A 48,168-nucleotide genomic window follows, 5' to 3' on the forward strand; every position below is an offset into this window, starting at 1 on the left:
GCATCAGACTTCCTATTCACCACAACGGGCCGCACCCCAATATCTGGGTGGAGCAAAATGAAAACCCGGCTTGATAAGTTGCTTGGCGATGAGTTTGAGCCGTGGCGGCTACACGATTTCAGGACGGCATTTGCAACACACATGGCCGAGCGCGGTACATCGGAATCTGTGGTGGACCGAGTGTTGAACCACGCCGCGACGGCCTCAAAGGCCAGCGCTGTTGCCCGTGTCTACAATCAGGCTGAATTGCTGGCTGAGCGCGCCGTTGCGCTGGAAAAGTGGGCAGAATTGATAACGCAAGAGAGCGCTGCAGAAATTGCTATAGGGGGCATCCATGATTGAAACTTATGCAACCCGTCACGCAATCGATGCTCTTAGAAGGGCCCAGATGTACTGGCCCACCGAAGCCGATGAACCGTTAGTTGACTCTGAAAAGTATGTGCGGATTCGCGAGGTCTGCCGAGCATTGGAACAGTTGAGAGGTAATGCCACAGGTGACGATGTCGACTTTGAAGCGTATGGCATTGTGTGGAACGCCCTTCGCACCGGTGCTTTGGTTGCTCGGGTTATTGAAACAAACACATTAATCCCTCAAGTGGCTTGGCCGCAAATCCTACCGACGGCCCATCATGATGATCCGGAAACAACGCCAGGTGAAGCAGTTTGGCGATCCAATCTTTGGTACTCTACACTTCCTAAATATGATTTCGTGGACGACTTATTGGAGACCCCAGTGGGAGGGTTAAGGCCGTTCGCAAGCAAGTTGCCTTTAATCGACTTTAGTGAAGCTGTTAAATGGGTAGTCCTATCTACACCACGGAGCCGCGCAAAAGTCGCACAATCCTTTTCGACCACTAAAGAAACGGAACAAGCATTTTCTGCCTGGATTCATGAAAACCCAAACTCAACCGACGCTCAGCGCAACCAATGGTATCGGGACCATGGCCTGAACCGTGAACGCGGACGCGAATTGTGGCGAAAACTCAAACCTCTCGACGGATCAAAGGCCGGGCCTAAGCCCAAATCCTAGCAAACCTCGCCGTTTTTTGTCTTTATCCGTCAACGGCGAAGTTGGCGAGGTTGCGGCGAAGTTCCCAGCGAAATTAGCTGCTGCCACACTGCATTCATCGAAGCAACACAGAGGTGAGCAAGATGGATAGCAACGTTACTCAAATCTCCGTTAGGCCGAGGGCGACCGATGTTTCTGGTGCAGTCAGCTATACCGGGATGTCTCGCGCAACTCTTTATGCGGAGATGAAAGCAGGCAATCTCAAGTGCGTCAAAATCGGCGGCGCAACTCGCTTTGAATATGACGAGTTGGATCGTTGGTTTGAGGTCAAAACTAATGAGGTCGCTGTTTAAACGAAACCCGCGCCATGGGTCAAACATGGACACGGGACATTCGTTTTAAAGTCTTTAGCGGGACTATACGAAATGTAACGTGTTCTGACCTAAAGCGCAAGCTTGAGGAGTTGAGCATGAATACCGAAACGCCCGAACTACTCGTAAGAAACGCATTGTGGGTTACCGCATGGCGTGACATGTCGCCAGACACCGAACCGGCTGAATACCGGGTAACCAATGAGTCCGGTGAAACTCGCAGCATCTGGGTAAGTAAGAAAAAGCGCCGCATGCTGGATTCGTTGATTGACGGCCCGGTTCACTGCGCATCGCCCTGCCGTTTGAGCCACTTCGTCATGGGTCTACGAGATGAGCAGGGCCTGAACATTGAGACGGTATGGTTCGACAATGACCCAAAGGCCGGACGCAGCCGGTTTGGCGTTTACAACCTTTTGGACAGTGTGACCCGCATTGGCGGTCAGGAGGTGGCGGCATGAGAACCCGCGACCTCCAGATTCACGCCCTTCGTCGCAAGCACGGCCTCTCTGAGGCCGCTGCACGCATCGTCGCAACGCTGTACTACGGGGAGGGCCGCTAATGGCCCTCATAACCCAGATCCCCAAGAACAGCCGCGAAGAATTCCGCGTCAGCCGGGATGACTTTCAGGGGCATGACCTCATCAATATCCGCGTGTTCTTCGTCTCAAAAGACGGGGGGATGCTGCCAGGAAAGCAAGGTGTCGCCTTCAAGGCTGAATTGCTGCCTGAGTTCATAGACGCGCTCAACAAAGCGGAGGCTGCGTAGATGGGGCGCGACAAGAAAAACGAGAAGCGCGTTGAGCATTGGACCAAGCTTGTTCGCAACATGATGGAGGAGCCCGCCTGGCGGGCCCTCTCGTCCACCGCGCAGGCCTTGTATCCATGGCTTAGGTTGGAATGGCACGGAGCGGGCAACAATAACAACGGCAGGATTTGCTTGAGCGTCAGACAAGCCGCTGACCGGTTAGGCGTGTCGTACAACACAGCCGCCAAAGGGTTTCGTGAATTACAGGCGAAGGGCTTCATCGCCGTGACGCGTCCGCCCAAACTCGGCACCAGTGGCGTCGCATCATCTCCGCTGTTTGAACTGACCGAAATTTCGCTGCCGACCGCACACGGGGAGGCAGGTCGCAGACTATACAAGCAGTGGTCTGAAGGGGCAGATTTCCCGGTCGTAAAAGCTCCAGTTCACAATCCGACTGGCAAGGGCGGAAAAACAAAACCCTGTCTTAAGAACTGCGACGAGACCGTCGTAGATTTTGCGACGAGAATGACGGAGGCGACGCAATAAATGCGACGGGCCGTATCAATATTTGCGACGAAAACACCCGATTTTGGCAAGTCCCCCGTCGCAATATTTAAGACATCCTTAATCTACCAGGGGGTCTGGGGGAAACGGACACCTTCAACACTAACAATCCAACAAGCGAGGCATGAGCAATGACCGACGAAACCAAAGGTGACATCGTCCCAAAGAAAAGTGAGCCAAGCAAAACGGGGGTCAAATTCGAAGGCAGCAACAAAGAAGGTAACATTGTCGAACTAACCAAGCACGACGGGTTAAGGGAAGTGTTCGGAACAGACTGCGATGAACTGGCCAGTGCCTTGATGGCTCACTGCATAAAAGCACTGAACAACGCAGAATCTGGTAGCGCGGGTGAAGTAAACGATGAGCGGGCATTCATGATTTCCATCATCCACGACATTGCGCCACGAGATGCCGTTGAGAGAATGCTGGCTATCCAGATGGCAGCCACGCATGTTGCAACAATTCGGTCGGCCCGGTGGCTTGGTGCCACGGAGACAATCCCTCAAGCCCAACTCCACTACACGGGATTCAACAAACTATCGCGTACATTCGCCGCCCAGGTTGAGACGCTTCGGAAGCACCGAAACGGCGGCAAACAGACGGTCACCGTTCAGCACGTGAACGTTGAAGACGGCGGACAGGCTATTGTCGGTAACGTCGAGACGGGGGGAGGCAAAAAATGAAACGTGCCTCCAACCCCATGCACAAGGCTCACGCAGCGCCTCGTTGCACGGCGAAATCCAAACGCACGGGCCTGCCTTGTAAAAACCCGGCGGTAAAAGGCTGGACAGTTTGCCGGATGCATGGCGCTGGCGGTGGTCACCGTCCTGGGAAGGCCAACCCCGCCTACAAACACGGTATGCGCACCAGAGAGGCTCAGGAGATAAGGAAAGACATCAACGACCTTGTTCGTCTGGCTCGCGAACTGGAACAACTGTTAGATAGCGGCGGTCAACGGTAACAACGGAGATGGGTCACAGAGCAGGCTTCGCAAAAACAGCTTCAGCTATATTGGGGTCGACAACCACAACGTCGACATTGGCGACCTCGTCAAACATCTCTGCGTGTAGGGTTGAACCCAAAACACTCTGCATCTTTGCCTTGTAACCGTTGATGGCGGCATTCAATACATCGGCGTATTCTTTGGGGGCGAGATTGCCGGCCTCAAGCTCATTGTATGCATCCAAAAGGTCACGGCGCACTTGCAAAAGAAGCTCTTGATTGGAGTCGATATGCATCTGCATGAGGTCTGGATGCTCGTTCTTCGATACCAAAAATTCAGTTTCTTCAGAGCATCTAGGATATTTTTTCGTGAGACATCCATTGCATATGCTGCGCCATTTCTCAGCCCCTTTCCCATCAATAGCCAGTAAGCCCAACCTGCCATAGAGGGTGTGAGTCAAGTAGGCCCAGCCTTTAGATTTGTAGCCCTTTGCGTCGTTTACTTCGAGCCCAGCAGTACACATAATTCTGTTGGTTGCTTGATGACAGACGCCGTCAAGGCCGTATCGAATTCCCGCTAGGCCCTTTGTCACTGGATCAGTTCGCATTTGCGAAAGACAATCGCATTCGGGTTGAAAAGCCATCCCATGACCAATAGAGCGCTGGTTTTCATCGTGGTCGCCCCCACATGGCCAAAGGTAGTTTCGCTTTCCGGCGTCATTGTATCCCGCAGCATAAGTATGGTCGGCATTTGATTTTATGGGATCAATGAATGCGCCTTGCGCAAACATCTCGACCTTGCGTTTTTTGTAGGGTCCAAAAATATCGAACTCATCATGCCACAGCCTCTGGCGTTTGCTTTTTACCGGGTGATACACTTCTGCGGCGACGTATCTTGGCCTTGCCGGATCGATACTTATCCGAACCACAACTTCGTGATTAAAAAGCGTCCATTTGTGACTGTCTTCACTTGTCCAACGTCCCTTGGCGGGATCAAGACTAACGCGATACGTATACGGCTTACAGCCCGTCACTTTCGTGGGTATTTCAATGCTAGCCTTGGGAAATTCTACATTAACTTTGCCATGAAACGTTACTTTAAATCCTGGAGCGACGCCGAGTTCTTGCTTTGGGATTTTGTAAATTGCCATGAAACCGTCCTTTCAAATCAATATCTGAAGAACGTATTCTCATAGCGCAAATTCGTCTGTGACCTTTTCCCTAAGGCTTCGTGTCCTTACCCATGAAGCCCAAAGCGCCTTCATTGTTCAGAATCTCAATCGAAGTATCCAAGGCTTCCTGATCCGAAACAAACTTGTCGTCCCAGACATAACTGGCATCTTCGCAGTCCACCGCTTCCAACGTCCACTGGTTTTGGTTGTCCAGACGATAGATTTCGATTTCGAACCGATACCCATCAACAAGCACGAACTTGCACTAGTCTGACATTACTAGTTTAGGTTCATCGGTATTCATTGGTGCTCTGTACCCGCGTTCTTATTCAGTCACTCTGATATCAAGACAGCCGGTGTTTTTTGCCAGAAAAACATGTCGGGGTTGCGACGCGCCGAACTCGTACCCCCTCATTGAAATCGCTAAACCCCATCATGACGCGCCGCATAACGGTGATATGGGAGCGAAGTGTTCTGAATGCGACCGTTCAATGAAGATTACGAAAGCGCCACGACATTTGAAAAACACGGTTCGTGCTTCGGTCTGTTTTACGGAAAGCTCGTGGGGTGGCACACCGTACTAGGTAACCCCCTCAAATCCAGTCGGAAAAACCAGAAAGTGCTAAAATAATAGCATGCCACCCACGTCAAAAGGATCGCATTGTGGCAAAGTTGTGTCCATAGCTCGTTCGGCAACTGACTGTTTACCCTATGGAAACGAACCATTTTGACCGAAACAGCGCCGTTACGGGAATCCCCCAATTTCGGGCTTCGCTCAAATTGAGTAATTTGGGATCAGAATAACCACTTACCCCCTCGTGACGAAGATAGAGGCTGGCCTCGACCCCCTCAGCCAGCCTCTATGACTGTTCCGGCCATCCCGGTAGATTTCTTGGAGCAGGGACGTCATTCTGAATTAGCCAATCACGCATTGCTGCCCAGTGGTCCTGTGGTCCAGCTGTATACCGCCGTGAATGTAAGTCGGCTATCTGCCGTTCAAGGACAGGCCACCAGTGCAACTTGATCCTTAGGCGATGGGATTTGGCCCAAGTGCGTATTGCAGCTTGCCATTCATCAACTCGCCGTGATTCAAGCTCTTTGTGGAGGTCAAAGGGGATTCTATAAGGCCAATCTGACATGAAGAACAGATAGCGAACTTCAGGAGCTTGTCCAATCGGATTTAGAAGCTTACCGTCGTCTCATGTGCAATCTGTACTCCAACACGATCCCCGCCGAAGCGATGCGCCGACTGTTTGATGTTTCCGTTGAACGGAACTATCTCGGGAATGCTGAACCCCTGCCCGCAATTTTTCCGAAACACATGGGACCGGTCGTCAGGATGGCAGATGATGGAAGACGGGAACTCTTACCACTTAGTTGGGGGTTTCGCACAACCAAGAAGTCAAAAAAGACAGGGTCGATCATCCAGCCTGCAGCATGGAACAACGCGCGAGATGACAAGGTACGCTCAAACGGACTGTGGAAAGAAAGCTTCGAGCGTCGGCGTTGCCTCGTGCCTGCCAGTTCGTTTTGCGAGGCTAAGGGTCGCAATCCCGCGACCTACTTCTGGTTTGCTCTCAAAGGCGACGAAGGTCGCCCGCCTTTCGCGTTTGCCGGAATGTGGCAGACATCGTGCTACCAGGGCAAGGAAGGCCCTGAAGAAGTCGAGACTTATACTGTCATTACGACAACTGCCAACGAGATTGTTAAACCCATCCATCCGGACAGAATGCCAGTGATCCTGAAGCCGGACGACTATGAACAGTGGATGGATGGTAGTGCAGATGAGGCGTTTGGCCTGCTCAGGCCATACAATTCAGACGACATGTACGTTGTGAAGTCCGGCGAAGGGGAAAGGTCAGACGGCACAGCCTAGTCGGAAGTATTGCACAGCGTTTCTCGGTCTGCTTTGAACCCAACATGTAACTTGGATTTTCTCGCTGCGAGCGCACGCAGCGCAAGAAATGCCGCGAGAGCGCGAAATTTTGATGCCGCTTTGCAGCGGAAAATGTGGTCATTCAGAGCCCGGCCCCGATTTGACAGGTCGAGATTCAATAACATTGCAACTGACCGCCACCCAACTATTGCCTCGAACAGCCCGATACGCGACATAGTTGATTTGTGGAATTTCGATTCATCAACTCAGCTGAGTGGAAAGTGTCATGAGTAAACGTGCTTTGAACAGGCGGGTGGCAAGAAACCGGAAACAAAATAAAATGCCGGAACTAAAACAAGTAGCAAACACTCGTAAAATTGTTGAGCATCGAAGGAACGTGGCCCAGATCATAGGTGCTGCGGCCACAGTGGTTATTTGTGGATTTTCCATTTGGGGATTTATCGCGCTTGTTGAGCAACGTAAAATTGAAAATCGCCTAATTTATTTAGAAAGAGCTTTACCGGTGCTTGAGGTGATTGGTCCATCCGAGTTGGAATTCGAAGACGGCTGGATAGTTCTGTCAAGTAGGTATAGAAATCATTCGTTTTCTGAAGTTCATTTTGCGCCTTACGGGTTTACCCTTTATGATTGCGATGGCTCAGAAATCTCACCATTCTTGTACGACACTAATTCTGGAGAAAGAATTCCAGGTGAAGTTGAAGTCGTAGCCCAAGACGAAGACGCTCAGAAAACCGCAGTAGATATCGCCAATGGACCTCGAATTTGGTCCAAGGCGGAAGATACGATTACGACAAAATACCGGGCAGCAAATGGGTACTTATTCGACCAACTGAAAAACACAGAAAGCAGTGCCAAATATATAATGGAATACGGGTATATTGCGTTTAGGCAAGACGTCGAGAACTACGGTGTCCTTCTTAAGGATGACGTCAGTTTCGCTGGCTCATCGATATCGGAGAAATTTCTGAGCCAATTTGAATACCTTCCCTCCGCGTACAAATCTTTAGTACACAGAGTCACATTTTTGATGGGGGAAGGTCGGATTGAGCAGATACCGAGCGACGAATGTTTTTCGGGACAAAGCGAGATAAGAGAACGCTCATAACTGCTGTCGTTCTTTAGGGTCAATACTCATAGCCAATGGATGACAAGTGCCGCAAGGGAGATGTTCACGCACTCAGTTCACATTCGAACGGTCACCACTCGCCCACTGATTCAAGGGCAAATGCTACAAATCAGCGGACAGGCAATGGAGCTATGCTATTCGTCGTATAGAACGTCGAAGAATAACCACAGAACAGCCATCGACCCGAACGGCGACCAGCAAAGGGATATAATCCACCACGGCCAAGGGCTGTGGCCGCGAGCCCTAGCCATATCTCCGACTAGGGCAAAGATTTGATAAACAATAAATAGAGTTATCAGTAGGATTATTAGAGCGGCTAAGGGTTCGAGCAACACGACAATATCCTCACCTACAATAACCAGCCCGTTTTAACCGTGATTTAGCTGCTGGAGTCTCCAAATGCCTGTAACGGCCCCCTGAGTACCTACGGCAGTCCAAAGCGTGCCCAGCAGCAATTACAGCGGCTCCTATGTCCTGGCCATCCGCATAGCAGACGCCTACCCAGCGGTCATGAGTGCGCTCACCGTTCAAATCGCAGGATATCGACTTACCGCGCAGATAGTTCACCATCCAGCGCTTAGCGTTCCGACCAGACTGTGTGCCTAGTTCTGGAGCGTCTACACCGTTCAATCGCACAGGCGTTCCATCAACGACGATTGTATCAGCGTCTCGCACATTTAGACTGGCGGCGCTTGCGGAAGTTGCGAGGAAAAGTGCTAAAGCGGGCAAAAAGGTCTTCATTCTAATATTGGTTCCATATCAATCGTGTCTCGCAAACTCTATTTACAGACTAATACTTGAGTAGCAAACCACTAGAACCGAACGAAAATTCTTCCTTTTTTCCAATAATAACGTGGTCATGGACGAGAATACCCAAGGTGCTACAGGCGTCTTGGATACGTTCAGTCATAGTGATGTCTGATTTGCTCGGAGTCGGATCGCCGGACGGATGATTGTGAACGAGGATGATCGAACTGGCATTCAATTCCAGAGCACGCTTGACCACCTCGCGGGGATAGACCGGCACGTGGTCAACTGTGCCCCGCGCCTGTTCTTCATCGGCTATCAGAACATTCTTTCGGTCGAGATACAGAACGCGGAATTGCTCGATTTCACGATGCGCCATTGCGGTGCGACAGTAGGTCACCAGATCCTCCCATGATGACATAACGTCCCGCTTCATCACTTGCGCTTGCGCCATTCTGTGCCCGAAGGCTTCAACAACCCGAAGATGATAATAGACCCAATCGTTAGCCCCTTCGACCTGTAGGACGCGATGCTTCGAAGCTGCAATCACACTGTTGAGGTCACCGAATTCCGCCAATAGGCGTTTAGCCAGCGGCTTGACGTCGATCCTGGGAATTGCGTTGAACAACAGAAGTTCAAGCAACTCGTATTCGGGCATCGGTTCATGACCCCCTTTTAGGAACCGCTGCCGCAGGCGTTCGCGGTGCCCCCAATAGTGTGGACGCTTTGCACCGTCATCTCCTTTGACTAAGCCGCCCCCTGCTACGCTCTTGGGCGAGAGTCTTTCACGATAGACATACGACGGTGGCGATGCAGGTTCTACAAGTGCGTCAGGTGGTGGAATTCGTGCATCCAGGTCCGCAAGGCCTTGCAGGGCATCCTCAGAGAAGCCGTTCTGCCCGTCGTGTCCGACCAACCTGCCATATCGCTTTTGGTCACCGGCAATGACTCGTCTGAGCTGGTTGATTATTTGGCTTTTCATCAATGCATCCAGTTCGCTCGTCTTTATCAGAACGATGCCCGCCAGTTGGTTAATGTAAGGTAAATACAACCATAGCCTCGGCGTCCGTTGTTTCATCAAGTGTTCATGTATTGTTCTTGCCTATTTTGGGGTAATATGTTACCCTAAAAGCTAAGAACTGAGGTAACAACGGTGTAATAAATGAGCGTGGAAATCAGAGAAATGATGGCCGCAGTGCGAAAGTCCGAAGTGGAAACCGAAGCCGTATACAAGTGGCTCAACAGTGACCGCTCTGAACCTCTGACACCTGAATTGAAGGCTCGGTTTGTTGACATCGTTGCATCTCAATTTGGTGAGGAAGCCGCCTGCAAAGCCATGGATCAAATCGCAACAAGCGGCATGCCGGAGACAATGCAATGAGCAGAATGGACCACTCAATTATTCTGGGGGCTCAACAGCCAAACTTTAGCAATGCATTGGCACAGGGTCAGGCGCTGCGGATGCGTGAGGACCAAATGGCGGACCAGAACGCCTTGCGGGGCCTGTTTCAGACACATGGCCCTGGCATCCTTGCCGGAAACCAAGCTTCAATGAACGTACTTGCTCGATACGACCCCGTAATGGCGTCGGAAATTCAAGGACAGCATCAAGTCCAAGCTCAGCGCAGACAGGTACAAGCTCACCTGAGCGCAGAAGAGCGCAGAAATGCTGAGGCGCATGTTGCAAAGATGAATGTAGCAGAACGCGCGGCCAAAGCAGAGCGAATTCAAATGGGGTTGAAAGCCGCGTACGGCGCTCAGACCCCCGAAGAGTGGGACGCGATAGTTCAGCAATTTGGTTCGCCTGATCTTGTGGGTGAATTTGCGAACAAAGAAGCGCATGTTCGGCGTCACATGGAATTTGCGGATATTTTGAAGGCGCAGGAGCCGCCGAAGCCTCAATCCAGCCCCGGCAAAGTGCAGGCTGATATTAACGCCGGTTTCTTGCCTGCGGGCACAGAGCTTCGTTCGCCGCAGGTGGTGGTCAACACTGGAAACAACGCTGGTGAAAGACCTATTGTTGATAAACCGCCAAAAGGTTTCCAGCGCGTATGGGACGAGAACTCGCAGACATATGTCGATAAACCCATTCCCGGCAGCGACGTTTCGCAAGAACGGAACTCGGCTGGCCGCAAAGTGGAACTGGCCGCGTCAGACTATCGGCGAAAATCTGACATCGTGAACTCAAACATCGACAATGCGATTGCTTCGATTGAGGAAAATGGACGCTGGGTAGCAGGCTACGGTTCTCTGCTATCAGGATTGCCGGAAAGTGCTGCGAGAGACTTTCAGGCGACAATTGACACCATCAAAGCAAACCTCGGTTTTGAGGAATTGCAAGCCATGAAAGATGCCTCTCCTACAGGTGGGGCACTAGGTCAGGTCACCGAGCGTGAAATCGCGTTCTTGCAGGCAATTCAAGGTAATCTGGATGCAGCGCAAAGTCCTGAACGACTCCTGTCAGTTCTGAAGGAAATCAAGAAGCGGCGGGCGGAGTTTGCCGCTGAACGACAAGCCATTATGGCGAAGGATCAAACCGCTGCCCAAGCTGCTGACTTGAGCCAACAGGTTCGCAACTTGCCTGACTTCGCGAACATGAGCGACGACGAGCTGAACGCCTGGATTCAGGAGAACGGCAATGAATGATGCATTACGGGCCGCACTTCTCGAAAAGGCCAAGCGAGAACGCTCGCGGCGTCAAAGCGATAGGAATGTCGTCGCCACCACTGATGACGGAGGTCAGGTGTTCAAATTTGATGACGGTTCGTTGTCCTTCAAGTCACCGGGTTACGCCACAAACGACCAAGTCCGGATCGCGGAAATCATGAAGGGTGCAAAGCCTGTGGATTTAGTACAGCGCGATGTTGACCAACAGCGTATCTCTGAGAACCCTATCGCCGCTCGTGCGCAGGAATTTGTTCAAGGCACTCCGCTTGTTGGGGAATGGGCAGACGAGGCTGTTGGGATGGTTAGCCCTGAAGCGGCGGAAAACATGCGCCTGACCTCCGATGCAATGGAGCGACAATACCCCGGCCAGTCCGCAGCCCTGAACGTCACCGGCGGAATTGCCACCGGCTTGCCCCTTCTGGCGGGGGCTGGCGCAACAAAAACCGCTGACTTCGTTGCCAAAGGCGCGAACATGCTGACGCGTGGTGCCCGTGCTGGAGCGATTGCCGCTCCTGCCGGTGCCGTGGAGGGAGCTATAAGCTTTGCGGGGCGCGCGCATGACGGTGAGAGGTTTCAGGAAGGTGCTAAGGGCGCGGGGATTGGAGGGACGCTGGCGGCGTTTCTCGGGCCGGTGGCCTCTGCCACAGGTGAGCAGGTTGTGAAAATCGCAAAGCGGGTGAAGAAACTGGATATCCGCACCATCGCAGACGAACTAGGCATTTCCCCAGCAGCGGCACGTATCGTTAAGCAGGGCATTGTCAGCGATAATCTGGACGAAGCACAGGCCCGACTTGCCCAATTGGGTGAGGATGCACTGTTAGCCGATGCAGGACCGTCTACGGGTGCTCTACTGGATGCAGCGGCCACCACAGGTGGAAAGGCCCTCAACGCTGCCAGAAACGCCGCAGACGGGCGCGCGGCGCGTGTTGGAAAGCGCCTGCCTCAAGTCCTTGACGGTGTGCTTGGCAAATCCAAGGGCATCAAGACCGCTGCCAGGGAAATCTCACAGGGCACTTCCTCCGCCAGACAGAGGGCCTATAACGCGGCCTATGCCCAACCGATTGACTATTCAGGCACCCACGGACGACAGATTGAATCCGTTCTTTCACGCGTTCCACCCCGCACGCTCAGATCCGCGATTTCCGAAGCAAACGAGGCCATGACGGCCAACGGCCAACGCAATATGCAAATCATGGCTGAGATTGCCGATGATGGCAGCGTGACCTTCCGGGAGATGCCCAACGTTCAACAACTGGATGAAATCAAGAAGGCCCTGGATGGCATCGCGCGGGAGGCCGTTGACCGGTTCGGCAGGCTCACCTCAGCAGGCTTGAGAGCGCGCAAGCTGGCTGGAGAGCTACGGGAGGCCACAAAGCAGGCAGCTCCCCTATATGGGCGCGCTCTGCGTCTCGGTGGCGACAAGGTTCAGCAGGACGAAGGCTTGGCGCTTGGCAAAAACCTCCTGTTCAAGGGCACCACGGTCGACGATGTTAAGGCCTTCCTGAACCAAGGTGTATCCAATGAAGCCCGCCAGGCCGTCCGGCAAGGTGTGCGGGAAAGCATCGAGCACAATCTTTCCAACGTGCGCCGGACCATCACTGACCCCAACACGGACGCCCGTGAGGCGATGCAACTGGTCAAGGAAATGTCGAGCCGCGCAAATGTCGAGAAGCTGCGACTTGTTCTCGGTGGACCCCGTGCGGATCGGCTGTTGAACGAACTGAACCGCTCAGCGACGGCACTGGAACTCAGGGCGGCAGTCGCTCAGAACTCCAAGACGGCAATTCGCCAGTCCATTCAGGAACAGGTGTCAGACGAAACCGCACCCGGCCTTACGCGGCGTACCGCTGGCAATATGGGTAATCCCTTGGATGCGGCCCGAGAAGTGACGCAATCCATCGCCGCTATCGACCCGCGCAGCCTGTCAGCCCGCGAGAGAGGCATGTTTGCTGAAATCGCCAAGGCGCTGACGGGGATCAAGGGAAAGGATGCACAGGACGCGCTAAAGGCCGTCAGGGGAGCGTTGAAGGGTCAGCCCCTCAAAGACGCTCAGGCCCAGCTTATCGGGCGTGTGGTGGCTGGTGCTGGTGCTATTGGGCTGTATCAGAGCGCCAAGCGGCCCCTAGCACGCACATCGTCCCGCTGAGGCAGGCGATAACAAAGGGGACCATGCCGAACTGATGATAAATCTGCATGTACCCCCAGCCAACGGCGAGGACAGTAACTGGGCTGCAAAGCAGAATGAGGATAATGGCAATATTAACAAACAATCTACGCATAGAGACAAGATAGGGGCAGGCTGTTTGTCAGTCCAGACAGGAGGCACAACATGACCAGCGAAACCAAGATTTGCGGAGCCAAGACCAAGGGCGGTGTATGCATGGAGACGCCCGTCCCCGGCAAGACCCGCTGCCGCCTGCATGGTGGGCTATCTACGGGCGCAAAGACAGCAGAGGGGCGCAAACGTCAATCAGTGCGTGCCAAGGCTCTTTGGGCTGAGCGCAAGCGCCTATTGGCTATCGCGCGGGAAGTCGAGTGCGCGACCGCCTGAGTAGTGATGGAGTAGAGTTTCGCGACCATTACGCGCGCCTATTGCGGCGAGCTCATGCCGGAATGGAAACGGATCGACGCCAAGTATTGCAAGGAAGGCTGTCGCAAGATGGCTGCGCGGAAACGGCGTGAGCGTAAAATAGGTCAATTCAGGCTACGTCTAAAGTAGAACGAAATAGATAATTCCTTTCTGCAACGCTGGAAAAAGGTAACTCAAATGACCGAAATCAATACGCTTGCCGCTCCTACAAACCCCGCCGCTGCTACTGAGCTGGCAAGCAGTATGCAAAAGATTTCCAATCCGCTGAGTTTCATTTTGTTTGCAGCTCCCAGTTTGGCTCGACGTAGAGCAAATTAGGGCGCTCGCAAATCGGGTGCGGACTTAGACGCAAAAACCCGCTGTGTCGGGAGCACAAACCCGCTCAAGTAAAGCGCCTGACATTTTACGCTGTGTTTCCCGACAACACTTGGAACTTGACCTGTAGCTAAGCTGCATCACCAGAGAGGACTTTTGCTATTGACGAATTACAAAGGAGGCTTGGGCAGGTCTCTGTCCATCTCTACAAACTCCTTTTGAAACAGATTCCGTATTGTTTCTTTCCTCAGTCTGGAGCCGCCCATTTCTTCGTCCGTGCACAGCTCACAATCACTATCGTTGAGATGAGCACTACGGTTTTCTTTGGCTTGAATCTTCCGAAAGGCAGTTAAGACATTCAGCACCAAGTTCTTCCCCTCCCAGTGTGACACTCAAATCATGTCGCTGCGGGCCCGATCCGAGCCAAAGTGGTGTCCAGGCTCAAGGATCTCCTTCCGTGAGTGCCAACCCGCAGCGACACGGCGGATGTAAGAGTTTCGCTTTGAGACGTAAGGGGGAAGAAAGAGGGGCTTTGCGTCATTATTTGACTGCATGGTCAAAAAGCCTTTACGTAACTGACGTTTGCGTCAACTTCTTAACAGATGCGATTTCCAAAGTGACGCTACGTTCCAAAAAGTGCACCAATGCAGCGAAGCGAATAAACCGCCCGTTTACCGGGCCCGGCCCACCGATTGCACCCGGCGTGAGGCCTTCCATTGGGGAAACTCAAATTTGAGCGCATCCTCTAGTATCGTGATGGTAGGTCCAGACTTAAACTGAGTATGCTCAGTCGGTGGTTATCACTACTGGCGCGAACGATTGCAGGAATCTATTGCGACGGTATTGTTCGTTTCGTCATTGTCATGCGAGAAATGTGATTTGTTCGGAAAACTCCTTTGAAACGTACTTCGCTTCTTATTCTGGTGTGCTCTGCTTTGGTCAGCCTAGCTTCCTTGAGAGCATATATTGCTCATTTAAATGACGGTGCTGTTTCACAATTGGAATTGTTGAGTGAGCTGAGTTGGAGATGGCCAGGAGAAGAAAGATTTGGCGGCCTATCTGGTTTGGAAATAAGTGAAGACGGAACAAAGTTGATTGCCGTGTCAGACAGGCCGGTTCTGGTATTCGCTAAGGTACAAAGACAAGGTGACTCAATCGTCGGCATTCGAAACATAGAGATTGTTCGCCCCAGAACTCCGGGATCAATGAATTACCATGATGAAGTAAACAGTGACTTGGAGGCGCTCGCGTTGGAAAAGAATGGTAGGCTTTGGGTCAGCACTGAAAACTACCACGACGTTGAGTACTTCAACCCCGGAGAATACACGGCAAACCATATCGACTACGAGACCGAAACCCAAGCGTTCAGGTCGTTGCCCTACAATCAGGGCCTAGAAGCGCTCTCACTTGACCCACGGGGCCGGGTCATTGCGATACCAGAGACATGGCCGGGAAATTCCTTTCCTGTATTTCGCCTAGAGAACGGCGAATGGTCTGTATCAGGCGAGATTCGGAAAAGTGGTTCCTACGTGCCGGTGGGAGCTGACACTGGACCTGATGGTCATTTGTATTTGCTGGAACGACGATTTGCTTGGGGGATTGGTTTTTCAAATAGGGTGAGGCGCTTCGCATTCGTGGAAGACAAAATTGTCGAAACCGATACTCTGCTGCAGACCAAGATACGCACCCACGGCAACTTAGAGGGCATTGCAGTATGGTCCGACGCTTCAAATGCTATCAGATTGACAATGGTATCCGATGACAATTTCCGCATGTTCTTGGATACCGAAATCGTCGAATACCGCTGGAACGAACAGCGTCGCTAGTTCTTGGAGAAATTGAGTTGATGGAGTGAAAAATGGTGAAGTTACTGACCATCGAACAAGCCTCTGAGATTCTCAACGTTCCGAAGGCCTCTCTGCGTACCGCGGCAGAAGAACACGGGTATTTAGTTCGCATTGGCCGCGCTGTGCGCATTGACCAAGACCAGCTTCGGGATCTGGTTGAAAAGTGCAAGATTCCCCCGATTGGCGAAACAAGCTCCAAGAAATGGCCTCGAAATGCTGACCTCAGCGAACAGCGCGACATAGTGGACAGATGCAAGAAAGCCGTCGAAAAACTCAAGCTACAAGGCAGAAAAAAATCATAGCATTCACTTACGAGGCACTCCCGAAGGCAAAGGCCCCACTCCGGGCATTCAGGATAATCTACCAAGGTTAAGGCAAACCTCTCCTACCTCCCCACGCTTCGTCTGCCTCGTTCTTCGCTCCGTCACGGTTCATGTATGCTAATCGATCCGCATAGGTATCCAGGTCGCAAATGTCGTACAGCCTATTCGCCCCGGATACCTTTACAGGTATGCCCAAGCCGCGAAGCTTGGACACTGAAACGCCAAGGTAGTGGGCGGCTGCCTACGCGTGCATTAGGCGGGGTGGGAACTGGAATGTCTCTGTCCGCCCTTACCTCTTTCAGCGAACCTTACACCCGCGCCCCCGCCGTTCTCGGGGATGAATTCAATACCAGCAGCCTCAAACGCGGTCACCGCAGCATTTTGGTTTCCCACACTGAGACGCTTTGTTCGTCCGCTCTCGAAACTGCGTAGCGTATCTACCGACAGACCAGCCGCTTCGGCCAACTCTTTTACCGACCACTGTTTGAGCCCTCGGGCTGCTTTGCAAAGCTCCTGCGTAAGCTCCATATTGCCATTCCTACATAAAAAATGTCATTAGCTACACGAATATTGTTGACACTAATAAGGTAGCACCATACATATAACATGTATGAAGTGACAAACAAGTAAGGGTTTCCGCCGTTTATGGTCACCAGCCCGAATGGCTCTGAAAGGATCTGACATGATTGACCGCCGCACACTTATTCAATCCGCGCCGATTGCAGCATTGGCCGCAGGCGCAACCGCTCATACTTCTCAGCTTGATCCGCACCGCGCTTGGGTCGCCGAATATAGCGTAACACACGAACGCCTTTACGCCCCCGGCACCACCGACTTTGGGACGGATCACCCCGATTGGTTGCGTCTGCGAGAGCTGGACAAGCTGATTTGCACGACGCCTGCAACGACTCCCGAAGGTGCCGCCATACAGTTGGAGTTTGCACTGAGCGATGAAGCAAACATGGACCTAACGGGTGGCATTGCTGGCGACCTTGATAATCACGTTCTGCGCAATGTCTTGGCCACCCTGAAATCCCTTACCTAAAGGGGCGCAGAATGCACTGCTGGACAAAGTTGATATCAAGAAAACAGCCCCACCCAATACCTGTCGTGAGAAACCTTGAAGCGAACAGTATCTTATTGATAGAAAAGCAAAAACGTTCGTTGAGTCTGAAGCGGGAAATTGCAACTTATTTGCCGCCGTCAGGAAGAAAGGTGATTTCGAATGATTGATACGTTGTTCAAGTTTTATTTTGCCGCCATAGGCTTGGTGATTGCATTCAGCGTCGCAGTTCTTGCCTATGCTGAAATCAGCCACGAGAACCTAAGAAACGCCTACTATGCTAATCACGGTTTGCGCTGCGGCCTAAAACTCTACTACTACGATTGGGGCGGCGCGCCGCATGGAAACCCGACAAAGGATCAGGTGATGGAAGTCTGCAACTTCGACCCAGACCCCAGATTCTAACTCGCATGTATTCCCCAGGCACAGTAAAGGGACAGCCGCTTAACCGTTACAAGCGCAACCCACACCCTTGTGGCAGGTGTAGCTCCGATTAATGCAGCTATTCCCGCAAGCCTTGCCCTTTCGGCACACCTTGCAGCACGCGGCGTCGAAAACCTTCGCGTCTTGCTTACTGCTCACCAAATTCCAAAAAGACTCTGTGGCTACTGGCACATTGCCAGGTTCTTTGGGTTGGTTTTGAGCAAATACGATTGCAGATGAAAAGACGAGGGCAGACAGGCTGAGTGAAATAAGTTGTTTCACAAACATTCTCCGTTAACAATTTGTTACTCCTTGCACAGCAACGCGGAGCTTGGAAAAGGTATTTTCAGGGTATCTTTTTGACACTCGAGAACCCGCCTTTGCGTACAGTTTCAAATTGGTGCCGATATAACCAGCCGCTTGATAACGAAAAAAGGGCGCAGGGCGGCGGTTCTTAGCAAACGTGTCGATTCCCGCGCCAAATGCAGAAATTCATGCGATATGTCCCCCATTTGTCCCCCAGCACAAAATAGCGGCTAGGGATAAGTGGTGCAACATCAGTGTAAGTTATTGATTTTAAAATGGTGCCCCCACACGGACTCGAACCGCGGACCTACTGATTACAAATCAGTTGCTCTACCAGCTGAGCTATAGGGGCACTGGCTGTCGATTACTTCCTCTGGCAGTAGACTGCAAGCCTGAATTTTAGCCCAAACTTAGACATTGCCCGATTTCCTGAGAACGTGCAAAAAAACGCTGAATTCATCCGTTGCAAATATCTCGCGAGTGGTAACAGACGCGGCTATGCAGAAAAGCCAAGGGGTAAAGGAAAAAATGCAGGTTGCCATCCACGCCGGTGTTGCCTTTTCGGATGAAGGGCTGGTGATGTCCTCGCTTGGCGCGAACAGGAGCGTACTTGCCAAATACCGAACTGCGGTTCTGGGGCCGCGTCGGTCCCGGCTATTCGTCAAAGTGATGTCTGACTCGATTCTGCAGGGTGTATCTGATGCAGACGCACGGAACAGATTGTCCGAGCTTGTTGCCGGAAACCAGAATCTGGACCGCGTGGTTGTGTCGAGCGACAAGTTCTTTGGCCCCAGGCGTACCGCGCTGCAAGACGGCCAGATCTATCCGTTTGCGGGGAATAGAACAGCCCATACGGACACTCTTCTGGACGGCGTGCAGGTTCAAGTGTTTGCAGGGCTGGTGAACCCCGGGGTTTTTATTCCAAAGATTCTGGCCTCGATCCATGAAGACCATCGGCGGGACATACTGGCCAGCACCGATTTAAGCTGCCTCAGCTGGCTTGGCATGATCGAAGACCTGCGGGATCTTGCGCCTCAGGTTCAGCTCACCTTGTGGGAACACGAGAATTCCCCGCTTATCTGGGGCGATATCATCCGCGCCATAGCGGGACTGCCGGACGAGGCTGTACTTCATGAAGAGTTTGCATTCCTGTCCTCCCTTTTGACAGAAGCCGGACAACGTCATGTATTGGACATCGTGAGAAAAGGGGACGCCATCGATCACGGCCGCCGACGTGAAGAGATGGCGAATATTCTGGACGAATACGCCCGGCCGGAGCAGATCGAAGAAGAGCTCGATTTACCGGGCTGGAATTCCGACATAGTTGAAGCGTTCACAGAGCTTTACGAGCAGGATCTGGCCACGATCCGGTCCATGCCGGACGTTCATGTTCTGCAAATCTGATTGGTTTGCGCAGTGCCGTTGGATTGGGTGCACAGATGGTGCGAAGGTAGCTTTTTTCGCGAATCCAGCGTGATGGCAGGAACGCATGGGTATTTGGGGCCCTGCTGAACATCAGGCCACGAACTGGTGGTCTTGCGGCGACGTGTTGACACGGAAACCCTGCCGATCAACGGATTAGTATGACGGACCATGGCGTTCGACCAAATTGATCATCCGGTTTTCCGCAGAATGGCTTCAACTGACCGGTTCATTTGTTTGGCACAATTCATCAGGCAACTAAGTAATCTCGCAATATCCCGTTGAACAGTTCAGCTTTTTCCAGATGCGTCGCATGTGCAGAGTTTGGTATCACCGCTAGGTTTGCATTCGGGATGGATTGCCACAGCTGTTCCGTCTGACTCCATGGGTAGGTGCGATCACGATCCCCCCAGACAATCAGCGTCTTCGTCCTGATTGCCGGCAGATTTTCAGCGCCGCTCCATGAATGCATCGCATCCAAACCTGACAGCATGGCCTTCAGGTTGCTTTTCTGGGCTATCGTGGCGCAAAGTTCATATTCCAAGGCTTTTTCGCGTTCGAGAAACCAGGTTGCCGCAATCCGCCGCGCCGTCACTTTCGGCCCGTCTGCACAGGCACGGGTTTTCGAGGTGTCGATGGTCTCAAACCGCCCGGGCAGCACACCTACGGACCCGGTGCCATAAAGAACCAAACGGTCAACACGCTCGGGCGCACGGGCAACCATTTCCTGCGCGACCATTCCACCCATCGAGTGACCAACCAGGTGGAATGTCTCGATGTCGCGCGCCTTCAGCTCATTCAGCGCCCAGTCCGCGAATCCCGAGATGCTGCAAAACGCGTCACGTTGCGCATTTTCGCCAAAACCAGGCAGATCCAGCGTGATGACATCGTAACCTTTCAGGGCCTCGACCTGCCGCTGCCATTGCCGACTGCCGCCCAGGAACCCGTGAACAAACACGATGGGTGTCATTTCCGGCCGCCCTGCACAATCCGATCGAGGATCATGGCACAGAACAGGATTGAGAACCCTGCAAGAATACCCTGGCCCACATTCGCGTACTGCAACGCTTCAAGAACATCCTCGCCCAGCCCTTTGGCACCGATCAGAGACGCAACGACAACCATTGCCAGTGACAACATGATTGTCTGATTGATCCCCGCCCGGATCGACGGGCTTGCCAGCGGCAAGTCGACTTTGGTGAGCAGGTACCATTTGTTGGCGCCGAAACTGATCGCCGCCTCGCGTACGCTTTCGGGCACGCCACGCAAGCCGAGAACGGTCAGGCGCACCACTGGCGTACCACCGAAAATCATCGTGACCACGACTGCCGCCGGCTTGCCGACACCAAAAAACGCGATCACGGGGACCATGAAAACAAAGGCGGGCATGGTTTGCATGAAATCCATGATCGGCTGGATGAAAGCGTAGAACCGAGGGCGACGCGCCGCGAACATGCCCAGTGGAATTCCGATGACAATCGACAGGCACGCCGCTGTCCCCAACAAGGCCAGCGTGGTCATTGCGCCCTCCCAAAAGCCCAACAGCCCCATATAGGCCAGAAACGCGCCCGAATAGATTGCCGTGCTGACGCCCGCAGTCAGCCATGTCAGCAGAATGATGAGACTGGCGATCACGATCCATGGCGTCTGCACCAAGATGACCTCAAGCGCGTCCAGCAGGGTACGGATACCGAATGTCAGCCCGTCAAAGAACGCTTCGCTGTTGCGCACGCACCAGGCGATGAAGTCTTCCACCCAGGTGATGCTGGTCAGGCGGATATTGGGGTCTGTCGGGAAATGGCTGAGCAACGAGAAACGCCCCGGAAAGCTGTAATGCATCATCGCCGCAGCAACGATCAGCGCCATGAAGATCGCGCTGAACACGATCTGCGATACCGGCATTGCAGATCGGATTGAACGATCTGACAGCCATTCCGAGAAACGCGCCTCGAGCGCCCAGTTTGCCACCTGTGACTGAACAAGCTTGACGATGATCAGAATGATCAGGCCGGTCAGAACGATGTAAGGCCCTTCAGCGGCCATTGCTTCGGCTTCGGCGCGGATGCCGCCTATGTTTTCCTCGAGCGAGTCCACCGTCCGCTGATAGACGTCGATCTTGTCCGAGTTGTTTTCGATGGCAGCGGCCAACTGCTGTCGGCGCAGCTCAAGCGTCCCTTCAATTGACGCGATGCGTTCCATTGCCTCGGCCGCCAAGTCGCCGAACATCCCGCGCGCGATCTGCACATAGGCTATTGTTTCGAGGATCAAAAATGGCAGCGCCCATGACCACAACCCCCGTGCACCGAACCAGACCGGGCCAAACAACCCGGCCATCAGATTGAAAGTCGGCGTAAATCGGGACGAAGCGCCGATCTTGTCGAAGTTGCGGATGTAATAGTCGGGGCTGGTGCGAACGAAGGCACGGATGTTTTTGCGCCGCTCTTCGGCATATGCCAAAGCGGCCTCGTTCTCGGTATCTTCCAGCGGGTTCACATCTGAAGAACTCATGACACTTCGGTTCCTTCGATCACGGTGCGCAACAGATCGGCACGGGTTATGACGCCAACATCCACGCCGCCGTCCTCCACAAGGATCGCGCTGTCGGTGTCGATTGCCAGATTGATCAGCGTGCTCAGGTTTTCGCCTTCATTCACACGCGGGGCGTCCGAGGGCAGAGGACCATGGGTCGCGACATGTTCCGGTATGGGCCGCATGACCGCGTGGGCACGCACCACCTTGAGCCTTGAGATACCCGCCACGAAATCGGCGACATAGTCATCGGCGGGGTTCATGACGATGTCTTCGGCCGTTCCGATCTGCACCACCTTGCCGTCGCGCATGATCGCGATCCGGTTCCCGATGCGGACGGCTTCATCCAAATCATGGGTGATGAAGATCGTCGTCTTTTTCAGGATTTTGCTCAGTCGAATGAACTCATCCTGCAATTGCCGCCGGATCAACGGGTCCAAAGCCGAGAACGGTTCGTCCATCAACAACACATCCGGGTTCGCTGCCAGTGCCCGGGCAAGGCCCACACGTTGCTGCATACCCCCGGACAGCTCGTGTGCGAATTTCGATCCCCAGGCTCCGAGTTCGACGATATCCAGAATAGCAGCGGCCTGACGCATGCGTTCATTCTTGCTGACCTGCCGGATCTCCAGCGGCATTGCGACATTGTCCAGCACAGACCGATGCGGCATCAGCGCAAAGTTCTGAAAAACCATACCGATCTTGTTGTTGCGAAACTGCTGAAGCTCTTTCGGACCCAGAGCCATCACGTCAGTGCCCTCGATTTCGATCTTGCCCGCGGTAGGCTCCAACAGCCGGTTGAAATGGCGGACCAGAGTGGACTTCCCGCTGCCTGACAGGCCCATGATGCAGAATATCTCGCCCCGGTTGACCGAAAGACTGACATCCGCGACGCCGACAACACAGTTGTATTCCGCCAGCACCTGGGCCTTGTCCAATCCACGGTCGCGGATTGCCTGCAGCGCCACATCGGGCCTGCCCCCGAAAATCTTCCAGACATTCGAGATTTCAATAATGGTATCGTCGCTCATAAGTCCCCCAGAGGTCTGCTTTTGGGTGGCGCCAACAGATGCCGCCACCCTGTTTCTGGAAGCTCGATCAGAGGCCCAGCCAAGCGTCGACACGATCCGGGTTCGCCTCGACCCACTCGCGTGCAACCTCTGCCGGATCACGGCCCTTGCCGCTGATCTCATAGGCGAACCCGCTGACATCATCAGCCGTCAATGCGAAATTCGCCAAGAAATCGGCAATCGCCGGAGAACGCTCTGGCAGCGTGTTGGACCACGCAATCTGCACGTTCTTGAGGGCGTCCTTGGTCGCGACATTGGATTTGTTGTACCAGTCCGGGTCATCAGACGGTTGGACCATCACGTATTTTGCCGGGTCGAATTGTGGCTCGGTCAACATCTGGACGTCGAACATGTACCAGACGGCATGCGGCTTGTAGCAATAAAAGGCGTAGCCTTCGCCCTTGGCGATGCTGTCCTTGATCCGCGCGGTTTTCACGCTTTCCTCGGCACGTATCGGCTCAATGAAATCAAGTAAACCATAGTCGCGGGTTTTGACTTCGTTCACGTTGGCCGAAGCCCAACCCGGCGCGCCAATCCACATTTCACCTTTGCCATTGCCGTCACTGTCCATCAATGCGGCCACATCCGGGCGGCCCAGATCGGCGATGTCGGTGATGTTGTTGGCCTCACCAAAGTCTTTGCTGACGCAGAAACCCTGATTGCCCTCGTAGGGGTTCGATGACAGGGTGACGGTGCCCGCTTCGTCCACATACTTCTTGGTGAAGCTTTCCTGGTTGGGCAGCCAAACGTCGGGATGAACGTCGATATCGCCCTTACCCTGATCCATCGCCTGAAAGATCGTGGCGTTGTTGCCGGGCACATATTCCACTTTGCCCCCGATGCGCATTTCCACGACCGCGCCCAGCACATGGGCAATCGCTTGGGCGCCGGTCCAGGATGGCACGCCGATTTTCACTTCTTCGGCTGCGAATGCCGGCGCAGCGCAGACGCTGAGCGCAGCAGCCATCCCCAGCTTTTTCAGATTGGTTCTCATGGTCTTCTCCTCTGTTGAAATGCACCGTGGTTCGGCGTCGTTTTTTCCGTCGTTCGATTTTCCTATCGCGCAATAGGGGCACGCCAACTTGCCTTTGGCGACACATTCGGACGGAAGGCTGAAACAAGACCAACCGCCAGACCCTGCCCGGAAGTCTAGAACAGGAGCTTTTCCGAGAGCCAATTCGAACATTTCATCAAACTATTCTGTTTCTGCATAGTTTTCTGTATCGTTGCTGAAGATGCTCTTTCACAAGCGGGGATACGCAGTGGATCTGAATTGGCTACGCGATTTTGAATGCCTCGCTCGGACCTTGAACTTCACCCGTGCGTCTGATGAACGCAACATCACGCAATCCGCATTCAGTCGCAGAATCAAAGCCTTGGAAAGCTGGGTGGGGTTGCCTTTGGTCAATCGGGCAACCTATCCGGTTCAATTGACCGAGGCCGGCAAACAATTCCTGCCTGTTGCCCAGGCGGCAATTTCACAGCTGTCTGAATCCCGCCAATCCCTGCGGGACGCCGACCGGGGCGACAGTCGGTTCATCCGGTTTTCGGTTCTGCACACCATAGCGGTTAATTTTTTGGCAACCCGCATAGAAGAGTTGCAAAAGCAGATCCCCGATTTGCGCACACGCGTTCTGTCCGATTCTCTGAGCACCTGTTGTGATCTTTTGGTCGAAGGCGCGGTGGATATCCTGCTGTGCTACTATCACCATACTGTCTCGCCCATGATCGACGAAACCGCGTTCGAGCGAAAGGATCTGTTGAAGGACCGTCTGATCCCGGTGGCTGCCGCTCAGCCGGCGCGGACACTGGGTTGGGATTTGTCCCGGCAGGATGGCCCGCCGATCCCTTATCTGGCCTATGACCGATCGTCCTTCTTGGGCATGGTCGTTGAAAACACCGTTGACCGGAAACCCCAGAATACCGAAACGATATATGTCGATAGCCTGGTCGAAACGATCAAACGAAGATTGATGACCGGCAGCGGATTTGCCTGGATGCCCGAAACGTCGATCTCGGCGGAGCTGGATCAGGGGTTGCTGGTGCCGATCGGTGACGATGCATGGTGTGCAACGTTGACGATTTCAGCCTTTTCCAATCCGGCCAGTTTGGATCAGATCGCGCACCAGCTTTGGCAGCGTTTGTGACCGGACGGATTCGTTTTGGCGCACCAACCGGCCATTGAACGGAAAATGCGCCTTTACCTCGTATGCCGGCCCGTCTGAGAAAAATTGACGATCGCGCGGACCAGCAGATCGATCGTATCCACTGCATTGGCGTCATCCGCGACGCTGTCGGCAATGAGGGAGAATTCAGAGCAAGCGACAAACTGCAAGTCCGCCCCCGCCTTGACCAAGGCCCTTGAGGACGCTCGCAGCGTTTCGCGCGCCTTGTCGCTTTGACCGTTGACTTTGATCGCGCGGATCGCCGCCAGCATCGCGTCGTCATCCGTTGGCCAAACGGTCGACAGCCCGCGCGCGTGCAGGGCTGTTTCGAAAAGACAAATACGGCGCACCGCCGGAGAAGCGAGCACACCAACGCGCCCACCCTTCCCGAGTGTCCCGACGGCGTGATCCGCAGCCAGCTCAACCATGTTCAACAGCGGAACGGTCACGGCTTCGGTGATCGCCTTGGCATAGTGATGCGCCGTGTTGCAGGGCATTGCCAGCGCCACGGCGCCGGCATCCTGAAGACGTCATGCCATCGCCGCCAGTGTCGGCCCCGGATCTTCACCCGCCCCGTCGATCAGATGCGCGATCCGTGACGGGACCTGAGTGTTCATGTCGATCAAAAGCGGAATGTGGTCCCGGTCGTCGCTCACCGGCACAGCCTCGACCAGCTTGCGCTGGAGGAGGATCGTTGCCTCGGGGCCCATGCCGCCAATAATGCCGATGGGGTGCTGCGTCATTGCTCAGATATTCACCCAGCGGTCTTTGTGATCGAAGGCAAAGTCATACCCCGCCAAAGCCGCCGCGCCGCCCGTATGAAGGAAAACGACCCGCTGGTCTTTGAATTCGCCTTTGCGCGCCAGATCGATCAGGCCCGCCGCACCCTTGGCCGAGTAGCAGGGATCCAGAAGGATACCTTCCAATTCGGCAAACATCTGGATCGCTTCGATGCCGCTTTCATTGGGCAGGCCATAGCCTTCGCCGACATAGTCGGTATTGGCCACGACATCTTCGCGCTTTACCACGCCCGCGCACCCCAGCTTTTCGGCCGTCTTACAGGCGAGGTCGTACACCATCTGTTCCTGCTTTGGCCGAGGTGCCCTTGTCCCGATGCCAAGCACCGGCACCTGCGTATTCATGGCGCACATTCCCGTCACCAAACCTGCCTGCGTACCGGACGACCCGGTTGCATGTACCAGCCGGTCAATCCGCAATCCGCTGTCATTGGCCTGACCCAACAGTTCAAAGGCCGCGTTTACATAGCCCAGCGCCCCGGTCGGGTTCGAGCCGCCGCCGGGAATGACATAGACAGAGCGGCCTTCTGCCCGTTTCTTCGCGGCCGCCTTTTCCATTTCGCCCGGCATATCGTGACCCCCGGGAAACTTCTGGGTGGTCGCGCCGTGCAAATGATCCAGCAGGACATTGCCGTTTGTATTGTAGTTGCCATCTTGATAGCCGGTGCGATCTTCCAGAAGAACATGGCAATCAAGGCCCAGCTTGGCGGCAAACGCTGCGGTTTGTCGACCGTGGTTGGTTTGGGTGGCACCTTGCGTCATCACCATGTCGGCGCCCTGCGCTTCTGCTTCGGCCATCAGAAATTCCAGCTTGCGGGTCTTGTTGCCGCCGGTTGACATGCCGGTGCAATCGTCGCGCTTGATCCAGATTTCCACCCCCAGTTCTTTGGAAAGCCGCTTCATCGGTTCAAGCGGTGTCGGAAGATGGGCGAGGTGAAGGCGGGGAAAGCGCGCAAGATGCATGTCACAATTCCTAATATTGATTTTCGTCAATTTACGCTGTGTGTTGCCGCTCTGCTAATTCGAAATTCAGTAAGTATGTTGCAAAAATTGCATATTAGTAAGGTCTGGGCTATCTGGTTCACATGCGTTTGGAATGGATCGACGACATATTGGCCGTGCTGGACAGCGGATCGCTGACGCGCGCCGCGGAAAAACGGCTGCTGACCCAATCTGCCTTCACCCGTCGGGTGCGGCTCATCGAAGGCAGTATCGGTGCGACCCTGTTTGATCGTCGCCGCAAACCCGTATCCCTGATGCCGGGCGTTCAGGCGTTGGAACCTGAACTGCGCGAACTGAGCGCGCGTCTGCACAAACTGCGTCACAGTTTGAAAACAGAGAGCGATCAGGCCAGCCAGTCTTTGTCGCTCGTGTGCCAGCATGCGCTGACGACAACCGTCTCGCCGAAGGTGGTCCGGATGTTGACCGAAAACAGCGATATCTCGGTTCAGGTGCGATCGGGGAACCAGGACGAATGCCTGTTGCAACTGATCTCGAAAGAAGTTGATTTCGCGATCATGTACGCTGCATCGGGCGGCGTTGTGCAGAACCTCGAAAGTGCGTTTGAGGCAAAGACGCTTGGTGCCGACACATTGATCCCGGTATGCGCACCGGCAATGCGCGGGGAATTGGATGGCAAGACCATTCCTGCGATTGTCTACCCGCCTGATGTTTTTCTTGGGCAAGTGTTTTCCCAGTTGATTGCACTGCGGTTGCCCGACGAAACCAGACTCGTGGCCAAGGCCGAGACGGCCCTGACGCTGGCGATGCTGCATTATGCCGTGAAGGAAATCGGCGTTGCCTGGTTGCCCTATTCTTTGGTCGCCACGCCGCTTGCTCAGGGACAGCTTGTAAGCGTTGAAGACGCCCTGCCTGCGCAGGCGCTGACAATAAGAATGGTCCGTTTGGCCGAAGCGAAGCCAGAGTTCAGTGAACAGATTTGGCAACGTCTTGCCGGGCAATCGCAAAGCTTTTGGTTGTCGCAGAATCAAAACGAGGAGGCGACCTGAGCCGTTCACCGAGAAAGGTGCCGGGTCTGCCGATCAGCGTCGGAAGAATACGCAACGGAATAGTGGCAAAACCGAGCTGGATGTATCTAACCTGTGCTGAAATGACAGCAACAGGGCAGGTCAGCGGATGTTCGGGAAGGTATTGAAAACGGGTATAGGTGTCGTGGTTCTGGGCATCGTGGGGCTGCTTGGTTATCTGCTGATCGCCCCGCCCGATTTGTTGAAAGTAGGCACGAATTACTCGGCCAAGATTGTCTGTTCGAATGTTTTCATTGCCGGACGTGATCCGGAAGAGGTCCTTGCGGTGGATGTGCAGGCCCCGGGGCATCCGCTGCTCAAACATGTTTCGATTGAGGTCGATCGAGAGGCGCAGACTGTTCATGCGCGACTCTTTCGGTTCTTCGCGCCCGCCACATCGCAGTTCCGGCAGGGGCTTGGCTGCACCAACGTGCATGCTACATCCCTGAGTGCGCTAGGGCTTGAGGCCGCCAAGCCCGCGCCGGCAGGTCTTTGGCCAACAGGAAACGACGTTGCGCAGTCTCAAGATCCCAAAATTCAGGCCGTCTTGTCGGATGATACGCTGCTTGGCGAAGGGTACCGCGCCGTAGTGGTGGTTCAAGGCGGGCGCATCGTGGCCGAACGCTATGCGGAAGGGTTCGACGCCGACACACCGTTGCTGGGCTGGTCCATGACCAAGACGGTCACGGCCGGGCTGATCGGAACGTTGATCAACGCGGGTCAGATGAATGTATCGGACACCCTTGTCGACAGCTTTCCCGAATGGGCAGAAGACGCAAGGCGAGACATTACTGTTGCGGACATGCTGGCGATGACAAGCGGTCTGCAATGGAATGAAGAATACGGAGACGTGTCAGACGTGACCAGGATGCTGTATCTCAGCAATGACATGGCCGTTTTCGCTGCCGACCGTGCACTGGAAGCCGGCATTGGAACCGACTTCAACTATTCCTCCGGCACGTCCACCGTGTTGTCCCGGGTGTGGCAGGACAAGCTGGCCGATGGCGGTTTCAGCTATCCTCGGGATGCGCTTTTTGAACCGCTTGGCATGGCTTCGGCGATCATCGAGACAGATGTCGCCGATACATTCATCGGATCCAGCTATATGTACGCCACGGCCCGAGACTGGGCGAAGTATGGCCAGTTTCTGCTGCAAAAAGGGGTTTGGGACGGCGCACAGATTTTGCCCACAGGTTTTGTGGACTGGATGTTCGAACCCGTTGCGGCGTCTGGTGGGGAATATGCCAAAGGTCATCTTTGGTTGAAATCGCCGGGCGACCTGCCACCGTTTGAAGACGCGGTTTGGTTGCAAGGGCATGACGGTCAGTCCATCGGAATTTTCCCGTCGCGTGACATGGTCGTCGTGCGGATGGGGCTTACACCTTCACGGGTGGGCTATTCTTCTTTGCCCTTGGCGAAAGCGCTTATTGCGGCTTTCGGGGGGTAGGGGATCGAACATTCCCATCGACGCACCGCCCGACATTGCGGCGGGCATCGCCCGTAGGGCAGGACACTGGGTCGCAGATCGGTATCTTGCACGCCGGCACAGTTTGGTATACCGCCGCATACAAATTCAAGGTGCCGGGCTTTCACATGGCCCGGTGCATCAGCTAAATGGTCGGAACCGTCATGAGCCTTTACACAGAATACCTGAACGAAATCGAGACGCGCAAAGAACAGGGTCTGCACCCCAAACCCATCGAAGACGGTGCTCTTTTGCAGGAAATCATCGGGCAGATCAAAGATACGGGTCACGCTCATCGTGCCGATTCACTGAACTACTTCATCTACAACACGCTTCCGGGCACAACCAGCGCCGCAGGTGAAAAGGCGCGCTTTCTGAAAGAGATCATCCTGGGTGAAGCGACGGTCGAAGAAATCTCGCAGGATTTCGCGTTTGAATTGCTGTCGCATATGAAGGGCGGCCCATCGGTAGAGGTTCTGCTTGATCTGGCGCTGGGCGATGACGCAGAGATTGCGCAGAAAGCGGCGGCAGTTCTGAAAACCCAGGTGTTCCTGTACGACGCAGATACCAACCGTCTGAAAATAGCCTTTGAGGCCGGGAACGCCGTTGCCAGGGACATTCTGGAAAGCTATGCCAAGGCCGAGTTCTTTACCCGGCTTCCCGACATCGAAGAAGAAATCAAGGTTGTGACCTATGTGGCGGCCGAAGGGGATATTTCGACCGATCTTCTGTCGCCCGGCAATCAGGCGCATTCGCGGTCGGACCGTGAATTGCACGGCAAGTGCATGATCTCACCCGAAGCACAGGCCGAGATTCAGGACTTGCAAAAACAGCACCCGGACAAGCGTGTCATGCTGGTTGCTGAAAAAGGGACGATGGGCGTTGGATCGTCGCGCATGTCCGGTGTCAACAACGTTGCATTGTGGACCGGAAAGCAAGCCAGCCCCTATGTTCCTTTCGTGAACATCGCGCCGGTTGTTGCCGGTACAAACGGGATTTCACCGATCTTTCTGACCACCGTCGGCGTCACCGGCGGGATCGGCATCGATCTCAAGAACTGGGTCAAGAAAGTGGATGCTGACGGCAATCCGATCCTGAACAATGACGGCAATCCTATCCTCGAGCAGAAATATTCCGTCGAGACCGGAACGGTACTGACCATCAACACCAAGGACAAAAAGCTGTATAATGACGCAGGCGACAAAGAGCTGGTCGATCTGTCCTCATCCTTCACGCCGCAAAAGACCGAGTTCATAAAGGCCGGAGGATCTTATGCCATTGTCTTTGGCAAAAAGCTTCAGACATTCGCGGCTGAGACGCTCGGCATCGAGCTGAAATCTGCTTTCGCACCGTCCAAAGAGATCTCGCATGAAGGGCAGGGCCTGACGGCGGTTGAAAAGATATTCAACAAGAATGCGGTTGGCGTGGCCGAAGGTAAAGTTCTGCATGCGGGCTCGGATGTTCGGGTGAAGGTCAACATCGTCGGTTCGCAGGACACCACCGGCTTGATGACGGCACAGGAACTGGAAGCCATGGCGGCGACAGTGATATCGCCCACCGTTGACGGCGCCTATCAGTCTGGCTGTCACACTGCTTCGGTTTGGGATTCCAAAGCGCAGGCAAATATCCCAAAACTGATGAAATTCATGAACAACTTTGGTCTGATCACCGCGCGTGACCCCAAAGGTGTTTATCACTCGATGACAGACGTCATCCACAAGGTTCTGAACGACATCACCGTGGATGACTGGGCGATCATCATCGGTGGCGACTCGCATACACGTATGTCCAAAGGCGTCGCGTTTGGTGCTGACTCGGGTACTGTTGCACTGGCGCTGGCCACTGGCGAAGCTACCATGCCGATCCCGGAATCGGTCAAGGTGACGTTCAAGGGCCAGATGGCGGATCACATGGATTTCCGCGATGTGGTTCACGCCACCCAGGCGCAGATGCTGAAGAAATTCGGCGACAACGTGTTCCAGGGCCGGATCATCGAAGTTCACATCGGCACATTGCTGGCGGATCAGGCATTCACCTTTACTGACTGGACGGCCGAGATGAAGGCCAAGGCCTCGATCTGCATCTCAGCGGATGACACTTTGATCGAATCTCTGGAAATCGCGAAAAGCCGTATCCAGATCATGATCGACAAGGGAATGGACAACGAGGCCCGGACACTTCAAGGTCTGATCGACAAGGCCAACGCTCGGATCTCGGAAATCAAGTCGGGTGAAAAGCCTGCCTTGAAACCGGATGAAAATGCCAAGTATTTTGCCGAGTTGGTGGTTGATCTGGATGAGATCAGCGAACCCATGATCGCCGACCCGGATGTCAATAACGCCGATGTCTCAAAGCGGTATACCCATGATACGATCCGGCCGGTTTCCCACTACAAGGGGGAAAAGAAGGTCGATCTGGGATTTGTTGGATCGTGCATGGTGCACAAAGGCGATCTGGTCATCGTCTCGCAAATGCTGAAAAACATCGAGCAAGAGAAGGGCACAGTAGAATTCAAGGCCCCGCTGGTCGTTGCTGCGCCCACCTACAACATCATTGATGAGCTGAAAGAAGAAGGCGAGTGGAGCATTCTTCAGAAGTATTCAGGCTTTGAATTCGACGATCTGTTCCCAAAGAGCAAAGCGCGGACGGAATACGAGAACATCCTGTATCTGGAGCGTCCGGGATGTAACCTCTGTATGGGCAACCAAGAGAAAGCCGCAAAGGGTGACACTGTGCTGGCCACGTCCACACGCCTGTTCCAGGGTCGTGTTGTTGAGGATGCGGCGGATAAAAAAGGCGAATCCCTGCTGGCATCGACCCCGGTAGTGGTGCTGTCGGCTGTTTTGGGCCGAATGCCGACCGCCGAGGAATACAAATCGGCCGTGAAAGGTATCGACCTCACCAAATTTGCGCCTCCGATGGAAAAGCCCGCAGGCACGAAGTCAGCGCATTTCTAAACGCAAGGCACTAAGTTGATTGCTCGGTCATCCCTTCAGGTGGCCGGGCGATTGAGTTCCGCTGTGTTCAGGCCTGGTTGCAGCGCGCGCCGCGCAAAAACGCGGCATGGGAATGCCCCGAACCTTTCGCACGACTTCGCGTGGGCCACTGGGGAAAAATCCATGATCCACGGTCATCGGTCGCTGTTTGGGGTCAGGCTGACAGCTCTTTATACATGTAAGTTGTGGGTTCCAGTCTGGTTTCGAACGGATTCCGGCAATAGTTCGGAATTTCCCCGGCGATCTGAAACCCCAGGTCCAGATAAAGCAATCGAGAAGGGTCGGTGCTGCGGGTATCCAGAACCAGCATCGTGCGCTCCAACTCTGTCGTTCGTTGAAAGAGGGCTTCCATCAACGCGCGGCCAAAACCGCGCCGTCTGGCGTTCGGGTGCACCAGAAGTTTTGCGACATCGGCGCGGTGCGGCTGATTGGGCATGGTCGCGGGGATTAGTTGAACCGTGCCCTGAATGCGCCCTTTGTGGTGGAGGACAAACAGCTCCAATGCACCGGATTTCAGCCCAGGTCGAACGTTTTGCAGCCAGTATTTTCGTGCGTCACCCTCGGTAAACGGAAGGACAAAGCCGATGCTGGCCCCGTCATGCACACAGGCGTGGAGGATTCCCGCCAGATCATCCACTGCCGCGCTGAAATCGAGATCGGTCAGACGCGAGATCATATCAGCACCAAAAGATAACGCGCACCGCGAGATGCCCCGGTTTCAAACCGGGTTGGGCCCGACAGGTGATAGCGCAGGCAATCTCCGGCGCTCAGCGCATGGGGGGTTCCGTCAACTGTCAGTGTCAGTGCGCCGTCGATCAGGATCAGATGGTGTTCCTGCCCGGATTTGGGCGGCGCCTCGTAAGTGATGACCGTATCGCGCGGCAGGTGACATTCCACGACCTCGGCGTTCAAGCCGTTTGCAGGCGGTGAAACTGCACGGCGGGTAAAGCCGGTTTCGGGATCCCGCCATTCGGTCTGGCGTTCAAACGCCACTTTGGGGTCAAAGCTGTCTTCGACCATCATCAAAAGCCGGGACATCGGCAGATCATAAGCGGCACAGAGGCGGCCAAGACTCTCAGCGGTGGGGCTGACCTCTCCTTTCTCCATGCGGGACAGCGTGGCGCGGCTGATTCCGCTGTGGGTGGCCAGTTGATCCAGGGACCACCCGCGCCCGTGGCGGAGATCGTTCAAACGGACGGCAAGGCGGCTTGAGAGGTTGTCGAGCATGGATCATAAACGAGAGAAGTTTTCATTTATGGGAAAATTACATAAAAATTATGTATATGTAAATGAAAAAGGGCGCAGAAACTCCGCGCCCTCTGCCAGCTTTTGACGAGGCAGTGGATTACTTCCAGCCGACTTCGTTAAAGATTTTCTGTGCTTCCGGGATGTTTTTTGCGACTTCCGACAGGTTCACGTCGTCAGCTTTGAACTCACCCAGTGCCTTTACCGATTCCGCTAGTTCAACACTCTGTACTGCCGGGAATTCGTCATTGCCCGCCGAGAAGTACTTCTGCGCCTGATCGCTTGCCAGATACTCGAGGAACAGGATTGCGTTTTCCTTGTTCGGTGCGTGTGCCGCGACGCCACCGCCCGACAGGTTCATATGCGCACCATAGCTGTCCTGATTGGGGAAGACCCAGCCGATCTTGTCGAGATCAGAGGACAGGCCTTTGACGTCTTTGCGGATAGCCCGAGCATAGTAGTAGGTGTTCGATACAGCGATGTCGCATTCACCCGAAACGATGCCACGCAGCTGGTCGGTGTCACCTCCCTGCGGGTCTCGGGCCATGTTGGCGACAACGCCTTCGGCCCAGGATTTTGCAGCTTCGGCGCCTTCATGTGTGATGATCGAGGCGAGCAGGGTCTGGTTGTAGGTGTTGGTCGAGGACCGGATGCAGATCAGGCCCTTGTATTCCGGCTTGGCCAAGTCCGCGTAAGTGGCCGGCGGATTGGCAACGTTTTCTTTGTTGAAAAAGATGATCCGACCGCGCTGCGAGAAGCCGAACCACTGGTTGTCTTCGTCCTGAAGGTTGGCGGGGATGCGCTCCTCCAGGGTTTCGCTGTCGATTGCTTGCAGAATGCCCGCATCTTTGGCGCGCGCCAGGCGAGACGTGTCGACCGTCAGCATGACATCTGCCGGAGAGTTCGCGCCTTCGGCTTCCATGCGCGCAATCAATTCATCCGCCTTGCCTTCGATCCGGTTGATCTTGATGCCGGTCGCTTCTTCGAAGTCCGTGTAAAGACGTTCGTCAGTGTCATAGTGGCGCGAGGAATAAAGGTTCAGCTCGCCTTCAGCCGCGGCTGATGTTGCGATCAATGCCGACAGAGCGGCAGCCAGGCAGGTTGTGGATTTCAGCATAGTTTGCCCCAACAATTGAATTTCGCGTCGGTCGATATCCCGACTGATTTGCTCAATTATACGATTCTCAGCGAGATGCAAGAAAATCCGACAGATTTACTTGGTCAAATGAGCGCAGGCGCCCTTGCGAGGCTTTTCCGGGCGGGCGCGACTTGTGTTGAACGGAAAGATCCGCGTCACACGGCAGTGTCTGGATCACTCACGATCAAGTACCTCAACTGCAAGGATCGTGGGCAAATGGCGCGCGACTTCCGTCCATGTGTCCCCTTCATCAACACTGGCAAAAACCGAGCCGCTGTTGGTCCCGAAATAGATACCGGCGGGGTCTCGGTGGTCTCCGGCCATGGCCTGTCGCAGAACAGTGAAAAAACAGCTTTCTTGCGGCAACCCACGCCGCTGGTCTTGCCATGTTGCGCCTCCATTTGTGGATTTCCAAACTGCCGCGGCGGCATCCGGTGGATAGCGCCCGATGCTGTCTCCGTTCAAAGGTAATGTCCAGATCGTGTCCGGATCACGTGGGTGCACATGAATCGGAAATCCAAAGGTGGATGGCAGGCCTTTGGTGATGTCATCCCAACTGCGCCCTCCGTCGGCCGAGCGCCAAACACCGTGATGGTTTTGCTGGTACAGCAAATCCGCGGTTCCCGGAGCTTGAACCATGTTGTGGACGCAATGACCCGTTTCACCATCCCTGGGGGCAGCGGGATGATCATGATGCGTGCAAGATTCGGCGTTGGACAATCTGTTGCGCCGCTCCCAGCTTGCGCCGCCATCCTCGGTTGCAAACACACCCGCAGCGGAAATGCCGACCCAGAGCTTTTTCGAATCATTTGGGTCAGTCACGATTGTATGCAGGACCAGCCCCGCACCGCCGGGATTCCAATCGGGTGCTGAGGGGTGGTTTGTCAGGCCCTCAAGCGTGTCCCATGTCCGACCATTATCGTGGCTGGCAAGCAGGCGGGCCGGTTTTGTGCCAGCGTACAACGTTCCATGTTGATAACGCAAAGACCAGACCTGCGAAAACTCATCGGCGAATGGTGCGGGTTCTCCGGTCCAGCCGATCATCTGGGCAAAATCCTGATCGTTGGCGGCCCACTCGTCCATTTGGCCCTTGGTGAGTTTTGCGACCTGCCAAGTCACACCGCCGTCTTCGGAACACCAGACACCGGCGCCATGCCAGTCACCACCGCCCCCGGCCCAAAGCGTGCCCGTTTCCTTGTCGCCGATGACGTGGTTGATCGGCCATCCTTCGCAATGCGGGCCCGTCACTTTCCAGCCTGACCTGTTCTGATCGCCAGAGACAATGAACGTTCCCTTGGTCGTCCCCACCAGTACGTCGATGCCGTGTTCGCGCATGGGTTTTACACTCCGCAATATCGAAGCAAGGGTAGCACGTCGGGCGCACAGGTGCAGAAAACAAAAAAAACCGCGCTCAAGAGCGCGGTTTTCTAAAACGGTGTTTCGCTGTTCTCAGCCCTGACGAGCTTTGAACTTGCGCTGCGTCTTGTTGATAACGTAGACGCGGCCTTTGCGACGCACAATACGGCAGTCGCGGTGCCGATTCTTGAGCGAGCGGAGCGAGTTCTTGACCTTCATGGTCTGTCTCCAATCTGCGGCGCCTTCATCAAGGACGTGGCCAGCGCCTGGGTTGCTCGGGTGTCCCGGATCTCCGGAACAGTGAAATCATGGTGGGCGGTACAAGGATCGAACTTGTGACCCCTTCGATGTCAACGAAGTGCTCTACCGCTGAGCTAACCGCCCACTTTCCCTTTGCGTGCCCAGCCCCATAACGAAATGGGGCGCGGAACCCCGCGCCGGTAGCGGGGTCTATAAAAGGAGTCGCAAAGGGGTTCAAGGGGTTTGGTAGAACTATTTTCCGGTCTATGTTGATTGCGAACATGGAGGGATCATGCAGAACGCAGCCTTTGTATTGGATATGCCAGAAAACCGCAGTTCATGCGTGGTTTTTTCATCCCCGCATAGCGGGCGGAATTATCCAGAAGCGTTTTTGAAGCGGTCCGTTCTGAATCAAAGCGTGATTCGATCCTCGGAAGACGCCTTCGTGGATCAATTGTTTGCTGCTGCGGCCGAAAATGGCGCGCCTTTGATCAAAGCGACCATGCCGCGCGCCTATCTGGACCTGAATCGCAGTCTGGACGAACTGGACCCGGCGCTGATCAGCGGTGCCCGCAGGCATGGGCACAACCCCAGGGTCGCATCAGGGTTGGGTGTGATACCCCGCGTTGTGGCCAATGGACGGGCAATCTACAGCGGCAAGCTGACCATGGACGAGGCGCGGCTGCGTATCGACACCTATTGGCGCCCCTATCATGCACGTTTGAAATCCCTGCTGGCCGAATCACACGAGAAATTCGGCCAGGCCATACTGGTGGATTGCCACTCCATGCCGCATGAGGCGGTGGCCATGGCTGGTACGACCCGAAACAAACGGCCCGAGATCGTGCTGGGTGATCGGTTCGGTGCTTCGGCCTCGTCTGAAATCGTGGACCTCGTCGAATCGGCGTTTGCTGCGGCAGGTCTGAATGTTGTGCGCAATGCCCCGTTTGCGGGGGCCTATGTGACTCAGACTTATGGCCGCCCCACCCGCCAGCAACACGCGATCCAGATTGAAATCGACCGGGCCTTGTATATGGACGAAGAAAAGATTGCGCCGAACGCCAATTTCATGACGTTTTCGAAACTCCTTCGGCAGGTGGTGCGCGACATATCCAGGATCGGTTCAAAACCTCATCGTCTGGCGGCGGAATGAAACTAGCGCAAAGCACGGCCCTTCACGATTGCTTCCGGGCCGAACCTCTGGCGGATCTGGTCGGTGGCCCGCTCGGCCTGTGATCTGCGGTCGGCGCCGGGATCAAGCAGGTCGCCGGAGATGTCAGCCTGATCCGCCGGGCACAGGTCAGACAGGCCACACCCCAACAGGCGGTACGGCCCCTGATCTCCCACCTGATCGAAAAGCCCTTTTGCGGTGCGATAAATCCTGTCCGCGATCTGCGTTGCGTCCCGCAATGATACGCGCCGTGTCAGAACCTTGTGATTGGCTTTCTTCAGCTTCAGCGTAACGACCCGGCCAGCCAGATCCTTGGCCTTGGCCCGGTCCGAGACCTTCAGGGCCATGCGCCACAAATGTCCGTCCAGAACATCAATATTGGCGGTGTCCTCGAAAAACGTGGTCTCATTGCTGATGGATTTCATCGGTTCATGGGCTGAAACGCGCCGTTTGTCCTGACCCCGTGCCAGATGCCACAGGCGATACCCCATCGAGCCGAAACGCGCAGTCAAAGCCTCCTGATCCCAACGCAGCAGGTCGTTGAAGGTTCGAATCCCTGCCCGATCCAGTGATTCCTGCGCGGCGGGGCCAATGCCCCAGATCAACCTTACGGGTTTGTCATTCAGAAACTCTGCCGTCTCCGCCTTGCCGATCACCGAAAACCCGCGGGGCTTGTCGAGGTCCGAGGCAACCTTGGCCAGAAATTTGTTGTGACTCAGCCCGATGGATCCTGTCACGCCCAGTTCATCCTTCATGCGTTTGACCAGACGCGCGAGCATGACGGCCGGGGGGGCTCCGTGCAGCCGTTCGGTGCCGGACAGGTCCATGAAAGCTTCGTCCAGCGACAGGGGTTCGACCACTGGTGTCAGTTCGTCCATCATGGCGCGGATGTCCCGTGACACCTGGGCATACACGGACATGCGTGGTTTGATCACGACGGCATCGGGGCACAGTTGCAACGCTTTGAACATGGGCATGGCGGATCGCACACCGCGAATTCGGGCCACGTAGCATGCCGTGGATACAACACCGCGTTTGCCGCCGCCGATGATGACAGGCTTGTCTGCCAGTTCCGGATTGTCCCGCTTTTCCACCGAAGCATAAAAGGCATCGCAATCCATATGAGCGATGGACAGATCAAACAGTTCGGGATGAGACTTTACCCTGGGGCTGCCGCAGGCCGTGCAGCGCCGTTCGTTGGTCAAAGGGGTCAGGCAATCTCGGCAAAGACCGGGCATCTGCGTCCTCGTGTGTTCCGCAGTTGTCTTGGGGGTTCTTTATATCATCCAGTGATATCGATCAAAGATCATTCAGAGAAAAGAAACCCCCCGCGCTTCGCGGGGGGAAGTAACGAACCTCAGGAAGAATAGGTTCGTTGGGGAGTAAATCCCCTTAAGAATCGCTAAGATTTTCGGGCTGAGATAGGGTTAAGCGCGCTTTTCAAAAACTCGCTTTTTGAATGTGTGTTTTCTGGCACAGGGACGATTTGGCGCGGATTCGCGAAAAATTGACGTAAGGTCAACCTGTTGCGGCGGTTTTTTCAGCGTGAATCCCTTTTGAAACGATGATCCTGCTCATCACGTTTTCAGAGAATTTAACTCGGTCAAAACGGCCGCGGCCGCGGATTTCGGATCTTCGGCCTGATAAATGGGGCGGCCAACTACGATATGATCCGCCCCGCCCTGGATGGCGCTGGCAGGTGTGGCCACACGTTTTTGATCGCCCAGTGCCGCGCCTGCCGGACGCACGCCGGGGGTTACGATCAGCCGGCCCGTCGCCTGGGGTAGGGCGCGGATCAGAGCGGCCTCCTGCGGGCTGGCGATCACGCCATCGGCCCCGGCCTCGAAGGCGTGGGCGGCGCGTTCCACCACCATGTCCTGAACGTCACCGGCCTTCATCATGCCGGCATCCAGGTCGTCGCGGTTCAGCGAGGTCAGGATGGTCACCGCCAGGATTTTCAGATCCTTGCCCGCCGCGCCTTCCTTGGCGGCGCGCACCACATGCGGGTCGCCATGCACGGTCAGGAAATCCAGATCGAACTGCGCCAACCCCCGCACCGCGTTTTCCACTGTGTTGCCGATGTCGAACAGCTTCATGTCCAGGAAGATGCGCTTGCCGTGTTCCTGCTTGAGCTCATTGGCCAGTGCCAGCCCGCCGCCTGTCAGCATGCCCAGGCCGATCTTGTAGAACGACACGGCGTCGCCCAGCGTCTCGGCCAGCTTCAGCCCTTCCAGCGCGTTGGGGACGTCGAGGGCGACGATCAGGCGGTCATCGGCGGTTTGGGACATTGTTTCAGCCTTTCAAACTTGACGGGATCGGCGCTTCTGTAGAGCGTGTGACGCATTGAGACAAGAAAAGACGCAGGAAAATACGGGATGATACGGTTGGGTGTGGTGTCCTCGGCGGCTGTTCTGGTCGTGGCGGGCGCGGTCTGGGCCGGTGAAACGGATTGCGGCGAGGCCCGACTGGTCTGCGCGGACGTCAAGGACAGCGGGTCGGCGACGGCGATCGAGAGTTTTGCACAGATCTATGCCGATTGTCCGATCTATTCGCAACTGGCGCGCGATCTGTTGATCGGGCTGACCGGCGAGGCCTCTGCGCCGGCAAAGGTCGACGACCCGAAGGAACCGCGACGGCGCCTGCGGGTTTCCGACCTGCGCCCCCGCCCGGAACCCGACCCCGACGATCCACCGCAGGACACCGACTATTCGGACGGAGAGTATGATTGCCTGATGGCCGCTGCCGCTCCGGGGCAGTCGCCCTATTTCGACGGGGTGAAATGGGCCGACATGGACGCCGAGAATGCGGTGGCGATCTGTGCCGATCTGCTGCTGAAAGACCAGGATGTCGATGCCGAGGTCGTCGCCGCCTTTGGCCGGGCGCTCATCAAAGGTGGCAAGCTGGAAATGGCGCTCGAGTTTTCGGAACTGGCCGCAATGGAGGGCAGCGGGCTGGCGATGAACACGCGCGCTTCGCTCTATAATGATGGCGAGATCGTTCCCACGGAACACGAGACCGCGTTTGCCTGGTACATGGCCGCTGCCGAAACCGGTCTGCCGATGGGGATGCACAACGTCGCTTATGGCTACGAGAACGGGAAAGGTATTGCGCCCGACATCGACAAGGCGCTGTACTATTTTGAAAGGGCCGCATTCTTCGGATATGAGCCGTCTCTGCTGCACCTCGGCGTAATCTATCGCGAAGGCACGCATGTCGCACGCGATATGCAGCGCGCGGTCGATTATCTGAAGATGGCGGCCCGAAACGGCAGCGCCGATGCCGCGGCGCGTCTGGGATACATCTACGAGATCGGCGAGAACGGCTACTCCAAGGACATCGAACAGGCGCTGGATTGTTATTTTCAGGCCGCCAGGCAGAACAATGTCGTGGCGCTGCACAATCTTGGGTCTTTGACCTATCACGGGCGGGACGGTGTGCCCCAGGACACGGAAGCAGCCCTGTTGTTCTGGGGCAGGGCCGCAAAGCTTGGCGATGTGAAATCGCAGCGCAAATTCGGCCGGTTGCTCTATGAAATCGGCGATGTCGACGAGGCGCTGAGGTTTCTTCGCCTCGCGGCCGAGCAGGGCGATGACGAGGCGCAAAAGCTGATCCGGCAGATCGAAGGCGATTGACCCCCACGGCTGACAAACGAGCCAGCGGTGTCCCCGCATTGTCCCAACTGTGCTATGGTGCTGCCATTCTGAAACGAAAACTGCATCAAAGGGACAGACCATGAAGCACCTTGTTCCGCTGGCCGTCGTGGCCACGCTGGCCGCCTGCGTCGACACGCCGCCACAGACCGAAACAGGCGCCGCGCCGCCCCCGACCAATGATGATTTGAATCTTGTCCGCGGCTATCGGTCCGAAGATGACTGGTGCCAGTTGACCGGAGAAACCGCCTTTACCGGCAATTTCCTCGACCACACCGCCGACCTTGTATCCTGCCCCACGGGCAGCGCCGCCGCGCAGTCGCTGGTCGAGACGAGCGATGCCCAGCAGGTGGCCGAAACCGGGGGCTACACTGTCTATACGATTCCGCGTGGTTGAGGCGTTTTTCCACTCTCTAGCCTCTTGAAGCGGCGGAGAAGTTTCCCAGATTGAGGTCAAGGCCCGGACCACTGCGTGCTGCCAAGCGGGCGCAAATTCACCGGGCGCTTGGAAAAGGAGAATACCATGGACTTGAACAAGTTCACCGAACGTGCACGGGGGTTCGTGCAGGCGGCGCAGACCATTGCGCTGCGCGAGGGGCACCAGAGGCTGGAGCCCACACATATACTCAAAGCATTGATGGATGACGATCAGGGGCTGGCAAGCAATCTGGTCACACGCGCGGGCGGCGCGCCGAACCGCGTGGTCGAGGCGCTTGACGCAGCTATGGGCAAGATCCCGAAAGTCAGCGGCGATGCCGGCCAGATTTACATGGACGGCCAGACGGCCAAGGTTCTGGACGAGGCTGAAAAGATCGCCACCAAGGCGGGCGACAGCTTTGTTCCGGTCGAACGCGTGTTGATGGCGCTGTGCATGGTCAAATCCAAGGCCAAAGAGGCGCTGGAGGCGGGTGCCGTATCTGCGCAAAAGCTCAACGAAGCCATCAACGACATCCGCAAGGGGCGTACTGCTGACACCGCAACGGCGGAAGAGGGCTATGACGCGCTCAAGAAATATGCCCGCGACCTGACCGAGGCCGCGCGCGAAGGCAAGATCGACCCGATCATCGGCCGCGACGAGGAAATTCGCCGCGCGATGCAGGTTCTGTCGCGCCGCACCAAGAACAACCCGGTTCTGATCGGTGAACCCGGCGTCGGTAAAACCGCCATCGCCGAGGGCATGGCCCTGCGCATCGTCAACGGCGACGTGCCGGAATCGCTGAAGGACAAGAAGCTGCTTGCGCTTGACATGGGGGCGCTGATCGCTGGTGCGAAATACCGTGGTGAATTCGAAGAACGCCTCAAGGCTGTTCTGACCGAGGTGACCGAGGCCGCCGGTGAGATCATCCTGTTCATCGACGAGATGCACACGCTGGTTGGCGCGGGCAAATCGGATGGTGCGATGGATGCCGCCAACCTGATCAAGCCTGCGCTTGCACGGGGTGAGCTGCACTGCATCGGTGCGACCACACTGGACGAGTATCGCAAATACGTCGAAAAAGACGCGGCCCTTGCGCGCCGCTTCCAGCCGGTGATGGTTCAGGAACCGACGGTCGAGGACACGATCAGCATTCTGCGCGGTATCAAAGAGAAGTACGAGCTGCACCACGGCGTGCGCATCTCGGATTCGGCGCTGGTGTCGGCGGCGACCCTGTCGCATCGCTATATCACCGACCGGTTCCTGCCCGACAAGGCCATCGACCTTGTCGACGAGGCGGCGTCGCGTCTGCGGATGGAGGTGGACTCCAAGCCCGAAGAGCTTGATCAGCTGGATCGTCAGATCCTTCAGATGCAGATCGAGGAAGAGGCGCTGAAGCTGGAAGACGATGCGGCATCGAAGGATCGCCTGGAAACCTTGCAGAAGGATCTTGCCGAACTTCAGGAAAAATCCGCCGAGATGACCGCGCAGTGGCAGGCCGAACGCGACAAGCTGGCTGGCGCGCGGGATTTGAAGGAACAGCTCGACAAGGCGCGGGCCGATCTGGAAATCGCCAAGCGCGAAGGCAACCTCGCCAAGGCGGGTGAGCTGTCCTATGGCATCATCCCCGAGCTTGAGAAAAAGCTGTCCGAGGCCGAGAATGCCGAAAGCAACGCCATGATGGCCGAGGAAACGGTGCGTCCGGAACAGATCGCCAGCGTTGTCGAACGCTGGACGGGCATCCCGACCGCCAAAATGCTGGAAGGCGAACGCGAGAAACTGCTGCGGATGGAAGAAGAACTGCATTCGCGCGTGATCGGTCAGGATGCGGCTGTCACCGCTGTTGCCAATGCAGTACGTCGTGCGCGAGCCGGTCTGAATGACGAAGGTCGTCCACTTGGCTCGTTCCTGTTCCTCGGACCGACCGGCGTGGGTAAGACCGAGCTGACCAAGGCCGTGGCGAATTTCCTGTTCGATGACGACAACGCGATGGTGCGCATCGACATGTCCGAGTTCATGGAGAAACACGCGGTCGCCCGTCTGATCGGTGCCCCTCCGGGCTATGTCGGTTATGACGAAGGTGGTGTGCTGACCGAAGCCGTGCGGCGCAGACCCTATCAGGTCGTGCTGTTCGACGAGGTCGAAAAGGCGCACCCGGATGTCTTCAACGTGCTGTTGCAGGTTTTGGACGATGGCGTTCTGACCGATGGTCAGGGCCGCACCGTGGACTTCAAACAGACGCTGATCATCCTGACGTCGAACCTTGGGTCTCAGGCGCTCAGCCAGTTGCCCGAAGGTGCGGACAGTTCACAGGCCAAGCGCGACGTGATGGATGCGGTCCGGGCACATTTCCGGCCCGAGTTCCTGAACCGTCTGGACGAAACGATCATCTTTGACCGCCTCAAGCGGGCCGATATGGATGGCATCGTCGATATTCAGATGGCACGTCTGCAAAAACGTCTGGCCGCCCGCAAGATCGAGCTGGCCCTGGATGACAGCGCCAAGGAATGGCTGGCCAATGAAGGCTATGATCCGGTCTTCGGTGCCCGCCCGCTGAAACGCGTCATACAGCGCGCCTTGCAGAACCCGTTGGCCGAAGCTCTGCTGGCCGGGGAAATCAAGGATGGTGACGTCGTTCCGGTCACCGCCGGGCCCGATGGTTTGATCATCGGCGATCGTTTGGGAACTTCCGAGCGACCCCGCCCGGACGATGCCGTGGTGCATTGATCTGACACCGTGAACTGAAAGGCCCGCTTTTTTGGCGGGCCTTTTTCATGTCGGCTTTCCATAGCCTTTGTTCAGATAATCACTGAGGACCTTCATCCAGACCTGCGCTTTCTCCATTGGAAACTGGGCCATGAACCTCAGCTTCACAATACAGTTGTCCACGACGCCGACTGCCAGAAGTTCGGACAGGCCATCCGATGCCTTGGCCTCGGCCCGATACGGCAACACCTGCGACGGATCACGCAACTGATAGGCGTTGATTTCGCCAAGCTCGGCACCGCGCCGCGCAGCTATTGCAGCGATATCGCGTGCAGCTTGCTTGAAGCTTTCAAGGGCCATTTCGGATGAGACGTCCCTTTGTTGATGGTCATAGAAGAAAACCGTGATCTTGGAGGACGGGTCTGCAAAAGTGGCGGAATAGCCGAGGCCCGGATGGCTGTCTTCATAAACTTCAGACCCGATCTGGTTCAGATCGCTCAGGACCTGCGGCGCGCGCTCAAACAGCTTTTTGCACGATTGCACATCAGCCAATGCCGGTCCGCACAGCAAAGACAGAGAAACAACAAGTGGTTTGAGCAACATGGAGGCAGGGTGTCCCAAACAGATCAAGAATGCACGAAGTCTTGGTCTGCAACTTTGGCAGAAGTTTGGCTCTGCCGGAAAGATGGCCGGGCGGGCGTTGGTCAGCCGCCCGGGAATTCGTCAGACCAATGCAAAGATCCGGGCCGGCCCGCCGGTGCCCCCTTGGTGCTTGGGCGCGCCGATCACCAGCGTTGCACCAGACGCAGGCACGCGATCCAGCCCAGCCAGACATTCGATCCCGAACCGGCCTGACGGCAACCAAGCGTAATGTGTCGCGAAATCTGCGGACATGCCGTGATCAAGAGACAGGGTATCAACGGCAATTGATCGCGCTCCGGTCTCCTCCATCAGCATCTGCGCGGCTTCAACGTGGAATCCCGGGTAATGCTGCGCTTCGCCGTCGAAATTGCGGAACTCATCCGTGGCGGTTTTGCCTGCCCATCCGGAATGCATCGCCACGCAGGCACCATCAGGGATATCACCATTGGCCGCAATCCAGGCTTTCAGATCGTCCGGGGTGACGCGCGTGTCAGCGTCTTCGGCCGCTCGGGCGGCGATGTCCACGACGCATAAGGGGGCGACCAGATCCGTGACGGGGATTTCATCAACCGACGTCCCATCCGCCGAAAAGTGAAGCGGCGCATCGATATGCGTGCCCGTATGTTCGTTGATTGAAAGGTTGAACAGATTGAAGCCGTGATCAGCAAAGTTGAATGCTTGCTCGGCGGAAATGCCGGGTTCGCCGCCCCATGTCGGGAAATCCGGGCTCAGCGTATGGGTCATATCTTCGACACCGCCATGCCCGGCTGCCAGTGCTGCCGGCGCGACGGCCCCGGTTGCGGCTGCTGCAACACCCGAAGCGGCGGCAGCTTTGAAGAACCCGCGACGAGACAGCATCTTGTCTTTGACGGCATTCATTACGCAGATATCACACATTTTTCTTCCTCCCATTGCGGCCAAAAGGCTGCAATCGCAGCCTTGCCTCGCGTTCGGCTTGGCGTGGCGCCCGTCTGACAGAGTGCAGCCTTGCGCCCGCAGTTGTAAAGTTTTGTACCCGTGTTCTGACGGTAATTCACTAAAACCGCGGTTTTCCGCCGGGCTCCAAAAGCTCTCTAGTCTATGGTTTTCGGTGCTGAAAACGATACTCGAATGCCCGATCACATTGGAACGTTACAATCACTTCGCTCAATCGTTACGCCTGTTTCCGTGGCTCTGTGCTATCAGCACACTACGTCAATAGCGACCACTGAAGATGACGGAGACCCATATGGCGCATCGCTGGACCAATACTTTGACACATGCCGACGTCACCCCCCGGGCGGCGTTCCTCAACCGGCGGCAGGTTATGGCCGGGCTGGCAGGTGTCGGCCTGACTGCGATGGCCAAACCGGCGGCAGCACAGGATGGGTTGGAGCCGAACACGTGGGAAGAGATCACCACCTACAACAACTACTATGAGTTCGGGACCGGAAAAGATGACCCGGCGAAATATGCTCATACGCTGGTGACCGAACCCTGGAGCGTCACGATTGACGGTCTGGTCGACCGCCCCGGCGACTATGATTTTCAGGCCATCCTGTCCGGGATGACGATAGAGGAGCGGATCTACCGCTTCCGCTGTGTGGAAGCCTGGTCGATGGTAATTCCGTGGAACGGGTTTGAGCTGGCCGACCTTCTCAATATGGCGGGCGTGCAAGACGGCGCGAAATATGTGGCTTTTGAGACGGCCTATCGCCCGGACGAGATGCCGGGAACGCGGTTTCCCGTTCTTGATTGGCCGTACCGAGAGGGCTTGCGCCTGGACGAGGCGATGCACCCTCTGACAATCATGGCAACCGGAATTTACGACCGCCCAATTCCCAACCAGAACGGTGCCCCCTTGCGTCTGGTCGTCCCTTGGAAATACGGCTTCAAATCGATCAAGTCGATTGTTCGGATCACGCTGACCGAGGATGAACCGCCCACCAGCTGGAACATGTCCAATCCACGCGAATACGGGTTCTACAGTAATGTGAACCCCAACGTGGACCATCCACGCTGGTCTCAGGCTTCAGAGCGCGAGATCGGGGGCGGGCTTTTCGCGTCCCGCAAGCCGACCCTGATGTTCAATGGCTATGAACAAGAGGTCGCCAGCCTTTATGAAGGCATGGATCTGACCAAGAACTATTAGGACCATGTCGGCGATTAACCAGATACTCCGCCGTATTCCGGTATGGGTCATATATCTGCTGGGGGCGTTGCCCGCGCCCTGGCTGTTTTATCTTGGCCTGACCGGTGGTCTGGGGGTCGAACCGATCGAGGCGTTGGAGCACAGATATGGGGAACTGGCCCTTCAGTTGTTGATTGCCGGTTTGGCGGTCACACCCCTGCGCCGGTATGTCGGCCTCAACCTGATGAAGTTTCGCCGAGCGATCGGGGTGCTCACTTTTGTATACGTCGCGTTGCATCTTCTTGTGTGGCTGGTTCTGGATGTGCAGCTTCCCAGCCAGATCTGGGCGGATATCCTCAAACGCCCGTACATAACGGTCGGCATGACGGCGTTCCTTCTTCTGCTTCCGCTGGCGTTGACCTCCAACAACTGGTCGGTGCGCCGACTGGGACTGCGCTGGCGCAAGCTGCACCGCCTTGTATACGCGGCCGCATTGTTGGGGGCGATGCATTACCTCTTGCTGGCAAAAGGTTTTCAGATCGAGCCGCTTGCTTACCTGGCTGCCATCATCGCCCTGCTTGCCCTGCGCCTGCCGATTCCCAACCTGTCTTTGTGGTCCAACAGGGCCGATTCCGCCTGACTCGGAGGTGAGTCTGTGGGTAATCATGTGCATAACGCGCTGAACCGGGAATTCTGACCTGCCTTTACATGGTTGTCAGCGGCAGCACGCTTGGTGGGTCCGATTTAAGTGTATGTAATTAATTGATAAATGAGCTTTTCAAGAATTTCTTCTGTTTTTGTGTATTTTCTGCTTGCGGGATTTGTTTGTTATACTTAGAACCCCCTTCACCGGCGCTGCTGAGGCGGTGCTGACGGGTCGGAGAGACGGCCTGACGGACTGGAAAGACGGTTGAGACG

At 55.6% G+C, this 48,168-nt stretch carries 49 protein-coding genes, 2 tRNA genes and 1 pseudogene; 29 read left to right on the top strand and 23 right to left on the bottom strand.

The features are described 5' to 3' along the window. The 8 genes from GOW31_RS20340 to GOW31_RS20375 all read left to right on the top strand — a co-directional run. Positions 1-342, top strand: a 342-nt coding sequence (locus GOW31_RS20340; protein WP_217356721.1) for a tyrosine-type recombinase/integrase, incomplete at its 5' end; no start/stop codon positions are given. Next, entirely contained in the window at positions 335-1,030 is a 696-nt protein-coding gene (locus GOW31_RS20345; RefSeq protein ID WP_171172585.1) for a hypothetical protein, read from the top strand. The genes GOW31_RS20340 and GOW31_RS20345, both read left to right, overlap by 8 nt. A gap of 122 nt (positions 1,031-1,152) precedes the next feature. Next, the gene (locus tag GOW31_RS20350; RefSeq protein WP_171172586.1) at positions 1,153-1,362 is read left to right on the top strand and encodes an AlpA family transcriptional regulator; all 210 of its coding nucleotides are present in this window, start codon (positions 1,153-1,155) and stop codon (positions 1,360-1,362) included. A gap of 116 nt (positions 1,363-1,478) precedes the next feature. After that, positions 1,479-1,838 (top strand): hypothetical protein, encoded by a 360-nt coding sequence (locus tag GOW31_RS20355; protein ID WP_171172587.1) that lies wholly within the window; start codon positions 1,479-1,481, stop codon positions 1,836-1,838. Between the two features lie 100 nt (positions 1,839-1,938). Then, complete coding sequence (locus tag GOW31_RS20360; protein WP_171172588.1) at positions 1,939-2,145, top strand: transcriptional coactivator p15/PC4 family protein; 207 nt, start codon at positions 1,939-1,941, stop codon at positions 2,143-2,145. Then, positions 2,146-2,670 carry a hypothetical protein gene (locus GOW31_RS20365; protein ID WP_171172589.1) on the top strand — a complete coding sequence of 175 codons (525 nt, stop codon included), beginning with the start codon at positions 2,146-2,148 and terminating at the stop codon, positions 2,668-2,670. A 149-nt stretch (positions 2,671-2,819) separates the two neighbouring features. Then, positions 2,820-3,371, top strand: a complete 552-nt coding sequence (locus GOW31_RS20370; protein ID WP_171172590.1) for a hypothetical protein — start codon at positions 2,820-2,822, stop codon at positions 3,369-3,371. Next, complete coding sequence (locus tag GOW31_RS20375; protein ID WP_171172591.1) at positions 3,368-3,649, top strand: hypothetical protein; 282 nt, start codon at positions 3,368-3,370, stop codon at positions 3,647-3,649. The genes GOW31_RS20370 and GOW31_RS20375 overlap by 4 nt, the downstream gene beginning before the upstream one ends. A 13-nt stretch (positions 3,650-3,662) precedes the next feature. Here GOW31_RS20375 and GOW31_RS20380 read toward each other — a convergent pair whose 3' ends face one another. Together GOW31_RS20380 and GOW31_RS20385 are read right to left on the bottom strand one after the other, a co-directional pair. Beyond that, complete coding sequence (locus GOW31_RS20380; protein ID WP_171172592.1) at positions 3,663-4,781, bottom strand: hypothetical protein; 1,119 nt, start codon at positions 4,779-4,781, stop codon at positions 3,663-3,665. A 70-nt stretch (positions 4,782-4,851) separates the two neighbouring features. Beyond that, a complete protein-coding gene (locus GOW31_RS20385) occupies positions 4,852-5,058 on the bottom strand; it encodes a hypothetical protein (protein WP_217356722.1) in 207 nt (68 codons plus the stop codon). A gap of 945 nt (positions 5,059-6,003) precedes the next feature. On the opposite strand from GOW31_RS20385, the gene GOW31_RS20390 reads away from it, so the two are divergent. Continuing rightward, complete coding sequence (locus GOW31_RS20390) at positions 6,004-6,678, top strand: SOS response-associated peptidase (protein ID WP_171172593.1); 675 nt, start codon at positions 6,004-6,006, stop codon at positions 6,676-6,678. Between the two features lie 286 nt (positions 6,679-6,964). Continuing rightward, positions 6,965-7,804: a hypothetical protein gene (locus GOW31_RS20395; protein WP_171172594.1), complete on the top strand. Its 840-nt coding sequence runs from the start codon at positions 6,965-6,967 to the stop codon at positions 7,802-7,804. A 366-nt stretch (positions 7,805-8,170) separates the two neighbouring features. On the opposite strand, the gene GOW31_RS20400 is transcribed toward GOW31_RS20395, so the two are convergent. Together GOW31_RS20400 and radC are read right to left on the bottom strand one after the other, a co-directional pair. Next, a complete protein-coding gene (locus GOW31_RS20400; RefSeq protein ID WP_171172595.1) occupies positions 8,171-8,566 on the bottom strand; it encodes a thermonuclease family protein in 396 nt (131 codons plus the stop codon). 49 nt (positions 8,567-8,615) lie between these two features. After that, complete coding sequence (gene radC, locus GOW31_RS20405; protein WP_171172625.1) at positions 8,616-9,554, bottom strand: DNA repair protein RadC; 939 nt, start codon at positions 9,552-9,554, stop codon at positions 8,616-8,618. 180 nt (positions 9,555-9,734) lie between these two features. On the opposite strand from radC, the gene GOW31_RS20410 reads away from it, so the two are divergent. From GOW31_RS20410 to GOW31_RS20435, 6 genes are all read left to right on the top strand, one after another. Then, positions 9,735-9,953, top strand: a complete 219-nt coding sequence (locus tag GOW31_RS20410; RefSeq protein ID WP_171172596.1) for a hypothetical protein — start codon at positions 9,735-9,737, stop codon at positions 9,951-9,953. After that, positions 9,950-11,218 carry a hypothetical protein gene (locus GOW31_RS20415; RefSeq protein WP_171172597.1) on the top strand — a complete coding sequence of 423 codons (1,269 nt, stop codon included), beginning with the start codon at positions 9,950-9,952 and terminating at the stop codon, positions 11,216-11,218. Before GOW31_RS20410 ends, GOW31_RS20415 begins: the two co-directional genes overlap by 4 nt. Next, the gene (locus GOW31_RS20420; protein ID WP_171172598.1) at positions 11,211-13,385 is read left to right on the top strand and encodes a hypothetical protein; all 2,175 of its coding nucleotides are present in this window, start codon (positions 11,211-11,213) and stop codon (positions 13,383-13,385) included. The genes GOW31_RS20415 and GOW31_RS20420 overlap by 8 nt, the downstream gene beginning before the upstream one ends. Positions 13,386-13,568: 183 nt before the next feature. Next, on the top strand, positions 13,569-13,790 hold the full coding sequence (locus GOW31_RS20425) for an HGGxSTG domain-containing protein (RefSeq protein ID WP_171172599.1): 222 nt from the start codon (positions 13,569-13,571) through the stop codon (positions 13,788-13,790). A gap of 1,250 nt (positions 13,791-15,040) precedes the next feature. Then, positions 15,041-15,970: an esterase-like activity of phytase family protein gene (locus GOW31_RS20430; protein WP_171172600.1), complete on the top strand. Its 930-nt coding sequence runs from the start codon at positions 15,041-15,043 to the stop codon at positions 15,968-15,970. Positions 15,971-16,002: 32 nt separating this feature from the next. Next, positions 16,003-16,293: a helix-turn-helix domain-containing protein gene (locus GOW31_RS20435; protein ID WP_171172601.1), complete on the top strand. Its 291-nt coding sequence runs from the start codon at positions 16,003-16,005 to the stop codon at positions 16,291-16,293. A gap of 273 nt (positions 16,294-16,566) precedes the next feature. On the opposite strand, the gene GOW31_RS20440 is transcribed toward GOW31_RS20435, so the two are convergent. Further along, the gene (locus GOW31_RS20440; protein ID WP_171172602.1) at positions 16,567-16,842 is read right to left on the bottom strand and encodes a helix-turn-helix transcriptional regulator; all 276 of its coding nucleotides are present in this window, start codon (positions 16,840-16,842) and stop codon (positions 16,567-16,569) included. A gap of 154 nt (positions 16,843-16,996) precedes the next feature. Between GOW31_RS20440 and GOW31_RS20445 the strand changes: the two genes are divergently transcribed. Further along, positions 16,997-17,359 carry a hypothetical protein gene (locus GOW31_RS20445; RefSeq protein ID WP_171172603.1) on the top strand — a complete coding sequence of 121 codons (363 nt, stop codon included), beginning with the start codon at positions 16,997-16,999 and terminating at the stop codon, positions 17,357-17,359. A gap of 180 nt (positions 17,360-17,539) precedes the next feature. Further along, on the top strand, positions 17,540-17,782 hold the full coding sequence (locus GOW31_RS20450; protein WP_171172604.1) for a hypothetical protein: 243 nt from the start codon (positions 17,540-17,542) through the stop codon (positions 17,780-17,782). A 600-nt stretch (positions 17,783-18,382) separates the two neighbouring features. Here GOW31_RS20450 and GOW31_RS20455 read toward each other — a convergent pair. Next, a tRNA-Thr gene (locus GOW31_RS20455) sits at positions 18,383-18,458 on the bottom strand. Positions 18,459-18,604: 146 nt separating this feature from the next. On the opposite strand from GOW31_RS20455, the gene GOW31_RS20460 reads away from it, so the two are divergent. Further along, complete coding sequence (locus GOW31_RS20460; protein ID WP_171120638.1) at positions 18,605-19,510, top strand: hypothetical protein; 906 nt, start codon at positions 18,605-18,607, stop codon at positions 19,508-19,510. Positions 19,511-19,778: 268 nt separating this feature from the next. Here GOW31_RS20460 and GOW31_RS20465 read toward each other — a convergent pair whose 3' ends face one another. The 4 genes from GOW31_RS20465 to GOW31_RS20480 form a co-directional block, all read right to left on the bottom strand. Further along, on the bottom strand, positions 19,779-20,498 hold the full coding sequence (locus GOW31_RS20465; protein ID WP_171172605.1) for an alpha/beta fold hydrolase: 720 nt from the start codon (positions 20,496-20,498) through the stop codon (positions 19,779-19,781). After that, complete coding sequence (locus GOW31_RS20470; RefSeq protein WP_171172606.1) at positions 20,495-22,036, bottom strand: proline/glycine betaine ABC transporter permease; 1,542 nt, start codon at positions 22,034-22,036, stop codon at positions 20,495-20,497. The genes GOW31_RS20465 and GOW31_RS20470 overlap by 4 nt, the downstream gene beginning before the upstream one ends. Then, on the bottom strand, positions 22,033-23,088 hold the full coding sequence (locus GOW31_RS20475; protein WP_171172607.1) for a glycine betaine/L-proline ABC transporter ATP-binding protein: 1,056 nt from the start codon (positions 23,086-23,088) through the stop codon (positions 22,033-22,035). Before GOW31_RS20475 ends, GOW31_RS20470 begins: the two co-directional genes overlap by 4 nt. A 67-nt stretch (positions 23,089-23,155) precedes the next feature. Then, a complete protein-coding gene (locus GOW31_RS20480) occupies positions 23,156-24,121 on the bottom strand; it encodes a glycine betaine ABC transporter substrate-binding protein (RefSeq protein ID WP_171172608.1) in 966 nt (321 codons plus the stop codon). 268 nt (positions 24,122-24,389) lie between these two features. Between GOW31_RS20480 and GOW31_RS20485 the strand changes: the two genes are divergently transcribed. Beyond that, a complete protein-coding gene (locus GOW31_RS20485; protein ID WP_171172609.1) occupies positions 24,390-25,274 on the top strand; it encodes a LysR family transcriptional regulator in 885 nt (294 codons plus the stop codon). A 53-nt stretch (positions 25,275-25,327) separates the two neighbouring features. On the opposite strand, the pseudogene GOW31_RS20490 reads toward GOW31_RS20485, so the two are convergent. The 3 genes and pseudogenes from GOW31_RS20490 to GOW31_RS20495 all read right to left on the bottom strand — a co-directional run. Then, a pseudogene (locus tag GOW31_RS20490) lies at positions 25,328-25,807 on the bottom strand (aspartate/glutamate racemase family protein); the annotation flags it as partial. Positions 25,808-25,822: 15 nt separating this feature from the next. Next, positions 25,823-26,035: a hypothetical protein gene (locus GOW31_RS22330; protein ID WP_371813793.1), complete on the bottom strand. Its 213-nt coding sequence runs from the start codon at positions 26,033-26,035 to the stop codon at positions 25,823-25,825. A 3-nt stretch (positions 26,036-26,038) separates the two neighbouring features. Further along, entirely contained in the window at positions 26,039-27,052 is a 1,014-nt protein-coding gene (locus tag GOW31_RS20495) for a D-cysteine desulfhydrase (protein ID WP_171172610.1), read from the bottom strand. Between the two features lie 122 nt (positions 27,053-27,174). Here GOW31_RS20495 and GOW31_RS20500 point away from each other — a divergent pair, with 122 nt between their 5' ends. The 3 genes from GOW31_RS20500 (at position 27,175) to GOW31_RS20510 (ending at position 32,538) form a co-directional block, all read left to right on the top strand. After that, complete coding sequence (locus GOW31_RS20500; protein WP_171172611.1) at positions 27,175-28,098, top strand: LysR family transcriptional regulator; 924 nt, start codon at positions 27,175-27,177, stop codon at positions 28,096-28,098. Positions 28,099-28,225: 127 nt separating this feature from the next. Further along, entirely contained in the window at positions 28,226-29,563 is a 1,338-nt protein-coding gene (locus GOW31_RS20505) for a serine hydrolase (protein WP_171172612.1), read from the top strand. Positions 29,564-29,745: 182 nt separating this feature from the next. Further along, positions 29,746-32,538, top strand: a complete 2,793-nt coding sequence (locus tag GOW31_RS20510; RefSeq protein ID WP_171172613.1) for a bifunctional aconitate hydratase 2/2-methylisocitrate dehydratase — start codon at positions 29,746-29,748, stop codon at positions 32,536-32,538. A 193-nt stretch (positions 32,539-32,731) separates the two neighbouring features. On the opposite strand, the gene GOW31_RS20515 is transcribed toward GOW31_RS20510, so the two are convergent. The 6 genes from GOW31_RS20515 to GOW31_RS20540 all read right to left on the bottom strand — a co-directional run bounded on the left by GOW31_RS20515 (position 32,732) and on the right by GOW31_RS20540 (position 36,700). Further along, positions 32,732-33,253 (bottom strand): GNAT family N-acetyltransferase, encoded by a 522-nt coding sequence (locus GOW31_RS20515; protein ID WP_171172614.1) that lies wholly within the window; start codon positions 33,251-33,253, stop codon positions 32,732-32,734. Continuing rightward, positions 33,250-33,804: a helix-turn-helix domain-containing protein gene (locus GOW31_RS20520; RefSeq protein WP_171172615.1), complete on the bottom strand. Its 555-nt coding sequence runs from the start codon at positions 33,802-33,804 to the stop codon at positions 33,250-33,252. The genes GOW31_RS20515 and GOW31_RS20520 overlap by 4 nt, the downstream gene beginning before the upstream one ends. 118 nt (positions 33,805-33,922) lie before the next feature. Next, entirely contained in the window at positions 33,923-34,939 is a 1,017-nt protein-coding gene (locus GOW31_RS20525; RefSeq protein WP_171172616.1) for a Fe(3+) ABC transporter substrate-binding protein, read from the bottom strand. 195 nt (positions 34,940-35,134) lie between these two features. Further along, a complete protein-coding gene (locus tag GOW31_RS20530; protein ID WP_171172617.1) occupies positions 35,135-36,295 on the bottom strand; it encodes a sialidase family protein in 1,161 nt (386 codons plus the stop codon). 114 nt (positions 36,296-36,409) lie between these two features. Next, complete coding sequence (ykgO, locus tag GOW31_RS20535; RefSeq protein ID WP_008755722.1) at positions 36,410-36,535, bottom strand: type B 50S ribosomal protein L36; 126 nt, start codon at positions 36,533-36,535, stop codon at positions 36,410-36,412. A 90-nt stretch (positions 36,536-36,625) separates the two neighbouring features. Then, positions 36,626-36,700: transfer RNA gene (locus GOW31_RS20540), tRNA-Val, on the bottom strand. A 148-nt stretch (positions 36,701-36,848) separates the two neighbouring features. On the opposite strand from GOW31_RS20540, the gene GOW31_RS20545 reads away from it, so the two are divergent. Beyond that, positions 36,849-37,709: an N-formylglutamate amidohydrolase gene (locus tag GOW31_RS20545; RefSeq protein WP_171172618.1), complete on the top strand. Its 861-nt coding sequence runs from the start codon at positions 36,849-36,851 to the stop codon at positions 37,707-37,709. 2 nt (positions 37,710-37,711) lie between these two features. On the opposite strand, the gene GOW31_RS20550 is transcribed toward GOW31_RS20545, so the two are convergent. Together GOW31_RS20550 and pyrF are read right to left on the bottom strand one after the other, a co-directional pair. Further along, entirely contained in the window at positions 37,712-38,965 is a 1,254-nt protein-coding gene (locus tag GOW31_RS20550) for a DNA polymerase IV (RefSeq protein WP_171120609.1), read from the bottom strand. Positions 38,966-39,304: 339 nt separating this feature from the next. Then, the gene (gene pyrF, locus GOW31_RS20555) at positions 39,305-40,015 is read right to left on the bottom strand and encodes an orotidine-5'-phosphate decarboxylase (protein WP_171172619.1); all 711 of its coding nucleotides are present in this window, start codon (positions 40,013-40,015) and stop codon (positions 39,305-39,307) included. 87 nt (positions 40,016-40,102) lie between these two features. Here pyrF and GOW31_RS20560 point away from each other — a divergent pair, with 87 nt between their 5' ends. The 3 genes from GOW31_RS20560 to clpB all read left to right on the top strand — a co-directional run bounded on the left by GOW31_RS20560 (position 40,103) and on the right by clpB (position 44,519). Next, positions 40,103-41,359, top strand: a complete 1,257-nt coding sequence (locus tag GOW31_RS20560; RefSeq protein WP_171172620.1) for a tetratricopeptide repeat protein — start codon at positions 40,103-40,105, stop codon at positions 41,357-41,359. Positions 41,360-41,459: 100 nt separating this feature from the next. Then, entirely contained in the window at positions 41,460-41,774 is a 315-nt protein-coding gene (locus GOW31_RS20565) for a hypothetical protein (protein WP_171172621.1), read from the top strand. A gap of 126 nt (positions 41,775-41,900) precedes the next feature. Beyond that, positions 41,901-44,519 carry an ATP-dependent chaperone ClpB gene (clpB, locus tag GOW31_RS20570; RefSeq protein ID WP_171172622.1) on the top strand — a complete coding sequence of 873 codons (2,619 nt, stop codon included), beginning with the start codon at positions 41,901-41,903 and terminating at the stop codon, positions 44,517-44,519. Positions 44,520-44,564: 45 nt separating this feature from the next. Here clpB and GOW31_RS20575 read toward each other — a convergent pair whose 3' ends face one another. Together GOW31_RS20575 and GOW31_RS20580 are read right to left on the bottom strand one after the other, a co-directional pair. Beyond that, the gene (locus GOW31_RS20575; protein ID WP_171172623.1) at positions 44,565-45,101 is read right to left on the bottom strand and encodes a hypothetical protein; all 537 of its coding nucleotides are present in this window, start codon (positions 45,099-45,101) and stop codon (positions 44,565-44,567) included. A gap of 120 nt (positions 45,102-45,221) precedes the next feature. Then, on the bottom strand, positions 45,222-46,037 hold the full coding sequence (locus GOW31_RS20580) for a cyclase family protein (protein WP_171120595.1): 816 nt from the start codon (positions 46,035-46,037) through the stop codon (positions 45,222-45,224). A 331-nt stretch (positions 46,038-46,368) separates the two neighbouring features. On the opposite strand from GOW31_RS20580, the gene msrP reads away from it, so the two are divergent. Beyond that, entirely contained in the window at positions 46,369-47,271 is a 903-nt protein-coding gene (msrP, locus tag GOW31_RS20585; protein ID WP_171172626.1) for a protein-methionine-sulfoxide reductase catalytic subunit MsrP, read from the top strand. Between the two features lie 4 nt (positions 47,272-47,275). Beyond that, positions 47,276-47,890: a protein-methionine-sulfoxide reductase heme-binding subunit MsrQ gene (gene msrQ, locus GOW31_RS20590; RefSeq protein WP_171172624.1), complete on the top strand. Its 615-nt coding sequence runs from the start codon at positions 47,276-47,278 to the stop codon at positions 47,888-47,890. The last annotated feature ends 278 nt before the right edge of the window (positions 47,891-48,168 follow it).

It is taken from the genome of Ruegeria sp. HKCCA0370 (assembly GCF_013033705.1).
GTDB lineage: Bacteria > Pseudomonadota > Alphaproteobacteria > Rhodobacterales > Rhodobacteraceae > Ruegeria.

Bases quoted from the DNA above. Each gene is read 5' to 3' on its own strand.
- GOW31_RS20465 (WP_171172605.1), bottom strand. From the start codon at position 20,498: ATGACACCCATCGTGTTTGTTCACGGGTTCCTGGGCGGCAGTCGGCAA.
- GOW31_RS20525 (WP_171172616.1), bottom strand. From the start codon at position 34,939: ATGCTGAAATCCACAACCTGCCTGGCTGCCGCTCTGTCGGCATTGATC.
- GOW31_RS20410 (WP_171172596.1), top strand. From the start codon at position 9,735: ATGAGCGTGGAAATCAGAGAAATGATGGCCGCAGTGCGAAAGTCCGAA.
- GOW31_RS20425 (WP_171172599.1), top strand. From the start codon at position 13,569: ATGACCAGCGAAACCAAGATTTGCGGAGCCAAGACCAAGGGCGGTGTA.
- GOW31_RS20475 (WP_171172607.1), bottom strand. From the start codon at position 23,088: ATGAGCGACGATACCATTATTGAAATCTCGAATGTCTGGAAGATTTTC.
- GOW31_RS20470 (WP_171172606.1), bottom strand. From the start codon at position 22,036: ATGAGTTCTTCAGATGTGAACCCGCTGGAAGATACCGAGAACGAGGCC.
- GOW31_RS20420 (WP_171172598.1), top strand. From the start codon at position 11,211: ATGAATGATGCATTACGGGCCGCACTTCTCGAAAAGGCCAAGCGAGAA.
- GOW31_RS20575 (WP_171172623.1), bottom strand. From the start codon at position 45,101: ATGTTGCTCAAACCACTTGTTGTTTCTCTGTCTTTGCTGTGCGGACCG.
- GOW31_RS20365 (WP_171172589.1), top strand. From the start codon at position 2,146: ATGGGGCGCGACAAGAAAAACGAGAAGCGCGTTGAGCATTGGACCAAG.
- GOW31_RS20500 (WP_171172611.1), top strand. From the start codon at position 27,175: ATGCGTTTGGAATGGATCGACGACATATTGGCCGTGCTGGACAGCGGA.
- GOW31_RS20440 (WP_171172602.1), bottom strand. From the start codon at position 16,842: ATGGAGCTTACGCAGGAGCTTTGCAAAGCAGCCCGAGGGCTCAAACAG.
- GOW31_RS20435 (WP_171172601.1), top strand. From the start codon at position 16,003: ATGGTGAAGTTACTGACCATCGAACAAGCCTCTGAGATTCTCAACGTT.
- GOW31_RS20480 (WP_171172608.1), bottom strand. From the start codon at position 24,121: ATGAGAACCAATCTGAAAAAGCTGGGGATGGCTGCTGCGCTCAGCGTC.
- GOW31_RS22330 (WP_371813793.1), bottom strand. From the start codon at position 26,035: ATGACGCAGCACCCCATCGGCATTATTGGCGGCATGGGCCCCGAGGCA.
- clpB (WP_171172622.1), top strand. From the start codon at position 41,901: ATGGACTTGAACAAGTTCACCGAACGTGCACGGGGGTTCGTGCAGGCG.
- pyrF (WP_171172619.1), bottom strand. From the start codon at position 40,015: ATGTCCCAAACCGCCGATGACCGCCTGATCGTCGCCCTCGACGTCCCC.
- GOW31_RS20375 (WP_171172591.1), top strand. From the start codon at position 3,368: ATGAAACGTGCCTCCAACCCCATGCACAAGGCTCACGCAGCGCCTCGT.
- GOW31_RS20565 (WP_171172621.1), top strand. From the start codon at position 41,460: ATGAAGCACCTTGTTCCGCTGGCCGTCGTGGCCACGCTGGCCGCCTGC.
- GOW31_RS20450 (WP_171172604.1), top strand. From the start codon at position 17,540: ATGATTGATACGTTGTTCAAGTTTTATTTTGCCGCCATAGGCTTGGTG.
- GOW31_RS20395 (WP_171172594.1), top strand. From the start codon at position 6,965: ATGAGTAAACGTGCTTTGAACAGGCGGGTGGCAAGAAACCGGAAACAA.
- GOW31_RS20345 (WP_171172585.1), top strand. From the start codon at position 335: ATGATTGAAACTTATGCAACCCGTCACGCAATCGATGCTCTTAGAAGG.
- GOW31_RS20510 (WP_171172613.1), top strand. From the start codon at position 29,746: ATGAGCCTTTACACAGAATACCTGAACGAAATCGAGACGCGCAAAGAA.
- GOW31_RS20550 (WP_171120609.1), bottom strand. From the start codon at position 38,965: ATGCCCGGTCTTTGCCGAGATTGCCTGACCCCTTTGACCAACGAACGG.
- GOW31_RS20355 (WP_171172587.1), top strand. From the start codon at position 1,479: ATGAATACCGAAACGCCCGAACTACTCGTAAGAAACGCATTGTGGGTT.
- GOW31_RS20370 (WP_171172590.1), top strand. From the start codon at position 2,820: ATGACCGACGAAACCAAAGGTGACATCGTCCCAAAGAAAAGTGAGCCA.
- msrP (WP_171172626.1), top strand. From the start codon at position 46,369: ATGGCGCATCGCTGGACCAATACTTTGACACATGCCGACGTCACCCCC.
- GOW31_RS20515 (WP_171172614.1), bottom strand. From the start codon at position 33,253: ATGATCTCGCGTCTGACCGATCTCGATTTCAGCGCGGCAGTGGATGAT.
- GOW31_RS20495 (WP_171172610.1), bottom strand. From the start codon at position 27,052: ATGCATCTTGCGCGCTTTCCCCGCCTTCACCTCGCCCATCTTCCGACA.
- GOW31_RS20350 (WP_171172586.1), top strand. From the start codon at position 1,153: ATGGATAGCAACGTTACTCAAATCTCCGTTAGGCCGAGGGCGACCGAT.
- GOW31_RS20360 (WP_171172588.1), top strand. From the start codon at position 1,939: ATGGCCCTCATAACCCAGATCCCCAAGAACAGCCGCGAAGAATTCCGC.
- GOW31_RS20505 (WP_171172612.1), top strand. From the start codon at position 28,226: ATGTTCGGGAAGGTATTGAAAACGGGTATAGGTGTCGTGGTTCTGGGC.
- radC (WP_171172625.1), bottom strand. From the start codon at position 9,554: ATGAAAAGCCAAATAATCAACCAGCTCAGACGAGTCATTGCCGGTGAC.
- GOW31_RS20400 (WP_171172595.1), bottom strand. From the start codon at position 8,566: ATGAAGACCTTTTTGCCCGCTTTAGCACTTTTCCTCGCAACTTCCGCA.
- GOW31_RS20460 (WP_171120638.1), top strand. From the start codon at position 18,605: ATGCAGAAAAGCCAAGGGGTAAAGGAAAAAATGCAGGTTGCCATCCAC.
- GOW31_RS20415 (WP_171172597.1), top strand. From the start codon at position 9,950: ATGAGCAGAATGGACCACTCAATTATTCTGGGGGCTCAACAGCCAAAC.
- ykgO (WP_008755722.1), bottom strand. From the start codon at position 36,535: ATGAAGGTCAAGAACTCGCTCCGCTCGCTCAAGAATCGGCACCGCGAC.
- GOW31_RS20380 (WP_171172592.1), bottom strand. From the start codon at position 4,781: ATGGCAATTTACAAAATCCCAAAGCAAGAACTCGGCGTCGCTCCAGGA.
- GOW31_RS20445 (WP_171172603.1), top strand. From the start codon at position 16,997: ATGATTGACCGCCGCACACTTATTCAATCCGCGCCGATTGCAGCATTG.
- GOW31_RS20580 (WP_171120595.1), bottom strand. From the start codon at position 46,037: ATGTGTGATATCTGCGTAATGAATGCCGTCAAAGACAAGATGCTGTCT.
- msrQ (WP_171172624.1), top strand. From the start codon at position 47,276: ATGTCGGCGATTAACCAGATACTCCGCCGTATTCCGGTATGGGTCATA.
- GOW31_RS20520 (WP_171172615.1), bottom strand. From the start codon at position 33,804: ATGCTCGACAACCTCTCAAGCCGCCTTGCCGTCCGTTTGAACGATCTC.
- GOW31_RS20545 (WP_171172618.1), top strand. From the start codon at position 36,849: ATGCAGAACGCAGCCTTTGTATTGGATATGCCAGAAAACCGCAGTTCA.
- GOW31_RS20530 (WP_171172617.1), bottom strand. From the start codon at position 36,295: ATGCGCGAACACGGCATCGACGTACTGGTGGGGACGACCAAGGGAACG.
- GOW31_RS20390 (WP_171172593.1), top strand. From the start codon at position 6,004: ATGTGCAATCTGTACTCCAACACGATCCCCGCCGAAGCGATGCGCCGA.
- GOW31_RS20560 (WP_171172620.1), top strand. From the start codon at position 40,103: ATGATACGGTTGGGTGTGGTGTCCTCGGCGGCTGTTCTGGTCGTGGCG.